The following is a 57,671-nucleotide window of genomic DNA, read 5'->3' as shown; positions in this document are numbered from 1 at the left end:
GTCGAACGACCGGTAAGGAGAGTCGATCCATTAATGAATCAACCACACTACCACCACCATGAACAATAATTAAAGGACGTTTAAAATTTTTTTTGTATTCGCTAATAACAATAAATAATTTACTTAATGCATCTTTATTATCGAGTAATACACCGCCAAACTTAATAATCAATGGTTTCATTTTTATTTCCTATTCACTCTAATAAATGTTCACTGATATAAACTTGTCATCATTAACAAATTATTATCTATCTTTATAATAAGGCTGTTGTTTCATCAAAACCAAATCGAATATTCATACATTGAACTGCTTGCGCAGCTGCACCTTTTAATAAATTGTCTTCCACAGAGATTAAAATCAGATGTTGGCCTTTAAGCACAAAACCAATATCACAATAAGGTAAGCCAATTACCGATTTTAGGGCTGGCCATTGTTTTTGGTAAACTCTTACTAATGGCTTATCATCATAATATTTATTTAATGCGGTAAGAATATCTTCCTCACTCACCCCTTCTTTCACCTGACAGGTGATAGTGGCATGGATACCATCTTTAAAACAACCTAAATGAGGAGTAAAAATAACTTCCTGCCCTAAATGTGTCGCAATTTCAGGTTGATGACGATGAGTAAATATGCCATAAGCATGTAAGCTAACCTCACAAAATAGATTATTTGTGGAAGGTTTACGGCCTGCACCACTAACGCCACTCACAGCATTGATGACAGGCCATTGCCTTTTGTCTAGTAAATCTTCTTCAATTAACGGTTTTAGTGGTAGTTGCGATGCGGTTGGATAACAACCTGGTACAGCGATTAATTGCGCATTTTTTATCGCATCAAAATTCCATTCAGCTAAACCATAAACAGCTTTATCTAACCACTGTTGATGTTGATGTTCAAAACCATAAAATTGGGTATAAAACGAGGGAGAATTGACTCGAAAAGCACCCGATAAATCAAATACTGTACAACCATTTTCAAGAAAAAATGGTGCGATATCGTGACTAACAGAATGTTCAGTAGCTAAAAATACAATATCAATATCTTTAACAAGAGAAGAATAATCAGCCGTAGCAATTAAAGGTAAATCAACAACACCTTTCAATTGCGGGTATAAAAATCTATCAGAAATAAGTTTTCCTGCATCAAGGCTATTTTCTGATACCGTTAAAGCGACTAATTCAATATTTGGATGTTTTGTTAAATAGTAAGCTAATTTTGCACCTGCATAACCACTCGCCCCAACAATTATTGCTTTTAACATATCTTTCCTTATCTATCATTCAGATTTTTATGCAGTATAGTAGGCGATTTAAAGCAACAAAACAAGAGAAAATTGAATTTTTATTCACTTTTTGTGAATTTATTTTCAAAAAAGACAATTACTGCCACGATTTTAAACTTTAGCAGTGAGGTGAAAATGTCCTCCTCCTACACATTAGATCTGTAGGAGGAGGATTAATGATTATTTTAGATAGCTGGCAGATTTTAAGATTGCTATGAGTAGTTCCCAATAACGATAAACACTTTGAATATTAACTTTTTCATCAGGTGAATGAGGTGAAACAATTGTCGGGCCAATGGATATCATATCCATATCCGGATAAGACTGTTTAAATAGACCACATTCTAATCCAGCATGGATCACCATAATTTTTGCTTGTTTAGAGAAAATCTCTTGATATTTATCTTTAGCTAATTGTAAAAGACTAGAATTTAAATTAGGCTCCCAGCCCGAATAGCCACCACTAATTTCGTAATTGGCATTCACTAATTGGCTTAACGAGATTAATGTTGCAACGACTGCATCTTTCGCACTATCAACTTGAGAACGGATTAAGAAATTAACGTTCAGTTGATTATCGCTAATACTTACAATCCCCAGATTTAAAGATGTTTCAACAACACCATGAATTTGGCTACTCATACTCACCATACCATTTGGCGCAACATTTAATAAATTGACAATTTTACTTTGCTGTTCAACGGCGATGACTCGTTTAATATGATCACTATTAACCTCTTTTAAGGTTAATTCTATATTGGGTTCTACCTGTCCAAACTCATTTTGTAAAATAGATTTATATTGGTTAACAATCTGTTCTAGTTTTGGTAAATCTTGTTTATTTAAGGTTAATTCAGCAAATGCTTCTCGAGGTATTGCATTACGTAAAGAACCACCTCTTATGTCTGCTAATCGATATGAGATATCTTGTCCATATTCCGCTAAAAATCTTGCCAGTAATTTTATTGCATTACCGCGGCCAAGATGAATATCACAACCAGAATGACCACCTTTCAAACCTTTTAGCGAGAGTTGAATATAGCAATCATGTGTTTCTGGCATTACCGCATATGTGATGGCAAAACTGGTCGTAAAATCAACACCTCCAGCACAGCCAGTAAAAATTTCGCCTTCATCTTCTGAATCAGTATTGATCAAATAATGACTTTTCAACCAATTTGGTTGTAGACCGAAAGCGCCATGCATCCCCGTCTCTTCCGAAGTAGTAACTAATACTTCAAGAGGGCCATGTTCAACAGAAGGATCAATTAATACCGCCAAGGCTGATGCCAAACCTACTCCATTATCTGCACCTAATGTGGTTCCTTTAGCTTTGACCCAATCACCATCAACATAAGCTTGAATTGGATCAACAAGAAAATCATGCTGAGTACCTTCATTTTTTTGCGGAACCATATCCATATGAGCTTGCAAAGCAATTGATGGACAATCTTCCATACCTTTAGATGCAGCTTTACGCAGTAAAACATTACCGGCTTTATCTAGCTGACAGTCAATATGATGAGTGGTTGCAAAATCGACTATATATTTAGTTATCATTTGTTCATGATGTGAAGGATGGGGAATTTTACAAATATCATTAAAAATCTGCCAAACAAATTTTGGATTTAAGGTCGATAGCATATTTTATCCTCAATATTAGGTGGGTAACGAATTAATAAGTGGTTTTTTTTATCTAACCACTCTATAATAAGGTGCAATTTTACATCTATTTTTAGCCCATTAATATTAATTTATTAAATTCGTATATTCGATTAAAATTGCAGGTTACACATGTCAATAGAACAAACTTTAACAGAAGAAGAAATCAAAGCAAAAAAACAGCATAAAGCAGAACTTATCGCTGAGAAGAAAAAATTCAATGTCACTTGGGAAATGTTACAAGCTTATGGTCGTCAGCTTTCTGAGAGATTATTACCCGCCAATCAATGGAAAGGCATCATCGCTGTTAGTCGTGGTGGCTTAGTACCAGCAGCTATTCTAGCTCGTGAACTTAGTATTCGTTATGTCGATACAGTTTGTATTTCTAGCTATGATCATGATCATCAACGTGAAAAATTAATTTTAAAACAAGCAAACGGTGATGGCGAAGGCTTTATTGTTGTTGACGATTTAGTTGACACTGGTAGCACTGCACATACCATTCGTGAAATGTATCCTAAGGCTCACTTCGTCACTATTTTTGCTAAACCAGCTGGTAAACCATTAGTTGATGATTATGTTGTTGACATCGCACAAGATACATGGATTGAACAACCATGGGATACTGGTGTCATGTTTGTTAAACCAATCTGTGATAATAAATAATGATTCAATATAATTAGGTTGCTATGGTTATGACGGAAAACCTTTCTGAAAAGATATTCAAACCACAATATGACTACCCTGAAACATCGTCGCTAATCAATCGTCTTGATAGCAGCAATGGCAGCAGTATTAGTCCTCTTGATGGTGAAATTGATTCAAAATGGTATCGAATCATTAACCCTCTTTTATGGTATTGGCGCGGTCTTCCTAAGTTAGAAATCGAAGCGGTTTTATCAAGAATCGCTATTTCAACTAAGCGCCATACTAATGATAAATGGTTGGATTCAGTTATTGGTTATCAATCTGGCAACTGGATATATGAGTTTTTAAATCAAGCTGCAATGTGGCAAGCTAAAGCTGATAATGTTGCTCAATCTAATTTAACTGAAGAATCGAAAAATAGTTTATATCAGGATTATCTCATTGCCAGCGAATACGCCAGTATTGCCAGTTATCCTCATTTTAAGAATGATGAGCTAGCGATGTATGCTCAAACCTGTGCCTATCAATCGTATATGAAGGCACTTGAATATTCACCTTATTCAACCAAGCAGTTAGAGTTTAAAGTTGAAAATCGGGTTATTAAATCCATTTTGCATTTACCAAACAATAGTAATAGTGGAGTTTGTCCTGTTGTTTTAGTCTGCAATGGTTTAGGTAATTTACAAATTGATTATTATCGTTACTTTAGTGAATATCTTGCTCCACAAGGTTTTGCTATGTTAACTGTCGATTTACCAACCGTTGGATATAGTCGTAATTTTGTATTGAGCCAAAATAGTAGCCAAATTCATCAAGCAGTGATCGAACAACTATCATCGGTTCCATGGGTAGATAGCAATCGAGTAATTGTTGCTGGGTTCCGCTTTGGTTCACATATTGCAACACGGCTTGCTTATCTAATGCCTAATAAAATTAAAGGGTTATTTAATTTTACTCCATTTGTACACCAACTCTTTGTTGATAAGGCATTACAACAAAATCTACCTAATAGCTATAAAGATATGCTAGCCAGTCGTTTAGGTTTAACTTCTGTATCAAATCAAAAATTAGCAGCCGAATTGAATTATTTTTCTCTTAAGAATCAAGGATTATTAACCCATTCTTGCCCTATACCAGTTATGAATATTATCTTTGAAGATGATAAATTAAGTAATTTGAGTGAAGCGAAATTAATTCAATCAGCAAAACAAAGCAAAATTGTCACAATCCCCAAAACACCATTGCAAAAAGGTTTACAAAACGCCTTTGCTCAATCAGTTAAATGGATGGAGTCTATTTTGTAATAGCTAATTTAAATAAGAGTATTGTTATGAATAATAAAAAACAACAAACTGTCGTTGTTAAACTCGGTACCAGTGTTTTAACTGGAGGAACTAAACAGTTAGACCGTGCGAGAATAGTAGAACTGATTCGACAATGTTCTTATTTACATCAAACTGGTCATAAAATTATTATCGTGACTTCGGGTGCTATTGCTGCTGGTCGAGAATACCTCAACTATCCTAACCTACCCAATACTGTTGCCACAAAACAATTACTTGCTTCAGTCGGTCAAAGTAAATTAATTCAACTTTGGGAACAGCTGTTTTCGATATATAAAATTTATATTGGACAAATGCTATTAACTCGCGCAGATCTAGAAGATCGTGAACGCTTTTTAAATGCTCAAGATGTATTAAAAGCGATGCTAGAGAATAATATTGTCCCAGTGATTAATGAAAATGATGCTGTCGCTACTGCTGAAATTAAAGTTGGTGATAACGATAATTTATCAGCACTTGCCGCAATTTTAGCTGAAGCAGATAAATTGATATTACTTACCGATATCGAAGGTTTATATACCGCCGATCCAAGAAGCGATAGCAATGCACAATTGATAAAAGAAGTGACTCAGATTAATGATGATCTGCGCAGTATCGCAGGTGATAGTGTTTCAGGTTTAGGGACCGGTGGCATGAGTACCAAAATTCAAGCTGCCGAAGTAGCCGGGAGTGCTGGCATAGAAGTAATTATAGCTGCAGGAAATAAAGCCAATGTGATTGTTGATGCAGTCAATAATCAATCGGTTGGTACCCGTTTTTTACCGCAAAAAACCCCATTAGAACATCGTAAACATTGGCTATATGGCGCACCAAACGTAGGCAAAGTGATACTTGATGATGGTGCGATTAATGCTATTTTAAATAATGGTAGTTCGTTATTACCAAAAGGCATTATCGCAGTCGAAAAAGATTTTTCACGTGGTGAAGTCATTAATATTTGTGATAAATCTGGTAAACAAATAGCTCGAGGAGTCAGCCGTTATAATAGTGATGCATTACGACAAATAGCTGGACATCATTCACAAGAAATTAGCCAAATAATTGGCTATGAATATGGTCCTGTTGCCGTACACCGAGATGATATGCTGATTAAATAATAGATTTAGAATAGAGACATTCGGCCTAATCGTTACAAAAACTTACTCTATAGCGTTGTGTTCAGTATAATCTTTTATTAATAGTAATAATGCCTACAATCAGGCTTTTGACTATGCAAAAGCCAACATCAGATAAGGTCATTATTGGCATGTTTATATTTTTCATAATACAAAATGATTTATAATAAAACTAGACAAGTTTTTATTACATTAAAAATAGCTTTTAGAAAAATCGAGCAAACTGCTCCTTTAGAAAATAAAATCGATACAATAGTAAATCAAATGGGTTTAGAGGAATTATTTTAGTAAAATTAGAAATGCATAGTTAAATTACAAAAATATATTGATGATTTAATATATAACATAGCGTTCTGGATAGATTACCTATCTTATCGATAAATAAAAAAACAGATGAATAAGATAAAAGGCTTATAAAATTGAGTATTGAAGTTAATAGCTATCACGAAAAATGGCAAAAAGATGAGCAGGATTTAGTCTTTTATAGACGTAAATATATTGAACCCCTTATAATAATTTTACTTACCTGCTTTATAGCATTCTTTATATTCTCTCACATAATCGAAATCCCTTTTCAACTCGGTCTCATTTTATTATTAATGATTGTTTTTTTGTTACTGCAATGGGCTGAAAAATATATCATTTTGGGTAAAACATTTATTAGTATTAGGAATAGTCAGTTTACCGTTGCGGATCTTATCCTATTTACCCTGTTTTTTATTGTTTATGTCTTTTTAAAAAGAAAAGATAAAAATAAAATGACCTGTATCCTATTTAAGAATATTATTAATATCTCAGAAAAAAATCCTAATACCATGATAATAAAATATAAGGCAAACGATATTATTGAGGATTATGTTATCGACCTAAATATGATGTTGGAGTCAGAAAAGCAGTTATATTTAGAAAAAATGCAATCTATTAAAAAACTCTGTGGACAAAATCAATAAAGGTTAAGCAATGATAAACGAAATGGGTAAAGCAGCCAAACTTGCTTCATATCAATTAGCACAATGCACAACAAAAATTAAAAATCAGGCTTTATCTCATATCGCCGATTTATTAGAACTAAATGCTAATAAGATTCTTGATGCTAATCAGAAAGATATGGCTATGGCAAAAGAACAAGGATTGACTGAGGCAATACTCGATCGTCTGTTATTAACTTCCGAACGATTATCATCTATTGCTAATGATGTTAGAAATGTTGTTTCTTTAACCGATCCAATTGGCCAAGTTATTGATGGTTCGACATTAGCAAGCGGATTAAAGTTACAACGTCACAGAGTTCCATTAGGTGTGATTGGCGTTATCTATGAAGCTCGTCCAAATGTGACTATTGATATTGCGGCTCTCTGCTTAAAAACCGGCAATGCAGCGATACTACGTGGTGGTAAAGAGACGGTTAATACCAATGCCGCTATTATAGCTATCATTCAGCAAGCTTTAAAACAAGTCGGTCTACCTGAAACAGCAATTCAATCTATCGATAATCCTGATCGCAAATATGTCACTGAATTACTTAAACTTGATAAATATGTTGATATGATTATTCCTCGAGGTGGCGCAGCATTACACAAACTTTGTCGAGAACATTCAACCATACCTGTTATTACTGGTGGTATTGGTGTTTGCCATATTTTTGTCGATGAAAGTGCTGATTTTGATAAAGCGCTATCAATAATACTTAATGCAAAAACTCAGCGACCAAGTACCTGTAATACTGTTGAAACATTACTTGTTCATACTGAAATTGCCAATACTTTTTTACCAAAACTTAGTCAAATCATGGCCGATAATCAGGTGATATTGTATGCTGATCCCGATGCTTATAAAATTTTGAATGCTGGAGTGGCAAATGTTTTTGCCGTTGAGGATGATGAACTAAGACAAGAGTGGCTTTCCAAAGATCTGAATATTGTTATTGTTGATTCATTGGAATTGGCGGTGGAACATATTCGCGAATATGGTAGTGGTCATTCAGAAGCCATTTTAACGCGTAGCCTTGTAAATGCAGAACAATTCGTTAAGTTAGTCGATGCTGCTGCAGTTTATGTTAATGCATCAACCCGATTCACCGATGGTGCACAATTCGGTTTAGGTGCTGAAGTTGCAGTTAGTACGCAAAAATTACATGCCAGAGGACCAATGGGCCTTGAAGCGTTAACGACGTATAAATGGATTGGTTATGGCGAAGATTTAATTCGTCAGTAATGATAATAACTAACTGTTCATAAACCTGAACAGTTAGTTATATAGTTATATAGTTATATAGTTATATAGTTATATAAGTTAAATAGATTAATCAAAATTACGCATTAAAAGCGCATAATTTAAATCAATATCTTCGGCGATTGGAATATAAACAATGTGACCATCACCAAGTCCTGCCGGAACCGGTTGACCTTTTTTATTTTCCATTCGTTCAATAATAAAGGTCGTATTACCTTTAGGGGTCATCATTTCAACACTATCCCCTACTGAAAATTTATTTTTGACAATAATTTCAGCTAAGCCATTTAGACGTTGACCACTAAACTCACCAACAAATTGTTGTCTATCAGATACAGAATGACTATGCACATAGTTTTGCATATCTTCATGTTTATGGCGACGTAAAAAGCCTTCGGTATATCCTCGATGAGCTAAAGAATCAAGTTCCGCCAATAAGCGTGGATCAAATGGTTTACCTTCACTGGCGGCATCAATAGCTTGACGATAGACTTGCGCAGTTCGAGCACAGTAATAAAACGATTTGGTTCGACCTTCAATTTTTAATGAATGTACGCCAATCTTTGTCAGATCTTCGACTAATTCAACTGCTCTTAAATCTTTTGAATTCATGATATAAGTACCATGTTCATCTTCAAAAGCTTGCATATATTCGCCAGGACGACCAGATTCTTCTAACATAAAGACCTGATTGGTTATTGTACCAACACCTAATGTTGGTTCAACTTGTTGTACAGGAATCGGCTCGCATTTATGGACTATTTGCCCTACTTCGTCCTCTTTGCCCTCAGATACTTTATATTCCCAACGACAAGCATTAGTACAAGTACCTTGATTTGAGTCACGTTTATTAATATAACCAGATAATAAGCAGCGTCCTGAATAGGCCATACATAGCGCACCATGAATAAAAACCTCAAGTTCCATTTCTGGTACTTTTTCACGGATCTCTTTAATTTCATCCAGAGATAATTCTCGAGATAGCACCACCCGAGTTAATCCCATTTTGTGCCAAAATTTTACCGTTGCCCAGTTAACCGCATTTGATTGTACGGATAAATGAATTTCCATTTCCGGAAAATGTTCACGAACCAACATGATTAAACCAGGATCAGACATGATAAACGCATCGGGTTTCATGTTAACAATTGGTTCTAAATCACGAATAAAGGTTTTTAATTTTGAATTATGAGGGGCAATATTAACTACCACATAAAACTTTTTACCTTGAGCATGGGCTTCGTTGATACCAATAGCGAGATTTTCGTGATTAAATTCATTATTGCGCACTCGCAAACTGTAGCGTGGTTGCCCGGCATAAACTGCATCAGCACCATAAGCAAATGCGTAACGCATATTTTTAAGAGAACCAGCTGGTGAAAGTAATTCTGGTTTTGGATATAACATTGTCATTAAAAAATGCCTCTGATTTCAAGTCAGTATTACCTTATAAGGTAATAGGTTAAGCAAAATAGGATGGGCATTTTACGCTTTAGCTATCAGATTGGCAAATTTATTGTAACCATAATAAGGAACAACAATATCTCAATTATAAATAAGGAATAATAATCTGTTGAATAAGGCGTTATTTCGTAAGTTTAAATAAAACTTGTGAAATATTTCTTTTTTAAAGATCCGATGAAAACATAAACAAAATTATACAGACAAATCCGCTAAATTTGTGATTAATATCACATAAAACTATTATAACGCCCAATATTTTTTAGCTTTTATTGCTCACATTTGTGCAAAACCACATAGCCTAGCAAACAAATTCAATAATAAAATTAGAACAATATTTTTTGATAGTCATAAAAAGCAATGAGGAAAATTTAAATGACTGAATTCATAAGTTGGTATGGAGCGATAATAGGACTTTTTCTTGCTATTTTTTTAATTCTACGCGGAATAAATCCAGTTTATTCGTTATTTTTTGGTGCGATAATAGGTGCATTTATTGGAGGTGCAAATCTAGTACAAACTATTTCGATTTTAACTACCGGTACACAAAGTATAATGGGAACCGTAATCAGAGTATTAGCCGCAGGGATTTTAGCTGGCGTGATGATGGAATCAGGCGCAGCTGAAACAATCGCACAAGCTGTTGTAAAAAAATTAGGTGAAAAAAAGGCATTACTCGCTTTAGCACTAGCCACCGGTATTATTACTGCATCAGGCGTATTTATTCCGGTTGCTGTATTAATTGTTGCGCCAATTGCTTTATCTGTTGGTAATAAAATGGGGATTTCTCGATTAGCATTATTATTAGCGCTTTCTGGTGGTGGTAAAGCTGGCAATATTATTTCCCCTAACCCTAATACTATTGCGGTTGCAAATGGGTTCAATTTAAGTCTAAGTGATGTAATGATAGCTGGTTTTATCCCTGCACTATTTGGTTTAATTGCAACTGTTGTAATTGCTTCATTAATCAAAAATAAAGGCGATAAAGTAACTATTGAAGAAGTCGTTGCTTTGCAAAAAAATGATGCAGAACAAAAAAATAACAATCCTTCTCTCAGTAAAGCAATCGTTGCACCTGTAACTGCTATTTTGCTATTAATGATCAACCCTATAGGTAATATTTTTCATATTGAAGCATTAGCTAATTTAAAGATAGATGCGCTATATGTACTTCCCGTTGCAGGAATCATCGGTATGTTAGCAATGGGGCAACATCGTAACATTGCTATGTATACTAAATCCGGGATTGAAAAAATGACACCAACCGTACTCATCCTTGTCGGTGCAGGGGCTATTGCTGGTTTAATTGGTTCATCAAACTTAGCTACTCAAGTTATCAATATTATTGATTATATGGGCATCTCAGGTTATTACTTATCACCAATTTCCGGTGTATTAATGGCAGCGGCCACCGCGTCAACCTCTACTGGCGTTATTTTAGCAACTGGGACTTTTGGTTCAACCATTACAGACATAGGAATACCGGCTATTAGTGCAGCTGTAATGATGCATACAGGTGCAACTGTTATTGATTCATTACCACAAGGGAACTACTTCCATGTCACTGGTGGTAGTATGAATATGACAATTAAACAACGTATGAAATTGATCCCATATGAAGCTATGGTTGGTGGCACTATGACACTCGTTGCCACAATTTTCTATCAATTTATTATGTAATATTAAGAGTAATTTTTATGAAACAAAAAACATTTGTACTTGCTCCTGACTCGTTTAAGGAAAGCTTAACCGCAAAAGAGGTATGTCAGGCAATCGAATCTGGATTAAAAAAAGTTTTTCCTGATGCTAAATATATTCATGTACCGATGGCTGATGGTGGTGAAGGCACAACACAATCATTAGTCGACGCAACTAATGGAACATTACATACATGTGAAGTCACAGGTCCTCTTGGTAACAAAGTCACTGCCTATTATGGCATTCTAGGTGATAACACTACTGCGGTCATTGAAATGGCCTCAGCAAGCGGTATCCATCTTGTACCCAAAGAACAACGAAATCCATTGATTACCACAACATTTGGTACGGGCGAGTTAATCCTTGCCAGCTTAAAACATGGTATTAAAAAAATCATTTTAGGTATTGGTGGTAGCGCCACAAATGATGGTGGCGCAGGAATGGCACAAGCCTTAGGAGTGAAGTTTTATGATAAAAATAATCAGATAATTGCTAAAGGAGGCGGCGCATTAGAGCATTTAGCTAGAATTGATATATCTGAAGTCAATCCTCAATTAGATAAAGTTGAATTTATCGTTGCTAGTGACGTCACTAACCCTCTATGTGGAGAAAAAGGAGCTTCAAGAGTATTTGGGCCTCAAAAAGGGGCTACATCTGAAATGATTAAACAATTGGATGATAACTTACAGCATTATGCATCCATTATAAAATCTCAGCTAAATAAAGATGTCGCAACTATTCCAGGTGCTGGTGCCGCTGGTGGATTAGGTGCCGGATTAATGGCGTTTACCAATAGTAAAATGGAAAAAGGCATCGATATTGTTATCAAGTATAGTAATTTAGAAAATCAATTAATCGGCGCAGATTTTTGTTTTACTGGTGAAGGTGGGATTGATTTTCAAACCAAATTCGGTAAAACACCTTATGGTGTTGCCCAAACGGCCCAAAAACACAATATTCCAGTTATTGCATTAGCCGGAATGATTGGCGAAAACATCGAGGAACTTTATCCAGAAGGTATTAACGCCATTTTCGGTATTATCCCTTCGATATCTAAAATTGAGGATCTATTGGCTGATGGGTTTAAAAATATTGAACGAACCAGTGAAAATATTGGTCGCTTAATTAATATAGCTCAAATTTAACATTTCTAGACAACTAAAAATATGGGGAAATAAAAGATTATTCTTTATTCCCCAATCATGAAATCTTACGAATAAAGTATAAGCTCTGTAGTTTGCTATAATTAAAAAATTTTAACAGGTTTCAAAAAAATCATAGTAATAAAATTATTATCAATGCGATATAAATTATTACTTGATTATAATAAAAAGGTTTATTGCTATGAAAGTTCAAAGTATCTCTCCAATACTTGCTCAATCGATTGTTGATAAAACCATGCGCATTATCAATTGTAATGTCAATATAATGAATAATCGGGGAGAAATTATCGGTAGTGGTGATTTAGAACGAATTGGCGAATTACATGAAGGTGCTGTATTAGCCATATCACAAGGCAGAGTAGTGACAATTGACAGTCCAACTGCAAAAAAACTTAAAGGAGTTAAACCGGGTGTTAATTTTCCATTAAAACTTAAAGAAGAAATTGTTGGTGTGATTGGAGTAACGGGTGAACCAACTAAAATTATCCAATTTGCTGAATTAGTGAGTATGACGGCTGAGATGATGATGGAACAAGCATTATTACTCAATCAACTCTCTCAAGATAATCGTTTAAAAGAAGAGTTTATATTATCGATAATTCAATCAGACAAAACTGTCTCCAATATAACTGAATGGAGTCGAAAATTAAACATTGATTTATCTTTATCCTATGTAACTGTCATTATTGAAATCGAAAGTGGCCAACTTGGAATTCAAACTGCAATGAGTGAATTACAACAAATTCAAAATGAACTCGAAACATTAACAAAACTAGTAGCGATAAAATCACTAACCGAAATTGTTATATTACTTCCTGCTTTAAATAAATTTAATCGATGGGATTTAACAGAACATAAAACAAAATTAGAAAAGTTAGTTAGTCAGGCAAAACTGCTCAGTCAATTTAAAATAAAAATATCTTTAGGAAATTATTTTCATCAAGGTAACGATACCATAGCAAGATCTTATCAAACAGCCAAAACCGCCTTAGAAATCGGCAAAAAAAGATTTCCACATTGTCGTAATTATTATTATCAAGATCTCATATTACCTGTTTTATTAGATGGTTTAAATAAAGATTGGCAAGCTGAAGAGTTACTTTCACCGTTAAATAAATTAAAAGCGTCTGATTCAAACGGCTTATTACAAAATACTCTCGAAACTTGGTTTATCCATAACTTACAGAACAATAATACGGCAAAAGCCCTCTTCATACATCGCAATACATTAGAATATCGATTAAACAATATAACCAAACTAACTGGATTAGATTTGTCAAAATTTGACGATCGAGTACTGCTTTATATTGCATTACAACTCGATAAATAACCTTATATACCACTCCCAAAAAATCACTTCGATTGATCATCAGAACTAATCAATGGGAGATATTCTTGCCAACGATATTCCCTTATCGGCATTGGATTAGCATTGTCAAAATATAAAACTAATGCAGGTTTGATACCGTTCCAATTATCGACAAACTCATAGCGAACCAGATAGCCTTGTGAGATCAGTTTTTTGACTTTGGCGTGATAATTAAAATAAGCCATATTTTATCTTATCCTGTTTTTTGATAAACACTATAAATGGACATAATTCAATAAATAACAATACTAAATGATGAGTTATTATTTGATTGTTTAATTAAATAACGATTTAATAAATAACACTAAAAATTGAAAACATTTTTACAATTACAAAAAATGCCTGAACTACAAATGGATTTTAATGATGATATTCAGATTTAAGGTTACTAAAGAATGGTTATTTTGATTCATCTTTTAACATCTCTAAACAGTCTTTACTATCTATAGTAAAAGAAAATAAATGTTTACCATTTTCTTTTTTATACATGTATTTAAAAATCTCCCCTTTAGATATTGCTTTTTTTGTACTTTCTTCAGTGCAAAGAAGGTTTCTTACAGTTAAAAAAAGTTTATTTTTAACGAAATCCATTTCTGAATCTTTAATATTAACATTAAAAATTGTCATTTTATAAACTATTGTATTTTTATATGCGGTAGTTGAATCTAAAATGGTGAACTGATCTAATTGATATGGGGTATTTTTATTTATTTCTTTTGACATGGTAAATAACAGTTTTTCAATATTTTTATCAAATAGGCCAAATTGATTCATAAAAAAGAAAACTGCTACTGCAGCAATAATAAATGATAACCAATATCGAAGTTTTTCTACCGTCATAATAATACTCAATTCGCTATAATTATCATTAACTATATCATATAAAAAATAATTTTCTCTATTGATTTGGTACTTTATTCGAGGAAGTATTGTGGGTAACTTATTGTTTTTTATGGAGGCGCGTCCCGGAGTCGAACCGAGGTAGACGGATTTGCAATCCGCAGCATGGCCACTCTGCCAACGCGCCGATGAGGTCTATCTGAATAGGTGGCAAATATTAGCATTGGCTTACCTTATCGTCAAGTTTTAATAGGTTATAAATACAGCAGTCGCATAGAATATTTAAAATGTCCTAATTATCGGACATAAATAAAAACAATAATCTTAATTTACATAGCTTTTTTACCCTTAAAATCAAAAAAATTTTAAGGAACAGGCTTTTCAAATGTAAAATCAGACACAATATCAAGAAGAAATCTTATTTTTGATAAAAAACAAAAATTTGACCTAACTCACAACTTTTAAATTTAAATAGATAAAGTAATAGATTATTTTCAATTAAAATGCATTTATTGCTTGAAAATTAACTCTTTTAGTATAAAAATAGCTCTGCATTTAATAATATTTATTTTTAAGGAAAGGAAATGTTTAAAAAACTATTAGCAGTATCATTATTAAGTTTTGCGTTAATTGGTTGTGGTGATGATGCAGCTAAAATTGATTTTACCACACAAGATACTTTTACTAGTTCTGTTAAAAAAGCTAGTGAAAAATTAAGTGATGCAGATAAAATTGCTTTCGCGCGTGCTATTGTTAAAGCAACAGCTGCAGCGGCAACTAATCCAGACAATGCTGGTGATGAAGCGAAAGTAAAAGAAGATCTCAAAAACAAACTTAATGGTAAAACAGCTAAAGAAATTATTAGCGAATTTGATAAATAATCTTATCTAATTAGTTCTAAAGCCCGCATTAGCGGGTTTTTTTATAAATAAACTTAACCTCATTGAGTAAATTTTTCTTAAAATAGTTATCGAGATAAAGAAAAATTACCATTATTTTAATTTAATTACTTTTGATAATGGCAATTTAATTTGTATATAATTTAGACTTTAAATATTAATTTTTTTTAATTTCCTGACTAAATTTTATATACTTGCAGAAATATAACAGTACATTTGAGGTGTCTAGTGATTGAGTTAAAGCTTAGAGAAGTAAAAAAGGACTTATCAACTAAAGAACTTAAAGTTGCTTATTTTATTATTGAAAATACCCAAGCGCTCAAGAATATGAGTATTCAAACGTTAGCAAAACTCAATCACGTAAGCACCACAACTATATTACGTCTATGTAATAAATTAGGATATAAAGGATTCAGTGATTTTAAGGTCGACCTTATTGGCTCAATCCCTAAAAAACTTAATAATGAAATATTACAAGATGATATCAATTTGAATGATTCTCTTGCTGATGTTAATAGTAAAGTCCAAGCGATGGAAAAGTCGTCAATCGATGAAACTCACTCCATTGTTAATATTCATGCACTCAATAATGCAATTGATTTAATTATTAATTGTCAAAAAATAGTTATATTTGGTGTAGGCAGTAGTGGTTTAGTTGGTAAAGAACTTGAATATCAACTAATTAAAATAAAGAAAGATGTCAATTGTCACTTCGATGCTCACGTTACACGTAGTCTTATCAGTACATTAGATAAGAATGATCTTGTCATTATTATTTCACATTCAGGAGAAACACCTGATTGTGTTGAATTACTAAAACTAGCCGATCAATCTTTGGTTCCATCTATTGCTATTACCAAAATGGGACAAAGCCAAATTTCATCCTTAGCTACCTTTGTTTTACATACTACTTCTATGGAGCATGCTTCAAGGTTAATACCGATACGCTCTAAAATATCACAAATATCTGTTGTAAATATGCTCTTAACTAACTTATTTATTCGTCAATATGACGAACGATTACTATTACAAACTCAAAACAGAGAAAAGCGTAAATATCCGGCAAAAACAACAAAATAATCTCCAAAAATAAAATACTAGTCATGAGAACAAACTTGTTGGTTACCTCTTCCCTCTTTCTTTGCATAAATTTGATCTTGTTCACAAAATTATAAAAATTTCTTAAAAAATAGATGACTATTTGCCTTTGTAGATGTAATTTTATTACTAAATAAATAACAATATTTAGTAATAAAATTACATAATAAGGAAATTTTTATGCCACATCCTTTACCCATCATTTTAGCTAGTCATGGTCCATTTGCTCAAGGCGCTTTAGAGTGTGCTCAAATGCTTATGGGCGAACAAGACAATGTTCATGTTATATCAGTTTTAATTGATAGTAATATCGATAATTTACGTCAGGAAATGCAAAGTAGTTATAAAAAACTTAATCAAGGCAATGGCGTAATTATATTGGTAGATATTATGGGAGGAACGCCCTGTAATCTAGCCGCTGAACTGCTCATATCGCATGATGATGTATTGCTATTTTGTGGTTTTAATATTCCAGTATTACTTGAAGTTTTAAATAATCGTGAAGGAACATTAAATGATGCCAAATTAGCTATTGAGGAAACTTTTCCTGAAAGCTGTAAAGATGTTCGGCAGATTCTAAATGTTCAACAAGAACAATCTAATGAGTTGTAAGGAGAAGACCAATGCCAATAAATGTAGCAAGAATTGATGACCGTTTGATTCATGGACAAGTTATTACTACTTGGGTAAAAAACTATGACATAGAACAAGTATTAGTTATTAATGACAAAGTCGCTGGTGATAAAGTTCAGCAATCGGTACTCACTATGTCGGCACCCCCTGGACTAAAAGTTTTAGTGTTTGGAGTACAACAATTTATCGAAATTTTAAAAAAGACCCCGATCAAAAAAAGAACCATGTTACTTTTCACAAATAGTATTGATGTTAATGCGTTAGTTGAAGGTGGATTATCGCTGGAAAAAGTGAATGTGGGTGGTATGCGAATGCAAGATGGTCGACATCAATTATCAAGAGCGGTTTCAGTAACACCAGAAGAGGAACAAGCATTCAAAAACCTTATTGCTAAAAATATTCCAGTTGAGGTACAGATGGTTCCTAAAGATCCAATAGTCGATCTGCAATCACTACTTAACTAAATAATGTTTGAAAGTATTTATTTATAATTTGGAGGTTAACATATGTTAACGCAAGCTATTCTTGTCGCCATTTGGGCGGGAATTTGTTCATTGGATGATGTTGGTCCGCAGATGTTACGTCGCCCATTATTAACAGGTACCGTTGCAGGTATTATTATGGGTGATATGGTTCAAGGGTTAGCAATTAGCGCCACGCTAGAGTTAATGTGGATGGGTATTGGTAACGTAGGTGCATATTCCGCACCAGACATTGTTGCCGGTGCCATTATCGGGGTTTCACTAGGTATTACTACTGGCGGAGGTATTGCTACCGGTATTGCATTAGGCGTACCTGTATCATTGTTATGCCAACAATTGCTTATTATATGGCGCTCATTTGCCTGTTTTTTAAATCCTTGGGCAGAACGTTCTGTTTTAAATGGTGATTATAAAGCGCTGGCTAAAGTTCACTTTTTCTCAACACCACTTTGGTTTTTAATTCGAGCTGTTCCATGTTTTATTGCAATTTATTTTGGTAGTGATTTAGTTAAAACTATTTTAGATGCGATTCCAAAAAGTATCATTGATGGTATGGGCGTTGCTTCCAAATTAATTCCAGCAGTAGGTATTTGTATTTTATTACTGATGTTACTCAAAGGCAGAATGTGGTTCTTTTTCCTATTAGGTTTCATGCTAACAACCTATTTAAAATTACCAATTATTCCAGTGACATTTATTGCTCTAGCTTTCGCAGTCTTATATGACATGGCATCAACTAATGGCAGAACCAGTAATAATAATGAATCATCCGATAACCAAACATCAATGAATAGCAACACTGAAGAGGAATATGATCTATGAGTACTCTACATAAAATTACTAAAAAAGATCTAAATCGTATCTTTTGGAACCTACAAACCATGTCATTTTCATATAACTATGAAAAAATGCAAATGATAGGATTTGCCCATTGTATGGCCCCAGTATTAGATCGCCTTTATAAGGATGCTGATAAAGAAACGCGTATCCGTGCAATGAAGCGTCATTTAGAATTTTTTAATACTCAAATTAATGCTGGTGCGTTAATTTTAGGGGTTACCGCTGCAATGGAAGAGAAAACCAGTGAAGAAGAAAAAGATGCGGTAGTCTCTGTTAAAGCTGGTTTAATGGGCCCTTTTGCAGGTTTAGGTGATAGTTTACTTAAATTCACTTGGATGCCAATTTGCGGCAGTATTGGCGCTGCTTTCGCGTTGCAAGGCAATATCATTGGTCCTATATTAATGTTTTTAATTTATAACCTTGTTAATGTATTAAGCAAATATTTCTTTATTCATTATGGCTATAACAAGGGTGTAGATTTAATTGAGCAATCAAAAAATTCAAATATTATTCAAAGAATAAGTAACTTGGCTAATGTTGTTGGTGTCATGGTCTTAGGCTCGCTCATTGCATCAACGGTCAACGTTGCTACCCCCCTAACAATTAGTGTTGGCGAACAATCGATTAAAGTCCAAGAAATGTTCGATAAAGTCATGCCAAATTTTTTAACCTTACTTTTTGCATTAGCCACATTCTTCATCGTTAGGAAGTTTCAAGGAAAATACACAGTTAGCTTAATACTGGCGGTAATGGTGATTGGGGTAATATTTTCAATGTTTGGTATTTTAAAGTAAGGAATAAATATGGTAGTTAAAATTAAAACAGCTTCATTAAACCGCAATAAGCAAGGTCAATTAACTGTCTCATTTGAAAACAATTCAGATCATCGTGTAGATTTATACTGGACTGAAGAAGCAAATGTTAATACAACAAATAAAACATTAATCAGTGAAGATATAAAATCGCCGTTTAGTTTTGAAGATCCTTTACAAGCAAAACGTCGTATTTATCTGATTTTACAAATTGGTAATGATTTCTCATATTTAGTTGCTGAACGAACTTTACCAATTACAGGTCTAAATAATTTCCGTGATTTTGGTGGTTATATTGGTGCAAATGGGAAACGGGTAAAATGGGGATTATTATACCGTTCTAATCATCTTCATGGTTTAAAACCAGATGCGCAACAATATATTAAAACATTAAACATTCAAACGATTATAGATTATCGTTGTGAAAATGAAATTAAAACTAGTCCAAATTCTTCAATTGGTGAAAAGCAAACCTTTAATTTTGATGCTTCAGCACAAACAGCAGAACTTGCAGCCCAATTTGCAGCCGATCCCAGCAATGAAGATCGAGCTTTAATTGAGAGTGTGTTGAGAGATATTCCGAAAGAATTAGTCAATGGCGAAGGCATCCAAGTTCTTGAGCAATATCGTAACTTTGTATTGAGTGAAAAGTCGAAAAATGCTTATCGACAAATGCTAAGAGTAGTATTAGATGGCAACAATAGTCCAAGTATTCAACACTGTCGTGGAGGTAAAGATAGGACTGGCTATGGCGTATTACTTATCCAGATAATGTTAGGTGTATCTGAATCAGATATTATTTATGACTATATGCTTACTCACGATAACCGTTTAGAACGTAATAAAATAAAAATGGAAGCTTATCGACAAATAACCGATAATGAGGATGTTTTAGGATATTTGCTAAGTCTAATTGATACTCGTGAAAGTTTCGTATTAGAAATACTTAATACGATGAAAAAAGTTGCTGGAACACCAAGCAATTATATTAAACAAGAACTTGGTTTCACCGATCAAGATTTTGAAAAAATGCAGGCTATTTATCTAGAATCTTAACTTAATAACCTCTATCAAAAAGCGTAATTATTCCATTACGCTTTTTTTAAATCTATTCTCTTATTTGCTTTGTCAGAGGCAATTTTTCAATAATAAACGAACTGAACCGTGACTAATTAAACGTGATTTTATTATAAACCTTCCAGCATTAATTATTTAGTTGTCCGGATAACTATATATCCAAGTGATATCAGAATAATTGGCAAAAGCGCTCGGAAATAGATAATGACCACGCAATAAAGGGAAATTAGCATATTTCCATTCTGGGTTAAAATCAGATTTATATTTGATAATAACGTCATACAATAACGTAGTACAATATAAATGGTCTTCCTCACGAGAAGCCAGTTTAAACACCTCTCCTTGTTTAGTTAACAGCTCGGCAATAATTTGTGACTTTTGCTCGTCTGTTAAAAAGTTTGGCCGCGCTATGGCATATTTCTCAGCTAATTCTGGAGCAGTAAAGTCAGCCAAACTTGAAATAATAACTTGATTTGGAATATTTTCATCATCAGTAGTCGTGGCATGAATAACTTTTATTTCCGGTTCAATCGCGACAACCATGCCTATATGAGAAAATATACCGCCATCAAGTTTTTTTACAATAAGACTATCTGTCTGAACACCACTACGAAAAATCCAATCCCCAACATTAATTAATGAACTCTTTTCTTTATAGGAATTATCGGAATTTGCTGATTCTTGAGCATAAACTGGATTTTTTATAAAAAGAAAAAGAATAAAAATATAATAGGAAAATTTCATAAAGTTTGAATTTTTTCATTATTAATTTAAAAAGTTCAAAGATGAGACTCGTCTTTTTAAATTATCAAATAATTATAAGAGCTATTCCATATTAATTAACCATTTACCATCAACTTTTATTAATGAAAAATCTGACTTATTATCAGTTCCATTTTTAAAGATAATGGTTGTTTTGATATTAGCTCTAGTGTGATCATTATTATATTCGGTGTTAGATAATTCTACTCGATCAATACCACCATTTTCTTTTGTAGTAGCAACTGCTTTGTCGATAGCAATTTTCAATTTACTTTTTATTAAATCGTTAACATCTACACCTTTGGTTTTTAATTCATTAGGAATATATACAGCACCAGGAATATGGAAATAAGGAACATATAAAGCATCAAAAGTACCTTCAATATCGCCACTATAAGCATCTTTAATAAATTTCTCAGCTACCACTTCAGGCGTATTGTCATCTGAAAAACAGGCGGTAAGCATTAAAGCTAACAAAAATACACTTAAAAATTTAACTAACAATTTCATATTGTATTTCCCTATTTGATATTGTATTCAATATGTTCCTATATTTATTTAACTACAAAAAAGTAAAATAACCTTTATTTTCCTGTATATTTAAACAACCAAAATTGTGATGTTAAAAACTAAAAACCGACTTCAATAAACCAATTACCATCAACTTTGGTTAATTTAAGGTCTTCATTTTTATTAGCATTATCTTTGAAGATTACATTTATTCCAATGATAGCACGGCTTTTATCATCATTTAGATATTTAGTTGGTTGATATTCAACTTTATCAATGCCGCCATGTTCCTCAGCATAAGCTTTAGCTCTTTTTGCTCCGTCTTGCAATTTACCGGTAATCATTGTGCTAGCACCTGAAGATTTGTCTTCCTCTGGAATATAAATCATTTTTATTACAGCATCTGCATCGCCACTATAAATAGCTGATACATATTTTTCTGCGACTTTTTCTGGTGAGCTTTCACCTGATGAACACGCAATAGCGAATAAAGTTAAAAAGAAGATACTTACATACTGAGTTAATCGTTTCATTGTTTTTCCTAAATAATTTACTAAATTTAATTATTATTAATGCCTGAAAATGTTAACAATACTTTGAAAACATGAAGATAAGTGCTTTGCAAATCTTGTTAACGATTTAGATATGCGGTTTAAGGTTATAGTAACTCAGTTGATAATGCAATAAAATTTGTTTTGCAAATAAAAAAATTAAATACCACTAATAAATTGAAATTAATTATCAATAAAGCCATTAACTTTATCTAAATTTTTTTAATATTGTTAACCACTCTTCACTTAAATTTGCATGGATAGTTAATGGTTCATGGGTGACGGGATGCATCATTTTGATAGTGCTAGCATGTAACATAAGACGTTTAACACCGAAATAATAACCAAAAGCACGATTTTGATGGAGATCTCCATGTTTACTATCACCAATAATTGGATGGAAAATATGTTTTAAATGGCGACGTAATTGATGTTTTCGACCGGTCTGCGGTTTTAACTCAACAAAACTGTACCTAGCTGTTGAATATTTGCCTACTGCGATAGGTAATTCTATTTTACTAAGGCCTTTATAAAAGGTTATTGCTTCTTGTGCTGGCTTATCTTTGCTGGCAAATTTATCAGCAATTTTATCTAACTCTTCAGCTAATGGATAGTCAATAGTATCTTCACCATCAACATAACCTCGTACAATAGCATGATAAGTTTTTTCAATCTGTTTTTCAGCAAACTGTTGTGATAATAAACGAGCGATATCGCTAGATAGCGCAAAAATTAATACTCCAGAGGTTGGTCGATCTAAACGATGAATAGGATAAACATGTTGCCCTATTTGATCTCGTAATGTTTGCATTACAAACACTGTTTCATTTTTATCAAGCCAGCTACGATGTACCAACCACCCTTCTGGCTTGTTTATTGCTATTAAATCATTGTCCTGATAAAGAACCTCAAAAACCATGCTTAATTAACCTATTTGACTATAAAAATAATTTTTCAAGTTCATTAGCAATACTAGGGCTATTGTTATCGCCAATCGTATAACTAGCTTTGGCTTTAACTTCATCATCGGCATTACCCATAGCAATACCTAGTCCTGCAATAGCAAACATACTAATATCATTATAACTATCACCAAAAGCAACGATTTCACTTAGTTTAATATTTTCATGTTCAGCCCAATGTTTTAATCCATTGCCTTTTGTATTACCTTTAACTGCAATATCGGCACGATTCGACCATGACCATTCACAAGAAAACTCTTCAAGTGCATCAACTGCATCTGAAAATTGTTTTAAGGCAGATAAATTATGGCTACTGGTAGCAAATTTGAAAATCATATTGGCCTGTTCAATGACTTGTTCAAAATTATCAACTTTTTTAACTTCTGGTTGTAAAAATTCTGGTAATGAGTTCAACCATCCAAAGAATCCTTCTAAATGATCATCAAGAATTTCATAATTCATAACTTGATCTGTGTAAATCATGGTATGAATACCAAACTGATTGACTAAGTTCAATAAAGTTTTTGCTTGCTGTTTAGTCATCGGTTTTGCAGCAAAATTTTGTTGTTGTTTGAAATCATATAAGTAAGATCCATTACAACAAATTGCCGGTGTTGATAATTTGAGTTGATAATAATAAGGATGTATTACCGTATGATGACGACCAGAGACTAAAATAACTTTAATGCCTTTATCCATAATTTTTTGGATCATCTCTACTGTTTCAGGAAGGATTAAACGATTACTCGCCAGTAAAGTACCATCCATATCAAAAGCAACTGCTTTATATTTCATAACATCTCTCTTTCTAATTTTTGCTGAAATCCACGAATATTTACTAAATAATCTATTTATCTATTGCGATTAACCATAAAATAACCCTAAAAGTCTATCTTTTGTCGACCAACAAATGAATGCGATAAGGTAGTTCCGTCCACCATTTCAAGTTCACCACCTACAGGAACGCCATGGGCAATACGAGTCGCAACGATATTAAACTCATTACACATATGAGCAATGTAATTAGCTGTTGCATCACCTTCAACTGTTGGATTGGTTGCTAAAATAACCTCATGAATTGATTCTGACGCTAATCGGTTTTTTAGTAAATCAAGACCAATATCGCTTGGTCCAATGCCATCTAGTGGCGATAAATGGCCAAGTAAAACAAAGTAACGACCACTATACTGCCCAGTTTGCTCAATGGCAAAAATATCTGCTGGAGATTCAACCACACAGAGCTGATCACTACTTTGACGGCGAACATTAGCACAAATAGTGCAGATCTCTTGCTCAGTAAAAGTTCTACATGCTTTACAATGGCCAATGTTATTCATTGCCTCATTTAACTCATGAGCTAAATGAAGTCCTGCTTGACGGTTTCGTTGTAATAGATGATAAGCCATTCGTTGTGCTGATTTTGGACCAACACCAGGTAAACAGCGCAGTGCACTAATAAGTGATTCGAGTAAAGGACTGATTTGCATGAATTATTTTGTTACCATATAGTTATAATAATTAATCAATAATACCTTGTTTCAATTATGTATAAAACAAGAAATATTCTATTATTTCAATTCCAAATTAATTAAACTTTAAGAAATCTAACGTGAAATTACTTGTTTTATACTTTTTAAATTTTCATCATTAATAATGATTAGCTGTTAAAAATAAATATCCCATTAAGCTATTTTTTGTTATGCCTAGTATAGCTTTTTGGCTCTTCACCTTTAAATAGTCGCATAATATTACTACTATGACGAATAATGATTAAGCAAGAGAGCATTGTCACAGGTAACGTCAATTCGGGCTTGAAAAACCAGACAAATAAAGGCGCAAAAAGAAAGCCGGCAATTGCAGCCACTGATGAATAGCCAGTAATAATTAACGCCAAAAACCACGTTAAGAGAAAACAACCAGTAAAATCAAGTCCAATAGGCGCCATCATGCCTAAAGCAGTCGCAACGCCTTTACCACCACGAAAATCAAAGAAGCAAGGGAAAATATGACCAAGACAAGCTGAAATACCAATTATGCCTAAAAAGAAAGGTGATATCCCTAGTCGATAAGCAATATAAACAGGAATCGCTCCTTTTAACATATCAAATATTAATACGATAACGGCAGGTAAACGGCCATTAATTCTTAATACATTGGTTGCGCCCGGATTATGAGAGCCATGCAAGGAAGGATCATGTAACTTCATCACATGGCAAATAATCATAGCGCCAGACAGTGAACCACAGAGATAAGCAATGATGATCATTAATATAATTTGTAATGTCAAAATAACTCTCCTATGGTTACCGTAGTTTTAGTCCAGATTATTTATCTTTTTGTCGTTGCAATAATGGTTTTAAATATTGACCTGTATAGGATTTTTTCGATTTAGCAACATCTTCAGGGGTACCTTCAGCAATGATCTCACCACCACCACTTCCTCCTTCAGGACCTAGATCGACAATCCAATCAGCAGTTTTGACAACATCTAAATTATGTTCAATCACGACTATAGTATTGCCTTTATCTCTTAAAGAATGTAATTGAGCGAGCAATTGTTTTACATCGGCAAAATGTAAACCTGTAGTTGGCTCATCAAGTATGTAAAGTGTGCTACCAGTATCTCGCTTAGATAATTCTTTTGCAAGTTTTACCCGTTGTGCTTCACCACCAGATAAAGTAGTTGCTGATTGACCAATGGTAATGTAAGCAAGACCAACATCAATTAAAGTCTGTAATTTACGTGAAATCATAGGTACTGCATCAAAGAACTCACGCCCTTCTTCAACCGTCATATTTAGGATTTCATTAATCGATTTACCTTTATATTTAATCTCTAATGTTTCTCGATTATATCTTGCACCATGGCACTGATCACAAGGTACATAAATATCCGGTAAAAAATGCATTTCGACTTTTATTAGACCATCACCTTGACAAGCTTCACAGCGTCCACCTTTGACATTAAAACTAAACCTTCCTGGATTATAACCTCGTGCTCTAGCTTCTGGCACACCAGCATAAAGTTCCCGAATTGACGTAAAAAATCCAGTATATGTAGCAGGGTTTGAACGTGGTGTTCGACCTATAGGACTCTGATCAATTGCGATGACTTTATCAAAATAATTTAATCCTTTGATTGCTTCATAAGGTGCAATGTCACTTTTTTCTGCACCATTAAGTTCATTTTGGGCTAAAGGATACAAAGTGTCATTAATCAAAGTTGATTTACCGGAACCAGATACACCAGTAATACACGTAAATAAGCCAACTGGGATATTCAAGGTAACATTTTTAAGATTATTTCCCGTCGCACCAATAAGTGATAACATTTTTTTCTTATCGATTTTGGTTCGCTCAGCAGGAATTTCAATTTTTTCCTCACCAGAAAGGTATTTACCCGTTAATGAATTTTTACATTCCATTATCTGTTTTGGCGTACCTTGTGCAACAACCTCACCACCATGAACACCTGCACCAGGACCAATATCAATAACATAATCAGCAGCCATAATCGCTTCTTCATCATGTTCAACGACAATAACGGTATTACCTAAATCACGTAAGTGAGTCAATGTGTCAATCAAGCGACTATTATCACGTTGATGTAAACCAATCGACGGTTCATCAAGAACATACATCACACCAACTAATCCGGCACCAATTTGGCTAGCCAGTCGAATACGTTGCGCTTCACCACCCGATAAGGTTTCAGCAGAACGAGATAAAGTTAAATAATTTAAACCGACATTAATCAAAAATTGCAGCCGATCATTTATTTCTTTTAAAATCTTTTCAGCTATTTGCGCCCGTTGTCCGGTCAATGTTAACTTATCAAAAAAGTCCTTCGCTTGTTGGGTACTTAAATTACTAATAGTTGGTAAATTAGTATCGTTAATAAATACATGTCGAGCTGTTTTACATAACCTTGAACCTTCACAACATGGGCAAGGTCGATGGCTAATATATTTAGCTAACTCTTCACGAATTGTTTGCGAATCGGTTTCTTTATAGCGACGAGAAAGATTATTGATAATACCTTCAAAAGCATGTTTACGCTTCACAACGTCACCACGATCATTAGTGTAAACAAACTGTATTTCGTCTCCACCAGAACCATTTAATAAAATATCTTTCACTTTTGCAGATAATTTTTGATATGGTTGATCGATATCAAATTTATAGTGTTCAGCTAACGATTTTAACATCTGAAAGTAATAAAAATTACGTCTATCCCAACCTTTAATCGCGCCTGCAGCTAAAGAAACTTCTGGCATTTGTACAATTCGATTGGGATCAAAATATTGTTGTACCCCCAACCCATCACATTCAGGGCAAGCACCAGCTGGATTGTTAAATGAAAACAATCTTGGTTCAAGTTCCGAAATACTATAGCCACATATTGGGCAAGCAAAATTGGCTGAGAATAGATGTTCTTCAGCTTTTGGATCATCCAAATTCGCGACTTTAACAATACCATTGGTAATTGAAAGTACTGTTTCAATTGACTCAGCTAAACGTAGTTTCAAATCATCACGAATACGAAAACGATCGACAACCACTTCAATAGTATGTTTTTTCTGTAGCTCAAGTGTCGGAGGATCGGAGAGATCATAAACATCACCATCAACCCGAACTCGAATATAACCGCTAGCAGCAAGTTGTTCGAATAATTTCACAAACTCACCCTTACGCTCAGTAACCACTGGCGCAAGTAACATATAACGATTTTCTGCAGGTAATGCCATAATACTGTCAACCATTTGCGAAACTGTTTGCGCAGCTAATGGTAAATTATGATTTGGACAACGTGGCTCACCAATTCGAGCAAATAACAGACGTAAATAATCATAAATTTCGGTGATTGTACCGACCGTTGATCGCGGATTATGTGATGTTGATTTTTGCTCAATCGAAATAGCTGGCGACAAACCTTCAATATGATCAACATCAGGTTTTTCCATTAGTGATAAAAATTGACGAGCATAAGCTGATAACGACTCAACATATCGTCTTTGTCCTTCAGCATATAAGGTATCAAACGCTAGTGATGATTTACCAGACCCAGACAGACCAGTAATTACAACCAATTTATCTCTTGGAATAACTACATTGATATTTTTTAAGTTGTGTGTTCTTGCACCACGAATATCGATATCTTTAATTGACATAGATCTCTTCTTATATGTGTGTTTAGATAAATAGACAAAAGATTAACTGTATATTATACCAGTATGGAATGATTAAATATACAACTATATAGCTCAATAGGGTCGGTTAGTAAAATTTCAATAATATAAACCAAATTTGTTCATTAAATAATAAAAATAAAGCACTTTTTAATCATTCAAAAACCCCGTTCCTCAAAATTTTTCTTAATAGATTAGAACTAAAAATTATATTTCTATAACTTAAAATTATTTGTTTAACAAATATAACCATTTTACAATAAACAAGTAATTGTGTTTTATAGTGTGAGGAATAGTTTTGAATAACGATGTATTACAAGCTTTAAATTTATTAAAATCAAAAAAATGGATTGATTTGACCCATGCATTTGATCACAATTCACCACATTTTTTTATGTTTAATCCAGCCGAAATCAAAACGCTATTTGATCATAATGATGGTTTTTTAGCACAAAACTTTAGTTTTGCTGGACAATATGGCACTCACTTAGATGCGCCTATTCATTTTGTGCCTAACACTCGCTATTTGCATGAATTACAATTACAAGAACTGGTATTACCGTTAATTGTTATCGATCAATCGCAACGAGCACAACAAGATCCTAATTTCTCTTTTTCAGTAGCAGACGTATTAAGCTTTGAACAGCAGCATGGACAAATTGAATCGGGTAGCTTTGTTGCATTACGAACTGATTGGAGTAAAAAATGGCCATCACAAACGGCAATGGAAAATAAAGATGCCGATGGCAATAACCAAATTCCGGGATGGGGACTTGATGCACTGAAATTTTTATTTGAAGAACGAAAAATTAAAGCTATTGGTCATGAAACTTTTGATACTGATTCAGCCAAAGCATTTAGGGAAAATAATGCTTTAAAAGGCGAATACTATGTTTTAGAGCAAGATACTTATCAAGTTGAATTAATGACCAATTTAGATCAATTGCCAGCTAAAGGAGCAGTTATCTTTAATATTGTAGCCAAACCTAATAATGCATCAGGTTTTCCGGTTCGTTCTTTTGCTATATTACCTTAATTTATTCATCATGCCCTACTATCTATTTTGGTTAGATATTAAGGGCTAATATTTCGGTAAATATTGATTTGCAATAAAAAACGGTCATTAAGACCGTTTTATTTATTAATTCTCAATTAATTTTGGTGTAGCGTCCAAAGGTATTATAGCACCACGATACTGAATCACAGTTCCTGCCACTAGATGACCTTGGCTGGCTGATTGTGAAGGAGTTTTACCACTTAAACGAGCAGCTAAATAACCAGCACTAAATGAATCACCAGCAGCTGTAGTATCGATAACATCTTCTTTAGCAATTTTATTAGCTGGAACTTCAAAACGACCTTCTAAAGAATCAATGATGCAACTATCACTACCACGTTTTATCACTATTTCCGAAACACCAAAGTTTTTAGTACGCTCAATAACTTTTTCATAAGGTAATTTACCCCATAATAAATCTTCATCATCTAAAGTTAAAAAGGCAATATCAGTGTATGACAAAATATCTGAATAAACGCTACGAGCTAAATCAAAGCTACTCCACAAACGAGGACGGAAGTTATTATCAAAAATAACCTTACCACCATTCGCCTTAACTTGTTTTAATAACGCTAATAATTTAACGATACTTTCTGCATCTAAAATTGCGATACTAATACCACTTAAATATACATAATCACATTTAGCAATTTGTTCGGTAATTTTGGTTGTTTCGGCTGTTTTTAACCAAAATTTAGCTGCTGCATCATTACGCCAATAATAAAAAGAACGTTCACCATGCTCGTCAGTAACAATGGAGTAAAGCCCTGGCATTTTATCAGCCATTCTTTGAACTAGATCAGTTGAGATATGCTCTTTTTGCCAACTATCAAGCATTTCTTGACTAAAAGGATCGGTTCCTAAGCCTGTCACATAGTGAATCGAAAAATCTTTATTGGTCAACAAACGCGATAAATAAACCGATGTATTAAGAGTGTCACCACCAAAATTACGGGTTGTTGAATCTTGTTTTATTGAAAGCTCAATCATACATTCGCCAATAACAGCGATATTTGTAGTCATAGTGTTACCTAAAATCCTTATTCTATCTATAAATAATTCAATGCAATTTTTACCACAACTTTACGAACCGTAGCAATCTTATTATCAACAGCACAAAGTGGTTTATGAACTTCATTGGGTAAAAAAACAATAAAATCGTCAGGCTGTAATACTAACATAGTTTCTTCGTTAGGCGTTTTGATAAAAGCAATATCATTTTCTGCTATTTTATCATCTAAAACTTGAGTGTGTGGAGGCAAAGTACAAATAGCCATACCTTCCTGCCCTTCTAAAACAATTTGTACATCAATATACTTTTTATGATATTCAGGATTAGCGTCATGAATATATCTTAATGAATTATCTGACACCATAAAAAACATATTGTCACCATCGATATCATAACGACCAGCTGGTGTATTGCTATTAACATTGTCCTTTACGTATTCAATCGATTGTTTAATTTTGGCCGGCAAGTATGGAACTAAATCCAAATGATTAACATTACCTAAAATCATACTCAATGCTCCTTCACTTATAAATTGATGCAATAACTATTCACTATACTCTTCTACATACAACTATATGGAAGAATAAAATCTTTAGGCAAGAGTATATACTCAAGCAATAATTTTTTATAGTTCATTTATTAAAAATTAGGAAAAACAATCTATTATCGAAATCACGTAAATATTAAAAAACCGCAATTATGCGGTTTTAAAAAAGAAAATTTATAAGAATATATTTAGATCAAATTATTTCTCTTTGGCAATTTTATCCAATGCCAATGGTAAAAATTTATCTAATTGTTTTTCTACTTTGATATAAGTAGATAATGGTAATTTGTATGGGTCAGAAAGATCTTCATTTTTACCTGTGGCAAATTCAGATAATGTAAATACTTTATCTTTCGATTCTGGGAATTTATCCAAAATTTTATCTTTATGTTTTTGCGTCATTGTCAGTAAATATTCTGATTTATCGATATCCTCTTTCACTAATTGCGTTGCTTTATGTGAAGATATATCAATATTTCTATCTTTTAATACCTTAACTGTACCTTCTTCTGGTGTTAATTCACTTGGATCAACATTAACACCCCGTGATCGAACCTCAATATTGAGATTATGTTTGTCAACATAATCCTTAGCCAATGCTTCGGCCATAGGGCTACGGCCTGTGTTACCTGTACAAACAAAAGTAACAACATGATCGAATGCATAGCAAGAAACACTAAACAATGCCAATAAACCAACTAAATATTTTTTTAAATTAAACATGTTTTACCTTAATAATTAACTAAAAATTCGATTTTATAATAACAAAAATAACATAAAATTCTAATTTAGCTTTATTTCAATGTTTAGGTCTATAACATCCTATTTATTTCATTATTTAGATCATATTTAATCTGCAAAAATAAACAAGAATAACCACTGTCTAGCGATATAATAGGATTATTAAAAGAAAACTATTCATAATTTTTATCAATAACGTTGTAATTAAAATGATAAACAATAACCCTACTCTGCGGAGGATTAGCTTCTCCAATATCTTTTAATTTTAGGTAATATCCCATTTTAATTTTAGCATTTGACGATTGAAAGCCTATTTAAACAATCTTAATTTTACTTATTTTCATTATTTTCCTTTAACAAAGTTATTAAATGACTACGACTTTGCTGTAAAAGTTGGATTTGTTCATCTAGTTTTAACAAAGTTTCATTCAACCTCATTTTGAACTCTTTACAAGGCGAAAACTTTTTATTTTGATGTTGCCAACAAGGAAGGATCTTACGTATAACTTTTAATGTTAATCCGGCACTACTTAATTTATGAATGAGTTTAACTCGGTCAATGTCCTCTATTTCAAACTGACGATAACCTGAAACTGTGCGTTTTGGTGAAAGAAGTCCTTCTTCTTCATAATATCTAAGCATTCTAACACTGATCTGACTTAATTTTGATAATTCACCAATTTTCATATCACTTCCTATTGACTCTAACAGCTCTGTCATACTTTACCATATGGTTTTATTTATTAAAGGAGATATTAAATGATCAAATTAATTACGTTAGTTAAACGCAAAAAGACATTAAGTTATCAAGAATTTGATAACTATTGGCATAACCATCATGCAAATTTGGTTAATTCACAAAAAGAAGCGCTAGGAATTCTTCATTACGTCCAAAGTGTTCCATTACAGGATAAAAAACCGGGAAATGCTATGCGCAATAGCAGAGGTGCACCTATTTTTGATTTTGATGGAATGGCTGAAATTTACTGGCAAAGTAAAGAAAAAATGTTAAGTATCAGAACTTCACCTGAAGCCAAAAGAGCCATCCAATTATTATTAGATGATGAAAATCAATTTGTCGATCACTCACAATCGCTAATCTGGTATGCAACAGAGCGAATAATCATCTAAATATAAAATCAATTATTATTGTTAGCTGTACGTTTAGTTTAATAATTTTTTAAAATCTTACAATAAAAAAGCCATTCGATATGGAATGGCTTTTAGATATTAATTGAAGATAACAACTGAGAAAGTGCTACTCCCACTCAATAGTCGCTGGCGGTTTGCCGCTGATATCATAGACTACTCGTGATATGCCATTAACTTCGTTAATGATACGGTTTGATACTCTTCCTAAAAAGTCGTAAGGAAGATGCGCCCAATGGGCGGTCATAAAGTCGATGGTTTCTACGGCTCGTAGCGAGACAACCCAATCATAGCGACGACCATCGCCCATAACACCAACTGAACGTACCGGTAGGAATACGGTAAATGCTTGACTAACTTTGTGGTATAGTTCAGCTTTGTAAAGTTCTTCGATAAAGATAGCATCCGCTTGTCTTAATAAATCACAGTACTCTTTTTTCACTTCACCTAATACGCGTACACCTAAACCTGGTCCAGGGAATGGATGACGATACAGCATATCGTATGGTAAACCGAGTTCTAAACCAACTTTACGCACTTCATCTTTGAATAATTCACGTAATGGTTCAACTAAGCCCATTTTCATATCTTCTGGTAAACCACCAACATTATGGTGAGATTTGATAACATGCGCTTTACCTGTGTCAGCGGCGGCTGATTCAATAACATCGGGATAAATAGTCCCTTGAGCAAGCCATTTTACATCTTTAAGTTTTGCTGCTTCTTCATCAAAAACTGCAACAAATTCACGACCAATGATTTTACGTTTTGCTTCAGGATCTGCTTCACCTTTTAATGCCGCCATAAAGCGATCTTCAGCATTAACCGCGATAATATTTAAACCAAATTTATCACCAAACATGTCCATTACTTGTTGTGCTTCATTTAAACGTAATAAACCATGATCAACAAAAACACAGGTTAATTGATCGCCAATTGCTTGATGTAATAATAGTGCAGTAACCGAAGAATCAACACCACCAGATAGACCTAATAATACTTTATCTTGGCCAACTTTCTCTTTAATACGTGCCACTGCATCAGTAATAATTGAAGAAGGTGTCCACAATTTTTCACAATGACAAATATCGATAACAAAGCGTTGTAATAATTCAAATCCTTTAACGGTATGAGTAACTTCAGGATGAAACTGTACACCATAAAATTGTTTTTCATCATTTGCCATGATTGCAAATGGACAGGTTTCTGTTTGACCGATTAAATTAAATGTGTCTGGTAATGAGGTTACTTTATCACCATGGCTCATCCAAACATCAAGCTGATTAATACCTTGATCATTAATGCTATCTAAAATTCCGTCTGTTAATTTTGATTTTGCAACAATATCTACTTTAGCATAACCAAATTCACGTTGATTAGATGCAGTAACGCCTCCGCCCTTACCTAACTGGATCGCCATTGTTTGCATACCATAGCAAATACCTAATACCGGCACTCCTGCATTAAATACATATTCAGGTGCACGAGGGCTATTTTGCTCGGTAGTACTTTCGGGACCACCCGATAAAATGATACCTTTAGGATTAAATTGTTTAATTTTTTCTTCCGAAACATCCCATGGCCAAAGTTCACAATAAACACCGATTTCACGAACTCGTCGAGCAATTAATTGAGTTACTTGTGAGCCAAAATCCAAAATTAATATACGCTGCTGGTGGATGTCTTTATTCATCAATCTTAATTCCTAAAATATGGGCTAATATAAAAATTGGTGGCTATTGTATCATCTAATTATTAAGCTTAAATAGCGTATAAACATTTTTTTTGTATATTCATACTATGACATAAAGATTTATAATCTTATTTTGTACATAAATATATTGATCAAGATGAGAAAATAGCCGTTTGCAAAGTGAGGTATAAATTATTTAGCGTATTAAGAAAATTCATAGCGTCTTAACTTCAATAAAGGTCATTAAAAATCGAACTATATCGCAAAACTCAATGTTGTTACTTTAAAATTCGTTATTATTAATGCAAAAATAACTCGAATTTATCTATAGATAATAGTTTAAACAGATAGTAAATTCACATTTATATAATTTATATCACATAAATATAAACCCTAAAGAGCTAAAAACCAGTCCGAAAAGTACTATGTCATGTGTAAAATTGCAATCAAAAAACTGTATTTAAAAATGAGATAAGTGATGGGAGAGATATAAATGAGAGGCTATAAATAACCTCTCATAAATTGCAATATAAATACTAACTATTTAGCAGCATTTTGTTCTTGTGCTGATTGAATAGCTGTTAATGCGATTGTATAAACAATATCATCGACTAATGCACCACGTGATAAGTCGTTCACAGGTTTACGCATACCTTGTAACATAGGACCAATTGAGACAAGATCCGCTGAACGTTGTACCGCTTTGTAAGTGGTGTTACCAGTATTTAAATCAGGGAAGATAAATACGGTTGCTTTACCCGCTACTTGTGAATTTGGTGCTTTAGATTTTGCCACGTCAGGCATAACGGCAGCATCATATTGTAATGGACCATCGATCATTAGATCAGGGCGTTTTTCTTGTGCTATACGTGTTGCTTCTTTTACTTTCTCAACATCGGCACCTTGACCAGAACTACCGGTTGAGTAAGAGATCATTGCAACGCGTGGTTCAATACCAAAGGCAATTGCAGTATCAGCAGATTGGATAGCAATTTCCGCAAGCTCTTGCGCATTTGGATCTGGATTGATTGCACAGTCACCATAAATATAAACTTGATCAGGCATTAACATAAAGAACACTGATGATACAAGTGAGCTTCCTGGTGCAGTTTTGATTAATTGTAATGGTGGGCGAATTGTATTAGCCGTAGTGTGTACCGCACCTGAAACTAAACCATCAACTTCATTTGCTTCAAGCATCATTGTACCAAGTACTACATTATCCGCTAATTGCTCACGAGCAATGACTTCAGTCATACCTTTGTTTTTACGCAATTCGACTAAACGTGGTACATATTTTTCACGAATACTATCTGGATCAACAATTTCAACACCAGCGCCTAATGTAACACCTTGCGATGCAGCCACTTTACGAACTTCATCTGGATTACCAATCAGCACACATTTTGCAATGTTACGTTCGGCACAAATTGCAGCAGCTTTGATGGTTCTTGGTTCGTCACCTTCTGGTAATACCACCACTTTTTTCGCATTACGAGCAAGTTCAGTTAATTGATAGCGGAATGCTGGTGGAGATAAACGTCGAGTAGAACTTACAACTTCATTTAATGATTTAATCCAATTTGCATCAATATGGTCAGCAACAAAGTTTTGAGTATTATCCATACGCTCTTTGTCATCAACTGGAATTTCTAAATTAAATTGTTGTAAATTAATTGAAGTTTGGAATGTATTGGTTTTAACCGTAAATACTGGTAAACCAGTATCAAATGCTGGTTGACATAACTTATACACTTTTTCATCAATATCGTAACCACCAGTTAGTAATACCCCACCAATGGCAACACCATTCATCGCGGCTAAACTAATAGTAACCAATACATCAGCGCGGTCGGCTGAAGTCACTAAAAGCGCATTAGGTTGGAGGTGATTGATGATATTTTGAACACTTCGAGAACAGAAAGAGATATGTTTAATTCGACGATTTTTAATTGCACCTTCATTAATAATTTTTGCGTCAAAATGTTTAGCAATATCGATTGCTCGACAAGCACTCAAATCAATATTCCAAGGAATACAGCCAAGAACTGGTAACGGACTATGTTCGCTTAAATCCTTAATAGTAATTTTTTTATTATCAAATTTTGGCGTATGATAAATTTCGGCTACATCTGGACGAGCAAGGTTTTGCTCTTCAACTGGAGCATTGACTTTATTAACAATGACACCAATAATCTTATCATTTTTAATGCCACCAAAATTAGAACGGGCAATCTCAATACGATCTTTTAACTGTTCAGGATTATCTTTACCCATATTTACAACAAAAATAATTTCAGCGCCAAGTGTTTTAGCAATGTTATTATTTAATTCATTAGCAAATGGATAATCAGTTGTTGGTACAATACCTTCAACTAAAACAACATCAGCACCTTTGGTATTTTCAGCATACAGAGCGACAATTTCTTCCATTAATACATCTTGTTGATTTAAACCTAATAGGTTCTCAACATGACTCATTTTTAACGGTTTTAAAGTAGGAATGGATGTGTTTGTGCTAACTAAAGTAGTTGTATTATCAGGGGCATCGCCACCTGCTCTTGGTTGCGCAACAGGTTTAAATACATTTAAATTAATACCTTGACGCTCCATCGCTCGAATAACACCTAGACTTACACCTGTTAAACCAACATTGGTACCTGTTGGAATCAGCATAATGGTACGAGACATAATTTGTTTCCTCTTAATTCTTTATTAAATCCAAAAAACAAACCGCCTTATAGGCGGTTTTAAAAACTTTTAAGCTGTTAAACGTGCAGCATCTTGGGCAATGACGAGTTCTTCATTGGTTGGAATTACCATCGCGATTACTGAACCATCTTTAGTAATTGTACCGCCTTTACCAAAACGAGCCGCTAAGTTGCGTTCTTGATCAAGTTCAATACCAAGTAAGCTTAATTTTTGTAAAGCCATACGACGAACTTCTTCAGAATTTTCACCGATACCACCAGTAAATACGATTGCATCTAAACGACCGTCTAATAACATTGCATAACCACCAATGTATTTTACTAAACGATGAACAAAAACATCTAAGGCATTTTTTGCATTTTCATCTTTATCGTAATTATCGGTTACATAACGACAATCACTGCTAACACCCGTTAAACCTAGTAAACCAGATTTTTTATTTAATAAGTTGTTAATATCAGCAACAGACATTTTTAAGTTGTCATGTAAGAAGAACATAATAGCAGGATCAATATCACCACTACGTGTACCCATAACTAGACCTTCAAGTGGCGTTAACCCCATTGAAGTTTCAACACATTTACCATTTTTAACCGCAGTAATAGAGGCACCATTACCTAAGTGACAAGTGATCACATTAGTTTCTTCAACTGGTTTATTTAATAATTTAGCTGCTTCACGGCTAACATAATAATGGCTTGTACCATGAGCACCATAACGACGAATACCATGTTTAGTATATAATTCATTTGGGATTGCATACAAATATGCTTCTTTAGGCATTGTAGTATGGAATGCGGTATCAAATACAGCGACGTTTTTATCTTTTAAATGAGGAAAAGCGGCATAAGCTTCACGGATACCAATTAAATGTGCAGGATTATGTAAAGGTGCGAAAGCCGCTGCTTCTTCAATTCCTTTTAATACTGAATCATCAATTACAACTGATTGGGTATATTTCTCACCGCCATGAACAATACGGTGTCCAATTGATTTAATACTATCCAATAATTCTGGTTTTTGTGGAAAAATACTGTTAACAATAAAACGGATTGCTTCGCTATGCGCTGCACCAGCACCTAAAGAAGCTTCTTTCTTTTCACCATCTAATTTCCATTTAATACGAGCATCAGGAAGGTGAAAACATTCAGCTAAGCCAGATAAAAATTCATCACCATTTTCAGGGTTTATGATTGCAAATTTTAAAGATGAACTTCCACAATTCAGAACAAGAGCGTTATTACTTGATGACATAGTAATTCCTATAAATTGAATAAAAAGATATATACCAATCAAAATTGGTAACTCTACACATGATTAAATAATCAATGTGATATACAAGGCGACTTCTGATATCTTGGTTTTTAAGATAAAATAAAGAGAGCCCCCAATTTGAATGACACTATTTTAAGACATTAAAATGTGAATGTCGAGGAATCCAAATCAGATGAATTTAGTTAAAAAATTTAAGGCAGGTCAAACATATATGGAGCTTTGCCCCAAAGATAAGGCGCTTTCATATTCATTTCCGGAATTAAAAATTATTAACCACATAAAAACCGCAAAAAAAATATTACCACCAATCATTATTGGCTTAATTGTTTGGCAATATTATCTGCCAGCACAATTAGCAGTAACTATTGTTACTATTCTATTTGCTTTAAGCTTACCTATTCAAGGAATATTATGGTTAGGCTATCGATCTCAATCGCCACTACCATTATATTTGGTTGATGGTTATAACCGAATTAAATCACAACTAATTGAAAAAAAAATAATCAGTCCAAACCGAAATCCTAATGAAAAATTAACGTTTGAAGCACTAATGAAATTGATGAATCTATCTAAGATTCATCTAGGTAACTATTTTGGACAAGATGATGATACATCTAACCAACCATGAAAATATATCTATGCAGAATTTTTTGGAAAAATTAAAAGATCAGATAAATCAACTTGAGCAACAGATCAACCTATCTGATCAACCCACTTATCAAGAACACTATTTTGATGAACATCTGTTTAATAGCAGTAAGATTGAGGTCGATTTTCAATTTTATATCGATAAGATAAAGCTTACTTATCATTCTCTCTGTGATGCAGCTTTAACCGAAAAACTAAGTCAAATTGAATTTTTATCAGAAAAACTTATTGACCAAATTACTGCACTAAGTCGTGAGCTTGCTACTGTACATTTACGCAAGCAACCAACAAGTTATGTAATTCAAGAAACCGTTGCAGAAAAACATTCCAGACATTTAGATTATCTGCGACGATTGCAAGAGATGAAATATGAATTAGAACTATCGCCTGAGGCTATTGATTATACAAAAATAGCAGCATTAGATAATCGGATATATCGTTGTGAACAAGCGATAAAAAAGATTGAGTTAGATATGGAAAATGAGGTCTTCGATTAAAGTCGAATTATTTTATCAATGCAAATTTGAGATATTAACAGTGACCTTTACTGCATGTTGGTGGCATATTGATTATTTATCTAAACCATGATTGTTAAATGATACACTTTAGCCTATCTAAAGCTAAATAATGCTCGTTTATAACAAATATAACAATATATACAAACTAAAACTTTTTAAATTAAAATTATGAATACATCATTTTGGTAAAAATTTAAACATGATAGCTATTATTTTTCTATTTTAATAAAAATAAAAATCTATTTATTAAACAAATAATTCCCTAACAGATAAAATAACCGCTATTAATTGATAATTTAAAGAAAAGTGAGTACCTAACACTATCAGCAATAGTTTCATCCTCCAATCAAACATACAGAGTAAGGAATAAACATAATTGATTATCAATACGAGGATTTAATTGAATTAGAATCTAGATGGAACTAATTAAATAGTCATTAGAATGACTAAGGTGAGTAGCTAAGTATGATCCAATTATAAAATAATTTTTTGAGTTATTTCCCTAATTTGCGAATAATATGCTGATACATCTCTGGCTTTGAAATCTTTACCGTAATTACTAATTGTAAAGAAATCATGTTCAACAAAATGAGTAAATAATAAAAAAAGTGTATGTTCGAAAATAACGAATAGACCTTTAATCACATCATTATAGTTATCAGTTTTACCAAATTCACCATACGCTTTTGCCAAACTATGACAAATATTTAACAATATTGAAAATTTTTCTTTATCAAAATAAAAATTTTCATGCAGTTGATATAAAAATGTCTGACTATCTTTCGCTTGAAATTCATTCAAAATATATTTCTCAAGCTTTATCCGTTTATCCATATTGTTTTTCTTACCGACATAAAATGATAAAAATTATCAAAAATTTAATTTTATTTTCCGACATTTAAATTATCTAAATTTATAATACATAATATTTATAACTAACTGCATCATATATTATTTCACATTCCAAATCGTTTATTATATTCATTTGAATATTCAGTATCGACTATGAGTTTGCAATAGCATTTATATAATTTAAATAACTATGAATTAGTAATAATATATCTTTATGAGCTAAATCAACAAGATATAAATCTACAATTCGCTTATTATCAATAATATACCATTGCCTATTTGTCGGTATTTGACATGGAAAATTATTGTTCTGTAAATAGAATTATTTGATAGCTTCGATTATTATACACTTCAATTTGTTGCAAAACTCATAGATGATAGTTTAATTACGTTTGCTTACAATGCGGTCAAATAAGGTTAGTGACCATATTAAATTTACCTGATTAAAATCACGTTTTAATAAAATATAAATTTTACTTAACTTTTTATTTAATATAGGTTTGAATAGGAGCGTGGTTCAATATTGCGCTTGCCGAGTTTGTCTACCTTTTCTAAAATTAGATCATAGCAATAGGAAATATCATCGTTTTGTTTTAAATGTACGCCTTCTAAACAAACCCTATATATCCCTTTAGGAATATTAGAATTATGCCAACCAGTATATTCTTCCCATTGCCAAAAAACTGCCATATCGGTAATATATAAACTACCTGTTACATTAAGAAAAAAATATTTATCGCTGAATACTACATTTCGATTGTCATTAATAGGAATTTCATTTAAAAACAACCTAATTGTATACCCACCATCATCAATACCCATAATAGGTAACGCAATACCCTGATCTAAAACAGAATCTCCTTTATCGGTTGTTGTAAATTGTTGAAGAATATTTTCTCCATCATTTATTTTTCCATTAAAAGGACCCAATATTCCCGGATAATCAAAAATAACAATGCCATTGAAATCAACATCAACATCTATAGTTTTAATCACACTAATAGATTTTATACATAAATTACTCATATTGTTCTAATTCGTTTTCTATTGGCGTTTTTAATTGCAAAGGAGAAATGATAATACTCTCTTTTTTCTTTACCGGAAAAACGACGATATCAATTTTATCTTTTGCTAACCCATTTATCCATTTATCTAAAAATAATATAAATCGATTTTTTTAGCAAAATAGTCATATTTATGAGTTACATTGTATTCATTAACAAATTCTTTTTCTGGCCAAAAAGGGACTATTCTTCTACCATTTTCATCAGATAATAATAACCAGCCATTATCTCCATAACTGCCCCAAATTAATTCAAAATCTACTACTTTTCTAATTAAGTATTCAAGTCTTTTATGCGAATCGAGTGATTGTACATTTAATAATTTTAGATTATTCATATTCTCTGCCCTAATAGAAATTCAGCCACCTCTGATTTTGTTGGATCAAGATGCATTCTTGTTTTTAGTACTGTTTGTCTCGCAATGAGTATGGACATACTATTAACATTTTACCCATCTTATATAATTCTTTAGATATGAACATTTAATTTGACCGGCGCTGATAAATGAAATCAAAGCAAAAAGTTTTACTTGTGTCAAAAAAAGCCTGAATAATGAAATTCAGGCTTATATGGCAGATTATTACAAAGTTTATTACTATCTTTATATTTATCTCAAAATTTAAATATTCCTATATACTTAAGACCATTATAATTTTCTTTATAAGGTTTTTTAAGTACCGCTTCACTTGCTTTATACCAAACTAAAGCATTTGCTTTGGTTATGCCCATTTTATAACATTGATCTATAATTTTCTGTCTACAATCTATTCCTGGTGAAATTAATTTATCAATCAGTTCTCCAACATCAATCTCTTTTTTCAATGGTTCAGGATATCCGATAAAATCTTCATCATACCAATTAGTGCCTATATCTTTACAAAAACCACAAATCTTATACTCAGGGCTATCTAATTCCTCAGTAGTATAATCCAGTTCAAAATATTCCTCATATTTTTCAACTGGCATAAAATTTGACCCTATCCATAAATATTGATCCGATGATAGATCTTTATTAAATTGAGATTGGTATTTAGTCTCAGCACTAAATTCACCTATATACTTAAGTCCGTTATAATTTTCTTTATAGGGTTTCTTGACCTCTAGATTTAACATTGGATCATTATTTATATACCAAAATACAGAATTAGCCGTTGTGATACCTAATTTGATACATTGTTCATAAATTTTTTTCTTTTCACTTTCATTTACTTCTATTATATCAATAATCGAATTGATATCTTGAGGTGCAGAAAACCTGTCAGGCATAATAAGCTGCTCTGACATATACACAAGTTCCCCTATATCAGCACAGAATAAGCATGATGGTGTAACAAAATCCATTGGTAGTTCCTCAGGCTCTTCAAAATATTGTTGATATTTTTCACTTGAAGAAAAATTATTACCTATCCATAACAGAATAGTCACTTTATCTACATCAATTTTACTCATAATAATCCTTTCTTAATTAGCATTTAGGTTTATAACTATTTTAGTCGAATCCTAAATACTTTTAAATTGATTAACTTCGCATAGTTTCGATATATCATATTGAAAAATATTAATTTACCATTCAACTACAGATGGTTTTCTGTGGAATAATATGCTATTAATGAGATATATCGAAAGATCGCGTACTTTCAGTAATATATTATTGGAATTCTAAAAAAGCATCGTTTTCATAATAAAAAATAAATGCTTCAAATAATTCATCTAATGACGGAACACCTAATTGTTGTTTTGCGTTTGCTACAATTTCCTCGATCGTCCCTCCATCTAAAACTTCAATCCAACCATCATTTTTAACTTGTTCTGGTAAATATTCGTCAGAATCAGGAGGAAAATCCCTAGCATCTAAAGTAAAAACTCCTTTTGTAGACAATGTCCAGTTGTTTTTATTTGGAGGTAAACAAAAAAACTCTGTATTATTTTCTGGAGAAGATAAAACATCGCCAATGGAAATAAGATCCATAAACCACCTCGTTAAATATTTTCAATAATTACTGACCTGAAACTTGATACAGCTATCAGATCGACCAGTTACATATTTACCAATTAAAATTCCATGGCCCACCTAAATTTTCGTCCATTGGGGCACATACTGATACAAATTAAATTCGCCAGCTAACCAAATCTGGGCCAGCAGAATAAAGCGCTCTATATCTGGATCATAATAACTGAAATTATTGTAGTGGAGTTAGATTTTTATCTAATTATTGGCCTTAACCCTTTAAATCTTATTGGATTAAGATATGTGAGGTTTCCTGTATTGGTTTATACCATAATTGGGAAGAGCATTCCCTGAGAATTTCATCAGCCTCATCAGTCAACTCCTCGGCATGCCGTTCGGGTTGGTTATGCCAGCTCCCGTCACAAAAACAGTAAATGAGGCATGGCCACATATTATTTACAATACTCCAGCTCGCTGAGGTGGGAATTGATACTTGGATAATTGTTATGGTAAAGATTTCTGAGGGATGTCTGATCCTGCTTGCAGACAGTAACAATATTAAAGAAATTTTGTATTCAAGAAAGAGAAATCATTCCTACTTTTCCATCCGGTGATAAACAAATAACTATTCCTTTTCCTTCCAGTCGAACTACATCACAAATTTTATTTACATTCCAATTTTTTATTTTAGCTAGCTCTAGCCAATTATTAAGTTTCCAGCTATTTATTCTACCAAGAATTACCATCTTTTTTCTAAAACCATGCATGTCAATATCTATACTTATTACAGTGTTATTTACAGATAAAATATTGACATTGCCATATAGATGACTAAAAATTTTCGATTTTCTGTTCAGTCTTGCTACAGGTAATTCTGGTTTTCCCATCGTTTCATAAATAAGAGAATCAGATGATCCGACATGCAATTTTTTGATGTGTAGACTGTTAATAATATCCATTAACTCTATTTGAAATATGGGTTTCCATTCTTCATTCATTATGAGTAACCTATCTTAGAATTATAGCTTTATACATTACAGTCAATCTCAATATTACCCAAAGATTTGTAGCTTATGATATCTGCATTAAAATCTATCATTTAGATGATCCTTTTTAATAAAATTATCCCTTTTTACCTTACAAGCCCTTCTCTTTTAAATTTCGCTGTCAATTCACGTCCTTTTTCAGAAAGTTCTAATTTTTTTAAACACACCTGAATTATTTTTTTCGAAGACATAAAAAAGTATTTAGAATCGTTCATCAAAAAATCTATATAATCATCAGAATAAGGAACATTAGGATCAAAACCTTCGATTTCGGTTTTAATAATTTTTGTTAAAAATTCATCAAAGGAATTAGCGACAAGTTTTAAATCTAGATTCTGCTCTAAATAACCATTTCTGACTGTCATATCAAAATAGAGATCATTAACTTCATGATCCCAATGATTGACTTTGCCATTTGGATACAAACAAAGCAAATCTCCATAATTTAAAGATGCTATAGCAATGGACCGATTAGGGATTCTATTTAAATACATCCTGTTATTGGCTATTACATCTTCTCGATTTAGTTTTTTTGAGAATCCAAACATTACATCAAGCGAAAGTGATTCACCTTGACAGTCAATAGAATAATCAAACATATCCTCATCAAAAGCAATGACATTATACTTCTTTAAAAATTTAATATAGGAGTTATGAGAGTCTGTTATAATTTTTAATTTAGAGATAAGCTTATCAATACTTCTTGGCACTGCATATTTTGAAGCAAACATTCGATTTCCTTTAATACCATTCATAATTAAGAACTAATTTACTAGCAACTTAATAGTTCTTGTTTAATAGTTTTGCTTCATTAAAAGTTACCAATCTATCAGATAATTATGAATTTTTATACTATGATGATATCTAATTAACTTAACTTAAATTATTTACTATTTTATGATCACATTTTTAGTTATCAATGATAATTAAACCTTTTCTTATATCAAAAACGAATATTGTTATAATTATTAATTAGTTTTATCTTTTATAGTTATATTTATAATGATATTAATATTAACAAAGTGATACTATTTATCATTAGGCAATAAAAAAGGATTCAAACATGAGTAAAATATTTGATGATAATTCACAGACCATTGGCCATACACCTTTAGTTCGCTTAAAACATTTCGGACAAGGAAATATATTAGCCAAGGTAGAATCTCGTAATCCTAGTTTCAGTATCAAGTGTCGCATTGCATCAAATATGATTTGGGATGCTGAGAAACGTGGTTTATTAAACCCTGATGTTGAACTTATCGAGCCAACCAGTGGTAATACTGGTATCGCACTTGCCGCGGTTGCAGCTGCTCGTGGATATAAATTAACCTTAACCATGCCTGAAAGCATGAGCATTGAACGCCGTAAACTTTTAAAAGCTTTAGGTGCTAATCTCGTGCTAACCGACGCAGCTAAAGGAATGAAAGGCGCAATCGAAAAAGCGGAAGAGATTGTTGCTAGTAATCCTAAACACAATATTATGCTTCAACAATTCAGTAATGCCGCTAATCCAGAAATTCATGAAAAAACTACTGGGCCAGAAATCTGGCTTGATACTGACGGACAAGTCGATATTTTTGTTGCTGGGGTCGGTACCGGTGGGACTTTTACTGGTGTAACTAAATACATTAAAAAAACTCAAGGTAAAAACATCACTGCAGTAGCAGTTGAGCCAAGTACTTCACCTGTTATTAGCCAAGCACTTGCTGGTGAGCCAATCAAACCAGGACCACATAAAATACAAGGTATTGGTGCAGGATTCATTCCTGATAATTTAGATTTAAGTTTGATTGATTTGGTCGAAAAAGTAAGCAATGAAGATGCTATCGATACTGCGCGGCTATTAATGGAAAAAGAAGGTATTTTAGCAGGAATTTCTTCAGGTGCCGCCGTATTTGCCGCTGACCGCTTAGCTCGTTTACCTGAAAATGCCGATAAAACTATTGTGGTGATACTACCATCATCAGGCGAACGTTATCTTAGTACAGATCTATTTAGTGGGATTTTCACCGAGAAAGAACTCGGTTAATTCAGTTAGATTATTCAATAGAAACAAAACACCGCTGTTAAGCGGTGTTCTATTAAATAATAAAGAGTTAAGCTATTATCTTATTCAATCAAATTTAAACGTCTTGAATAATACCAAAATGTCGATAAGCATGAGGCGTGGCAATTCGTCCTCTCGGTGTTCTTTGGATATAACCTTGTTGAATCAAAAATGGTTCTAACACATCTTCAATGGTTTCACGTTCTTCACCTATTGCAGCTGCAATATTATCTAATCCTACCGGCCCACCCATAAATTTTTCGATAATAGCCAGAAGTAACTTACGATCCATATAATCAAAGCCTTCATTATCTACATCTAACATATCTAATGCCTGAGTGGCAATTCGTTCATCAATAACGCCTTTAGATTTGACATCAGCATAATCCCTAACCCGCCGTAATAAACGGTTAGCAATCCGTGGCGTACCTCGCGAACGTTTGGCAATTAAGTAAGCACCTTCTTTAGAAAGATCCATACCTAAAAATTTTGCACTACGGCTAACAATATATTCCAAATCTTCTACACGATAAAACTCAAGTCGCTGCACAATACCAAAGCGATCACGTAATGGCGATGTTAATGAGCCAGCTCGAGTCGTTGCGCCAATAAGGGTAAAAGGTGGCAGATCAATTTTAATTGAACGTGCTGCAGGCCCTTCACCAATCATAATATCAAGTTGATAATCTTCCATTGCTGGATATAAGATTTCTTCAACAACTGGCGATAATCGATGAATTTCATCAATAAATAACACATCATTAGGTTCTAAATTGGTTAGCATAGCAGCTAAATCACCCGCTTTTTCCAACACTGGGCCTGATGTGGTACGTAAATTAACATTCATTTCATTAGCAACAATATTTGCCAATGTCGTTTTACCTAGACCTGGAGGGCCAAATATTAAAACATGATCAAGTGCGTCACTACGCTGTTTAGCAGCTTGAATAAAAATTTTCATCTGCTCACGAACTTGAGGTTGGCCAATATACTCATCCAAATACTTAGGACGAATGGCTCGATCTAAAGACTCTTCTTCTTTTTGTGCCTGTGGAGCAATTAAACGATCCGCTTCAATCATTATCAATACCTACTTTACAATACTGACTTTAATGCTTCACGTATTAGCATTTCACAATCCATTTCTGGTCTAATGACTTTACTAATAATACGACTGGCTTCTTGTGGTTTATAACCCAAAGCAATAAGTGCTGAAACAGCTTCACTTTCAATTTGGTTGGATGACTTTTTAATATCACCAATATCAATAGCTGGGTTAACATTTGATAGTTCTTCACCAAAGCGTTTAACACGATCTTTCATTTCAACAATTAATCGTTCAGCAGTTTTAGTCCCTACACCCGGTAATTTGACCAATGTTTTAATTTCACCTTGTTCAACAGCATTAATAAATTGTGCAGCTGACATTCCAGATAAAATCGCCAGCGCTAATTTTGGGCCAACGCCATTAACTTTAATTAATTCACGAAACAACTCTCGTTCTTGTTCATGATTAAAACCATAAAGCACTTGAGCATCTTCTCGAACAGCAAAATGCGTTAACACAATCACTTCTTTGCCATTGTCGGGTAACGCATAAAAACAGGTCATTGGCATAAAAACTTCATAGCCAACACCACCAACTTCAATTAATACTTTGGGTGGTTGTTTTTCAATAATGATTCCACGTAAACGACCTATCACAATATATCCTTAATAAGTTAATGTTGATTACATAAGTTTGATTAAAATAACCCTAAATTAAATAATATTTAAGATTCTAGATTAATCAAATTGATATGATCAACATTGAAAGTGAATTGAATGTAATTGTCAGTTAGTTTACCTGATAGGAAAAAATTAATAAAGAAAAACTGTATAAATAGACAGGAGATAAAAAGAAATTTTGCCGACCATGTCGGCAAAATGGATAAGACGATATCGGATTAGTTTTTCAACTTAAAATGGCATTTTAAAGCCTGGTGGTAATTGCATGCCGCCAGTTACTTGAGCCATTCTTTCTTTTTGCGCTTCTTCTAAACGACGAGTTGCATCATTGTAAGCAGCCGCAATCAAATCTTCTAGCATTTCTTTATCATCTTCAGTTAATAAAGATGGATCAATTTCCACACGTTTACAACTGTGTGCACCATTTACAGTCACTTTAACGATACCTGCACCAGACTCACCGGTAACTTCTAATTTAGCAATTTCTTCCTGAGCTTGCTGCATTTTGGCTTGCATCTGTTGGGCTTGCTTCATCAAATTACCCAAGCCACCTTTTCCACCTGAAAACATAATTATTCCTCGTTAATAATATTTAGCCCGTAATTATACAGGACGAATACTCGCTTCATCAATCTTCGCATCAAAATATTGACAAATCATTTCGACTTTAGCGTCTTGATTAATAGTCTGTTTAGCTTGTTCAAGCTTTTGTTGATATAAATCTTCACGCATTTCTAACGGCGTTTTATTTTCTTGATTATCATCAATAACAATTTTTAAGTTTAATGGTTTTTGACGATATGCTGATAAAGCAGATTCAAGTTTTGTGCAATTTGCCGGTGATTTTATCAAGTGTTTCACTGACGAACGCATATGCAAAACAATATTATTGTCATCAATTTGTTCAAAATAAGAGTTAATTGCGATTTGTTTAATTAATGGCGCAAGTTCTAATTGTTCAATTTCAGCACACCACGCGTCTTTTTCAGCCATTTCAACAATTAGTTTTTTAGTCATTTCTGGCGTTTTATCAACTTTTAAAGAATCGCATAATGTTTTTGCATCGAGTGCCGGTTCATTTTTCGTTTCAACTAAGCCACAAGCTTGCCATTGATAATTCTCAGCAGTTATCTCTTCTTGTTTTGCTTCCTCATCATTTTTTTCAATATTATTGCCTAACTTGTTGGCAAGCTGCTGAGCGTCACCCCGTTTACTGTTAATTAAAGAATTTGATGGTTGATGGTGATCAACCAATTCAGGCTTTTTTGGCTTTTGTTCCTCTTTAATTAACTGCATTCTCATCTCTAAAATATTTTTAGTGATTGATGATGCATCATCTGGAAGTGATATTTCTGGTTGTGATACAGTATTTTCATCACTAGTAACTGGTCTTACTATTGTATTGTCATTCAATTGCTGATTTTCAATAGCTGATTTAACAGTTTGCTTAATAGGCATTGCATCATTTGCGTTTTGTGATGAAAGTGTCACAGCCTGAGCTGGTTGTGTTTTAATCGGCGATTCAGCTTTTTTTGTCGGTATAGTAGCTGTTGCAGCTGGTGGCTTAATCGCATCGACATTTTTAGGCATAAATGCTAAAGCGCGTAAAAAACTCATTTCAACACCCATTTTTTTATCTGGTGCAAAAGCAAGTTCTTTCCGACCCATTAATAAAATTTGATAAAACAGTTGCACATCATTAGGCGCCATATATTGAGCTAAGAAGCGTAACTGTTCTTCATTATCTATATAATCACCCAATGCTGTCGGCACAACTTGTAATAAGGCAATTTGATGTAACAAAGCAATAGATTCAGCTAATAAATTATCCCAATCCGCACCTTGCAAAGCAGCAGCTTCAATCTGTTGCATCAAAGTATTACCATCACTTTGATAAAGAGCATTAATTAATGAAAAGGGAATTGCTTTATCTAGAGTGCCAAGCATAGAGGCTGCTGACGCAGCATCGATTTTACCATTACCAAGCGCTATTGCTTGGTCGGTTAAACTTAATGCATCCCGCATACTACCATTTGCTGCTTTAGCTAACAGCTGTATTGCTCGCGGTTCACTTTCAATTTGTTCTAATTGCAAAATATGTTTTAGTTGCTCAGAAATTAATGATGTATCAAGCACATTTAAATGCAGATGCAAACAGCGAGATAAAATAGTGATAGGTAATTTTTGCGGATCAGTTGTTGCTAATAAAAACTTAACGTGTTCTGGTGGCTCTTCCAATGTTTTTAATAAAGCATTGAAGCTACTACGAGAGAGCATATGTACTTCATCGATTAAGTAAACTTTAAAACGCCCTTTGCTTGGCAAATATTGAATATTATCTAAAATTTCCCGAGTATCTTCGACTTTAGTACGTGATGCAGCATCAATTTCGAGCAAATCAACAAATCGACCCTGTTCAATCTCACGACAATTATCACAAACACCACAAGGGGTTGCCGTTATACCACTTTCACAATTCAAACCTTTGGCTAATAATCGAGCAATCGAAGTTTTACCTACACCTCGAGTACCAGAGAACAGATAAGCGTGATGTACTCGACCAAGAGAAAGAGCATTAGATAAAATTTTTAAAACATGCTGTTGCCCTACTACTTCAGAAAATGATTTTGGTCGCCACTTACGTGCTAAGACTTGATAACTCATAATCACCGTTACTTATTACTAATAAATTTTGCTAATCATACCATAAAGTGTCAATGTAGTCTTTAAGATGCCGATAACCGATTCGATATTAGGTGAGATTTTTAAGCAATAAAATACCCTTTGCACAAATTTTGAAATTATTAGGCTGTTTTGAAGGATTAATTATTGAAAAATGATTTATCAACCTTCAAACAGTCAATCGAAGGTTGATAAGTAAAGGAAATAATCAATTGATGATTAATCATGAATGGTTAATCTTGATTTAAAAAAGCCCATGCATATTGTGCGTAAAATTCTGCACCTAATGCCATGCCATCTTCGTCGACATTAAAACAGCCATGGTGATGTGGCCATTGAGTATCTTTTTCAGGATTACCTGATCCGACTAGAGCAAATGCACCAGGAATGTTTTGCGTATAATAACTAAAATCTTCACCGCCGGTAGTTGGTGCTTCAAAATACAATGCATCTTCGCCAAATGATTCAACAATGACTTTTTGTGCTAATAGAGCGCTTTCTTTATCGTTAATAACTGGTAAAGTACCATAGATATATTCAACTTCAGCTGTCGCTCTATACATGGCTGCAACTTGGTTAGCATAACGTCTAATTGCAGCTTCAATTTTCTCACGCACTGCAACATTAAAGCATCTCACCGTTCCTTCTAAAACCGCATTTTCAGCAATTACGTTAAAGCGCGTACCCACATCCATTCGACCTATAGTAACAACCGCAGGATCGAGAGGCGATATTTCACGAGAAACAATTGATTGAACATTCATAACAAATGCAGATGCAACCATAACCGCATCCACTGTGTCATGAGGCATTGAACCATGACCTCCACGCCCTTTAAATCTAACTGTTAATAGATCTGCTGAAGCAAAGCTTGAACCAACAACACAAGATACTTTACCTACCGGCATTTGTGACCATATATGCATACCAAAAGCGCTATCAACACCTTCAAGTACACCTTGTTCGATCATCCCTTTTGCCCCTTGAGCAATTTCTTCAGCCGGCTGAAATACTAACCGTACATTACCGTTTAACTGTTCTCGGATAGAATATAACGTTTTAGCAGCCGTTAGCAACATAGCTGTATGAGTATCATGTCCACAAGCATGCATTTTGCCATCAATAGTGGATTGATAATCAATATTGGTACTTAATTCCTTAACCGGTAAAGCATCAATATCTGCCCTAAGTAAGATTGTTTTACCTGGTTTACCGCCTTGAATATCAGCAATAATTCCAGTCGGCTTAGTGCGTCGATAAGTAATACCAATTTTATCAAGTTCTTCAGCAATTCTATCGGTGGTTCTAAATTCTTCCCACGGTAGTTCTGGATGACGATGTAAATCACGACGAAACGCGATCATGTCGTTAATATTCTGTTTTATTGAATCTTTAATAGTTTGATTAATCATGTTACTACCTTTTATATATTTCATATGTATTCATTTAATAGTGCACATATTTGCACAAATCTACAAGTTGAATCTGATAATTAAATTTCCAACTATTTTATTGGTGTTAACGGGCCAACAATCATATTAACCATGATGCCAGCTAATACAACTGATACCATCGTTACTGAAATAAATCCGCCAATTAACATTGGTGGTAACATATGGCTGGTTAATACCTCTTTTTCTTTTGGATCTTTGGTTAAGTTATTAATGACCTCGTTAGTGATAATATAATCGGCCGGAAATCCATATAATGCAGTTAAGGCGATCGAAAAAGCCATTTCTTTACTTACTTTTAAAACTTTACCGACAATAACCGAGAAAATAAACATCCCAATAACGGCAGAAAGAATAAAAATAATTAAAGGTGTGATAAGCCTAATTAACATATCAGGCGTTGCTCGACTCAAAGTATCAAAAATAAATAACATCAATCCCATTACTGCCAGCCCGAAACCACCGGCTTTCTTTAAAGGATGACGCTCTAAAAAACCTAAAGAAGCAGCAACAACACCAAATAATAAACATAAGACAAATGGACTAATACTGACGACTGGTTTTAATACTTCCGACACTGAATAAGCTAAAAAACCGACTATTGCAATACGCAAAAAGATAAAGTACGAAGAATTATAACTCGCTGGAATTTTAGCAAACAGACTAGGCATTGGATTTTCATCAGTAGTTGCAGTTTGCTTATCCATAGTAGTAACATCTTTTTCAACTACCCAAGTCCCTTCATGATATTTTTTCAATACACGGCGGCCTTCTTTTTTCAGCATAATTGATGTTAATGGATAACCAATAAAACCTTGCATTACATAAATTATAATTGCAAATACAGCCAAATCTGGCAATCCAGCTTCGGTTGCCCCTTTAGCCATAATAATAGCTGAAACAATACCACCGACTAATGGTGGAATAGCGACAATAATAGTATTGAGATCAAAAAATAGATATCCAACAATAATAGCAATAACAATAATACCCACAATTCCTGAAAGCGATATAAGTATTGTCTTCCATTGTAGTATCAACTCATTTATTGATAACAAAGTTCCCATGTTCACAATCAATAAATACATAAACATAACAGCGACTACATTTGGAATACCTGCTCGAGCAACAATATCAGTTGGAAAAAATGTCCAATAACCTAATAAAAACAGTACCGCGCAAATAAAAACTGAAGGTACCCAAGCTTTAGTTCGTGTTGAAACAACATCACCTAGATATAAAATAATAAGCAATAAAACTAATGCCAACATCTGTGGCATATCATTCATAGTGGGCATAAAAACTCCATTTTTAATAAATTAAATTATAAAAATTAATTAAAATGATATAAAAATGGCTATTATAGATAATATTTTAAACATTGTTATATGTTTTTTATCATAAAATCATTAATTTCGTCTAAGAAAAGATTACCATATTTTTCTAATTTGATTTTACCAACACCAGTAACATTAATAAGTTGTTTCTTACTTTCAGGTTTGATTTGCACCATCTCAAGCAAGGTTGCATCACTGAATACAACATAAGGGGCAATATCCTCCATATCAGCAATTTCTTTGCGTAACCGCTTAAGATTATTGAATAATATTCGTTCTTCATAAGATAATATCGTGGTTAAATTAATCGCTCGAGCATAACGATTTAAGCGACTTTTCTTCACAATTTCTAAACGTGGTTTTGCTAAAGATAAAGCGACTTGACCTTTAAGAATCGCACGTGCTTGTTCGGTCAATTGTAACGTAGTAAAGGTGGAAATATTTTGACTCACATATCCCAAATAAATTAATTGTCTAATTACACTAAGCCAATAATCAGAAGAATGCGCTTTTCCTATTCCATAAACCGATAATTTATCATGACCATTTTCTTTAATTTGTGAGCGAGAAGAACCACGTAACACATCGACAACATATTGAGCACCATAACGTTGCTCAACTCGGTATATGCAAGAAAGTATTTTTTGTGCATCAATTAATCCATCATAATGCTCGGGTGGATAAAGACAGATATCACAGTTGTTGCAAGGTTCGGTTCTATTCTCACCAAAATAGTTAAGTAATACGGTACGCCGACAAGTCATACTTTGGGCGAATGACTCCATGGATTGAATCTTATGTAACTCAACTTGTTTATGTTTATTCTCTGGTTTATCAGCAATTTGGCGATGATACCAGTTTAGATCTTTACTATTAAATAATAAAAGAGCCTCTGCCGGAACGCCATCACGCCCTGCTCGACCAGTTTCTTGATAATATGCCTCAATCGTTCTAGGGCAATCAGCATGCACCACAAAACGGACATTGGGTTTATTAATTCCCATCCCGAAAGCGACAGTAGCAACAATAATTTGCACATTATCTTTCAAAAAACTTTCTTGTGCTTGTTGACGCTCAGCAGTGGTTAAACCAGCATGATAAGCAACGACAGAGAATCCTCTCGCAGCCAGTCTGGTTGTCATATCCTCAACTTTGGAACGACTAGAACAGTAGACAATACCACTATTCCCTTTTTGGGTTTCAATAAAAGAGACAACTTGCTCAGTAAGATTAAATTTTTCAACTACCGTATAACGTATATTTGGCCGATCAAAACTACGCACCACCACTAACGGATCGATTAAGTTAAGCTGATTAATCACATCTGCTTGAGTCAATTTATCGGCGGTTGCTGTTAACGCGATAATTGGAACTTCGGGAAAACGCAATGATAAATGGTTTAATTGACGATAGTCAGGCCTAAAGTCATGCCCCCATTGTGAAATGCAATGCGCCTCATCAATAGCGATTAATGATGGTGGATGAGCAGTAATTAATGAATAAAAGGACGATACTGCCAATCGTTCAGGTGAAATATATAATAATTTAATTGTGTGATTTAAATACTGTTCAATAATGTTTTGTTGCTCTTCTGGAGATTGAGTCGCATTTAAAAAAGCCGCCGAAATTCCATTAACGATTAATTGATCAACTTGATCCTTCATTAACGAAATAAGTGGCGAAATAACCAACGCAGTACCAGGCAATACTACTGCCGGAATCTGATAACAAAGCGATTTACCGCCACCTGTTGGAATAATGGTTAAAGTATCTCGTCCGGCAATAACTGATTCGATAATATCTCTTTGCTGATTTCTAAACGATTTGTACCCAAAAACATTATGTAAAACGTCCTCAATCTGATCTTTAAATGACATACTAACCTAAACCAGTAATACCTTATCTATTTTCAAGGAGTATAACGAATTTGAAATTAACAAACCACCGTGAATTTACATTTATTTACAATTCATAAAAAATTGTACTATCCCTAAACGATTATCATCGGGAAATAAAATTGGTAAAAATCGGATTTTGTATATTATTTGATTAATAACATTGACTGTTTTTCCAACAAACAAACTCAAAAGATTAAAAAAACAGCTATTTTTGATTTTTTTACTTGAAACAAAACAGTTTGCCAGCTAATATTTGCGTGTTTCAAATGTACGCCCGTAGCTCAGTTGGTTAGAGCATCACCTTGACATGGTGGGGGTCAGTGGTTCGAGTCCACCCGGGCGTACCAATTCAAAGCCTTATCCTACAAGAATTACAACAAATTTAAATCGCCTTTAAAAAAACCGCTGGGGTAAAACCTCTACCAATAACTTTGTATTTTTAATATTAAAATTTCTAAATTTTCGATCCGCTTGCCAATATTTAATGTCACAAATTCACATAAAAACATTTTTTATTTATGATAAATAAACCCAATTGTACAAAAATTTGTATTTAAAACGTTAAACATTAAATTCCCACAAAATTTTGTTTTATTTTCTTAATTAGTCAACTGATGTAAATTAGCTTAATGATTCTGAATATAGTGTAATAGTTAAATGAAATACGTATAAATACCACAATGTTTTTTGTTTTCTAGTTTGTGTGCATTTAGTTTGGCGATAACGAATCAAATATAGATAAAATGGAATTGATAAACAAAATGAACTAAACCCTACAGCTTCTAAATTAATAACATTTACTGATAGCAAAAAAACCAAAATTACCTACTAGTTGATTTAACATTGCTATTTTTACTACCAGTTATTAAATTATTTACGCGATAAATTGCATAAAGCGAAACACAATAGTTGTGCAAATATAGACAAATTAAATGCTGCCATATATTAAATTATAGGAAAAGCATTAGCTAAATTTGCTTAAATGATAATAACAATATTGCAACATTCAAAAAAAACAGTTTAATGATAAAAAAAGGTGCGCAAAAAACCCCTTTCCTCACTTTTTTATTAATTAAATTCTACTAATCCAAACCCTATTCCAATTTAGCTTTCGTCAATAATTTCTACTTCTTGGGGGAATTGGGGCGTCCGTCCATAATAGGTATAAGACTTATTTGGTTTTATTCTTTTTTTGAATTCAGGACTTTGTGGATCATCAAACAACAATGGATCTCTTTTACGATTCATTTCTCTAAAAGCATAGTCTTCATTAGCATGCATATGTCGCCATGAATTTCGATAACCTAAAGTTGCATAGATTCGATTGTTTATAAATGAAGAACGCATACCAAATAAAATAAAGCAGATAACAACAAAAGAAGCATAAATAACCAAAAATAACAGAGTAATAAAAATAAAATCACTATGATCATCAAAAATAGCTATTATCATAAAAACAATATAAGGAAATATCAGTAGGCAACAAATCAATAGACAACCCTTAAATAATTCTAAGGTTGATGAACAATTCCCTTTAGGAAAAAACAAAGCATGGTATTTGGGCATTCGCACAGCATAAACAAAATACTTATTTTTTTCGGTCTGTTCGACAACCATTTCAACATAGTCGCCAT

The 57,671-nt window shown here is 33.4% G+C and carries 55 protein-coding genes, 2 tRNA genes and 1 pseudogene (2 of these 58 running past the window's edge); 21 read left to right on the top strand and 37 right to left on the bottom strand.

What is annotated here, in order from left to right; all coding sequences use genetic code 11:
- From argB to AC5LWZ_RS06360, 3 genes are all read right to left on the bottom strand, one after another.
- A protein-coding gene (argB, locus tag AC5LWZ_RS06370; RefSeq protein WP_493463278.1) for an acetylglutamate kinase crosses the window boundary here: on the bottom strand, window positions 1–181 show its start. The gene continues 599 nt to the left of window position 1, outside the view; only the first 181 of its 780 coding nucleotides appear in the window; its start codon is at window positions 179–181; its stop codon lies off the left edge, out of view.
- Window positions 182–254: 73 nt separating this feature from the next.
- On the bottom strand, window positions 255–1,265 hold the full coding sequence (gene argC, locus AC5LWZ_RS06365; RefSeq protein ID WP_065612898.1) for an N-acetyl-gamma-glutamyl-phosphate reductase: 1,011 nt from the start codon (window positions 1,263–1,265) through the stop codon (window positions 255–257).
- A gap of 201 nt (window positions 1,266–1,466) precedes the next feature.
- Window positions 1,467–2,930: an aminoacyl-histidine dipeptidase gene (locus AC5LWZ_RS06360; protein WP_493463277.1), complete on the bottom strand. Its 1,464-nt coding sequence runs from the start codon at window positions 2,928–2,930 to the stop codon at window positions 1,467–1,469.
- 252 nt (window positions 2,931–3,182) lie between these two features.
- On the opposite strand from AC5LWZ_RS06360, the gene gpt reads away from it, so the two are divergent.
- The 5 genes from gpt (at window position 3,183) to proA (ending at window position 8,268) form a co-directional block, all read left to right on the top strand.
- The gene (gene gpt / locus AC5LWZ_RS06355; protein WP_232350129.1) at window positions 3,183–3,614 is read left to right on the top strand and encodes a xanthine phosphoribosyltransferase; all 432 of its coding nucleotides are present in this window, start codon (window positions 3,183–3,185) and stop codon (window positions 3,612–3,614) included.
- A gap of 29 nt (window positions 3,615–3,643) precedes the next feature.
- On the top strand, window positions 3,644–4,900 hold the full coding sequence (frsA, locus tag AC5LWZ_RS06350; RefSeq protein WP_181414667.1) for an esterase FrsA: 1,257 nt from the start codon (window positions 3,644–3,646) through the stop codon (window positions 4,898–4,900).
- 26 nt (window positions 4,901–4,926) lie between these two features.
- Window positions 4,927–6,036 (top strand): glutamate 5-kinase, encoded by a 1,110-nt coding sequence (gene proB / locus AC5LWZ_RS06345; RefSeq protein ID WP_198221483.1) that lies wholly within the window; start codon window positions 4,927–4,929, stop codon window positions 6,034–6,036.
- 437 nt (window positions 6,037–6,473) lie between these two features.
- Window positions 6,474–7,004 carry a hypothetical protein gene (locus AC5LWZ_RS06340; RefSeq protein ID WP_493463276.1) on the top strand — a complete coding sequence of 177 codons (531 nt, stop codon included), beginning with the start codon at window positions 6,474–6,476 and terminating at the stop codon, window positions 7,002–7,004.
- A gap of 10 nt (window positions 7,005–7,014) precedes the next feature.
- Window positions 7,015–8,268, top strand: coding sequence for a glutamate-5-semialdehyde dehydrogenase (proA, locus tag AC5LWZ_RS06335; RefSeq protein ID WP_493463275.1), 1,254 nt, complete (start codon window positions 7,015–7,017; stop codon window positions 8,266–8,268).
- A gap of 87 nt (window positions 8,269–8,355) precedes the next feature.
- Here the strand turns inward: proA and trhP are convergent, their stop codons facing one another.
- Window positions 8,356–9,693 (bottom strand): prephenate-dependent tRNA uridine(34) hydroxylase TrhP, encoded by a 1,338-nt coding sequence (gene trhP, locus AC5LWZ_RS06330; RefSeq protein WP_493464180.1) that lies wholly within the window; start codon window positions 9,691–9,693, stop codon window positions 8,356–8,358.
- 429 nt (window positions 9,694–10,122) lie between these two features.
- Here trhP and AC5LWZ_RS06325 point away from each other — a divergent pair, with 429 nt between their 5' ends.
- The 3 genes from AC5LWZ_RS06325 (at window position 10,123) to AC5LWZ_RS06315 (ending at window position 13,938) form a co-directional block, all read left to right on the top strand.
- The gene (locus AC5LWZ_RS06325) at window positions 10,123–11,427 is read left to right on the top strand and encodes a GntP family permease (RefSeq protein ID WP_110447956.1); all 1,305 of its coding nucleotides are present in this window, start codon (window positions 10,123–10,125) and stop codon (window positions 11,425–11,427) included.
- Between the two features lie 17 nt (window positions 11,428–11,444).
- Entirely contained in the window at window positions 11,445–12,590 is a 1,146-nt protein-coding gene (locus tag AC5LWZ_RS06320) for a glycerate kinase family protein (protein WP_198247151.1), read from the top strand.
- Between the two features lie 199 nt (window positions 12,591–12,789).
- Window positions 12,790–13,938 (top strand): sugar diacid recognition domain-containing protein, encoded by a 1,149-nt coding sequence (locus AC5LWZ_RS06315; RefSeq protein WP_110447958.1) that lies wholly within the window; start codon window positions 12,790–12,792, stop codon window positions 13,936–13,938.
- 23 nt (window positions 13,939–13,961) lie between these two features.
- Here the strand turns inward: AC5LWZ_RS06315 and AC5LWZ_RS06310 are convergent, their stop codons facing one another.
- The 3 genes from AC5LWZ_RS06310 to AC5LWZ_RS06300 all read right to left on the bottom strand — a co-directional run bounded on the left by AC5LWZ_RS06310 (window position 13,962) and on the right by AC5LWZ_RS06300 (window position 15,004).
- Entirely contained in the window at window positions 13,962–14,162 is a 201-nt protein-coding gene (locus tag AC5LWZ_RS06310) for a thermostable hemolysin delta-VPH (RefSeq protein WP_493457268.1), read from the bottom strand.
- A gap of 214 nt (window positions 14,163–14,376) precedes the next feature.
- A complete protein-coding gene (locus AC5LWZ_RS06305; protein ID WP_493463274.1) occupies window positions 14,377–14,817 on the bottom strand; it encodes a hypothetical protein in 441 nt (146 codons plus the stop codon).
- A gap of 113 nt (window positions 14,818–14,930) precedes the next feature.
- Window positions 14,931–15,004 (bottom strand) — tRNA-Cys (locus AC5LWZ_RS06300).
- Window positions 15,005–15,401: 397 nt separating this feature from the next.
- On the opposite strand from AC5LWZ_RS06300, the gene AC5LWZ_RS06295 reads away from it, so the two are divergent.
- From AC5LWZ_RS06295 to AC5LWZ_RS06265, 7 genes are all read left to right on the top strand, one after another.
- Window positions 15,402–15,698 carry a DUF6694 family lipoprotein gene (locus AC5LWZ_RS06295; RefSeq protein ID WP_110447961.1) on the top strand — a complete coding sequence of 99 codons (297 nt, stop codon included), beginning with the start codon at window positions 15,402–15,404 and terminating at the stop codon, window positions 15,696–15,698.
- 246 nt (window positions 15,699–15,944) lie between these two features.
- Window positions 15,945–16,796 (top strand): MurR/RpiR family transcriptional regulator, encoded by an 852-nt coding sequence (locus AC5LWZ_RS06290; RefSeq protein WP_198247149.1) that lies wholly within the window; start codon window positions 15,945–15,947, stop codon window positions 16,794–16,796.
- A gap of 198 nt (window positions 16,797–16,994) precedes the next feature.
- A complete protein-coding gene (locus tag AC5LWZ_RS06285) occupies window positions 16,995–17,426 on the top strand; it encodes a PTS sugar transporter subunit IIA (protein ID WP_493463273.1) in 432 nt (143 codons plus the stop codon).
- Between the two features lie 11 nt (window positions 17,427–17,437).
- Complete coding sequence (locus tag AC5LWZ_RS06280; RefSeq protein WP_110447964.1) at window positions 17,438–17,911, top strand: PTS sugar transporter subunit IIB; 474 nt, start codon at window positions 17,438–17,440, stop codon at window positions 17,909–17,911.
- 42 nt (window positions 17,912–17,953) lie between these two features.
- Complete coding sequence (locus AC5LWZ_RS06275; RefSeq protein ID WP_110447965.1) at window positions 17,954–18,751, top strand: PTS mannose/fructose/sorbose/N-acetylgalactosamine transporter subunit IIC; 798 nt, start codon at window positions 17,954–17,956, stop codon at window positions 18,749–18,751.
- A complete protein-coding gene (locus AC5LWZ_RS06270; protein ID WP_198199724.1) occupies window positions 18,748–19,563 on the top strand; it encodes a PTS system mannose/fructose/sorbose family transporter subunit IID in 816 nt (271 codons plus the stop codon). Before AC5LWZ_RS06275 ends, AC5LWZ_RS06270 begins: the two co-directional genes overlap by 4 nt.
- A 9-nt stretch (window positions 19,564–19,572) precedes the next feature.
- A complete protein-coding gene (locus AC5LWZ_RS06265; RefSeq protein ID WP_493463272.1) occupies window positions 19,573–20,637 on the top strand; it encodes a tyrosine-protein phosphatase in 1,065 nt (354 codons plus the stop codon).
- Between the two features lie 156 nt (window positions 20,638–20,793).
- Here AC5LWZ_RS06265 and AC5LWZ_RS06260 read toward each other — a convergent pair whose 3' ends face one another.
- The 8 genes from AC5LWZ_RS06260 to uvrA form a co-directional block, all read right to left on the bottom strand.
- The gene (locus tag AC5LWZ_RS06260; protein WP_086360070.1) at window positions 20,794–21,402 is read right to left on the bottom strand and encodes a C40 family peptidase; all 609 of its coding nucleotides are present in this window, start codon (window positions 21,400–21,402) and stop codon (window positions 20,794–20,796) included.
- A gap of 81 nt (window positions 21,403–21,483) precedes the next feature.
- The gene (locus AC5LWZ_RS06255; protein ID WP_198221495.1) at window positions 21,484–21,930 is read right to left on the bottom strand and encodes a DUF4878 domain-containing protein; all 447 of its coding nucleotides are present in this window, start codon (window positions 21,928–21,930) and stop codon (window positions 21,484–21,486) included.
- Window positions 21,931–22,049: 119 nt separating this feature from the next.
- Window positions 22,050–22,463 (bottom strand): DUF4878 domain-containing protein, encoded by a 414-nt coding sequence (locus AC5LWZ_RS06250; RefSeq protein WP_110447970.1) that lies wholly within the window; start codon window positions 22,461–22,463, stop codon window positions 22,050–22,052.
- Window positions 22,464–22,689: 226 nt separating this feature from the next.
- Window positions 22,690–23,400: a tRNA pseudouridine(65) synthase TruC gene (truC, locus tag AC5LWZ_RS06245; RefSeq protein WP_198199718.1), complete on the bottom strand. Its 711-nt coding sequence runs from the start codon at window positions 23,398–23,400 to the stop codon at window positions 22,690–22,692.
- Window positions 23,401–23,419: 19 nt separating this feature from the next.
- Window positions 23,420–24,238: a pyridoxal phosphatase gene (locus tag AC5LWZ_RS06240; protein ID WP_110447972.1), complete on the bottom strand. Its 819-nt coding sequence runs from the start codon at window positions 24,236–24,238 to the stop codon at window positions 23,420–23,422.
- Window positions 24,239–24,324: 86 nt separating this feature from the next.
- Complete coding sequence (gene recR / locus AC5LWZ_RS06235; protein ID WP_198192101.1) at window positions 24,325–24,930, bottom strand: recombination mediator RecR; 606 nt, start codon at window positions 24,928–24,930, stop codon at window positions 24,325–24,327.
- A 200-nt stretch (window positions 24,931–25,130) separates the two neighbouring features.
- A complete protein-coding gene (gene plsY / locus AC5LWZ_RS06230; protein WP_493463271.1) occupies window positions 25,131–25,730 on the bottom strand; it encodes a glycerol-3-phosphate 1-O-acyltransferase PlsY in 600 nt (199 codons plus the stop codon).
- A gap of 37 nt (window positions 25,731–25,767) precedes the next feature.
- Complete coding sequence (gene uvrA, locus AC5LWZ_RS06225; RefSeq protein ID WP_198222010.1) at window positions 25,768–28,608, bottom strand: excinuclease ABC subunit UvrA; 2,841 nt, start codon at window positions 28,606–28,608, stop codon at window positions 25,768–25,770.
- Between the two features lie 322 nt (window positions 28,609–28,930).
- Here uvrA and AC5LWZ_RS06220 point away from each other — a divergent pair, with 322 nt between their 5' ends.
- Complete coding sequence (locus AC5LWZ_RS06220) at window positions 28,931–29,668, top strand: cyclase family protein (RefSeq protein WP_493463270.1); 738 nt, start codon at window positions 28,931–28,933, stop codon at window positions 29,666–29,668.
- A gap of 105 nt (window positions 29,669–29,773) precedes the next feature.
- Here the strand turns inward: AC5LWZ_RS06220 and kdgK are convergent, their stop codons facing one another.
- From kdgK to AC5LWZ_RS06200, 4 genes are all read right to left on the bottom strand, one after another.
- Entirely contained in the window at window positions 29,774–30,712 is a 939-nt protein-coding gene (gene kdgK, locus AC5LWZ_RS06215) for a 2-dehydro-3-deoxygluconokinase (protein ID WP_493463269.1), read from the bottom strand.
- A gap of 26 nt (window positions 30,713–30,738) precedes the next feature.
- Window positions 30,739–31,209 carry a NanQ anomerase/TabA/YiaL family protein gene (locus AC5LWZ_RS06210; protein WP_306242360.1) on the bottom strand — a complete coding sequence of 157 codons (471 nt, stop codon included), beginning with the start codon at window positions 31,207–31,209 and terminating at the stop codon, window positions 30,739–30,741.
- A 237-nt stretch (window positions 31,210–31,446) separates the two neighbouring features.
- Complete coding sequence (locus AC5LWZ_RS06205; protein WP_493463268.1) at window positions 31,447–31,971, bottom strand: low molecular weight protein arginine phosphatase; 525 nt, start codon at window positions 31,969–31,971, stop codon at window positions 31,447–31,449.
- Between the two features lie 348 nt (window positions 31,972–32,319).
- Window positions 32,320–32,709 (bottom strand): MerR family transcriptional regulator, encoded by a 390-nt coding sequence (locus AC5LWZ_RS06200; RefSeq protein ID WP_493463267.1) that lies wholly within the window; start codon window positions 32,707–32,709, stop codon window positions 32,320–32,322.
- A 39-nt stretch (window positions 32,710–32,748) separates the two neighbouring features.
- On the opposite strand from AC5LWZ_RS06200, the gene AC5LWZ_RS06195 reads away from it, so the two are divergent.
- Entirely contained in the window at window positions 32,749–33,120 is a 372-nt protein-coding gene (locus tag AC5LWZ_RS06195; protein WP_198247143.1) for an EthD domain-containing protein, read from the top strand.
- A 127-nt stretch (window positions 33,121–33,247) separates the two neighbouring features.
- On the opposite strand, the gene guaA is transcribed toward AC5LWZ_RS06195, so the two are convergent.
- The 3 genes from guaA to AC5LWZ_RS06180 form a co-directional block, all read right to left on the bottom strand.
- On the bottom strand, window positions 33,248–34,831 hold the full coding sequence (gene guaA / locus AC5LWZ_RS06190) for a glutamine-hydrolyzing GMP synthase (RefSeq protein ID WP_493463266.1): 1,584 nt from the start codon (window positions 34,829–34,831) through the stop codon (window positions 33,248–33,250).
- A 540-nt stretch (window positions 34,832–35,371) separates the two neighbouring features.
- On the bottom strand, window positions 35,372–37,522 hold the full coding sequence (pta, locus tag AC5LWZ_RS06185) for a phosphate acetyltransferase (protein ID WP_493463265.1): 2,151 nt from the start codon (window positions 37,520–37,522) through the stop codon (window positions 35,372–35,374).
- A gap of 69 nt (window positions 37,523–37,591) precedes the next feature.
- Window positions 37,592–38,797: an acetate kinase gene (locus AC5LWZ_RS06180; protein WP_110447983.1), complete on the bottom strand. Its 1,206-nt coding sequence runs from the start codon at window positions 38,795–38,797 to the stop codon at window positions 37,592–37,594.
- A gap of 193 nt (window positions 38,798–38,990) precedes the next feature.
- On the opposite strand from AC5LWZ_RS06180, the gene yfbV reads away from it, so the two are divergent.
- Both yfbV and priC read left to right on the top strand, forming a co-directional pair.
- Window positions 38,991–39,446 (top strand): terminus macrodomain insulation protein YfbV, encoded by a 456-nt coding sequence (gene yfbV / locus AC5LWZ_RS06175; RefSeq protein WP_294884452.1) that lies wholly within the window; start codon window positions 38,991–38,993, stop codon window positions 39,444–39,446.
- Window positions 39,447–39,456: 10 nt separating this feature from the next.
- A complete protein-coding gene (priC, locus tag AC5LWZ_RS06170) occupies window positions 39,457–39,963 on the top strand; it encodes a primosomal replication protein PriC (protein WP_198221504.1) in 507 nt (168 codons plus the stop codon).
- Window positions 39,964–40,458: 495 nt separating this feature from the next.
- Here the strand turns inward: priC and AC5LWZ_RS06165 are convergent, their stop codons facing one another.
- The 7 genes and pseudogenes from AC5LWZ_RS06165 to AC5LWZ_RS06135 form a co-directional block, all read right to left on the bottom strand.
- Window positions 40,459–40,818 carry a hypothetical protein gene (locus tag AC5LWZ_RS06165; protein ID WP_493463264.1) on the bottom strand — a complete coding sequence of 120 codons (360 nt, stop codon included), beginning with the start codon at window positions 40,816–40,818 and terminating at the stop codon, window positions 40,459–40,461.
- Window positions 40,819–41,325: 507 nt separating this feature from the next.
- Entirely contained in the window at window positions 41,326–41,862 is a 537-nt protein-coding gene (locus tag AC5LWZ_RS06160) for a hypothetical protein (protein WP_493463263.1), read from the bottom strand.
- A pseudogene (locus AC5LWZ_RS06155) lies at window positions 41,855–42,237 on the bottom strand (DUF2750 domain-containing protein). The gene AC5LWZ_RS06160 and the pseudogene AC5LWZ_RS06155 overlap by 8 nt, the downstream one beginning before the upstream one ends.
- A gap of 275 nt (window positions 42,238–42,512) precedes the next feature.
- Window positions 42,513–43,349, bottom strand: a complete 837-nt coding sequence (locus AC5LWZ_RS06150; RefSeq protein ID WP_493463262.1) for an immunity 22 family protein — start codon at window positions 43,347–43,349, stop codon at window positions 42,513–42,515.
- 199 nt (window positions 43,350–43,548) lie between these two features.
- Complete coding sequence (locus tag AC5LWZ_RS06145) at window positions 43,549–43,869, bottom strand: DUF7716 domain-containing protein (protein ID WP_294892051.1); 321 nt, start codon at window positions 43,867–43,869, stop codon at window positions 43,549–43,551.
- Window positions 43,870–44,423: 554 nt separating this feature from the next.
- Entirely contained in the window at window positions 44,424–44,846 is a 423-nt protein-coding gene (locus AC5LWZ_RS06140; RefSeq protein WP_493463261.1) for a hypothetical protein, read from the bottom strand.
- A 134-nt stretch (window positions 44,847–44,980) separates the two neighbouring features.
- On the bottom strand, window positions 44,981–45,625 hold the full coding sequence (locus AC5LWZ_RS06135) for an SMI1/KNR4 family protein (RefSeq protein ID WP_493463260.1): 645 nt from the start codon (window positions 45,623–45,625) through the stop codon (window positions 44,981–44,983).
- 332 nt (window positions 45,626–45,957) lie between these two features.
- On the opposite strand from AC5LWZ_RS06135, the gene cysK reads away from it, so the two are divergent.
- The gene (cysK, locus tag AC5LWZ_RS06130) at window positions 45,958–46,923 is read left to right on the top strand and encodes a cysteine synthase A (RefSeq protein ID WP_086364358.1); all 966 of its coding nucleotides are present in this window, start codon (window positions 45,958–45,960) and stop codon (window positions 46,921–46,923) included.
- Between the two features lie 94 nt (window positions 46,924–47,017).
- On the opposite strand, the gene ruvB is transcribed toward cysK, so the two are convergent.
- From ruvB to recQ, 7 genes are all read right to left on the bottom strand, one after another.
- Window positions 47,018–48,022 (bottom strand): Holliday junction branch migration DNA helicase RuvB, encoded by a 1,005-nt coding sequence (ruvB, locus tag AC5LWZ_RS06125; RefSeq protein WP_065578930.1) that lies wholly within the window; start codon window positions 48,020–48,022, stop codon window positions 47,018–47,020.
- 14 nt (window positions 48,023–48,036) lie between these two features.
- A complete protein-coding gene (gene ruvA, locus AC5LWZ_RS06120; RefSeq protein ID WP_110448001.1) occupies window positions 48,037–48,645 on the bottom strand; it encodes a Holliday junction branch migration protein RuvA in 609 nt (202 codons plus the stop codon).
- A 255-nt stretch (window positions 48,646–48,900) separates the two neighbouring features.
- The gene (locus AC5LWZ_RS06115; protein ID WP_086364356.1) at window positions 48,901–49,239 is read right to left on the bottom strand and encodes a YbaB/EbfC family nucleoid-associated protein; all 339 of its coding nucleotides are present in this window, start codon (window positions 49,237–49,239) and stop codon (window positions 48,901–48,903) included.
- Between the two features lie 33 nt (window positions 49,240–49,272).
- Complete coding sequence (dnaX, locus tag AC5LWZ_RS06110) at window positions 49,273–51,333, bottom strand: DNA polymerase III subunit gamma/tau (protein ID WP_493463259.1); 2,061 nt, start codon at window positions 51,331–51,333, stop codon at window positions 49,273–49,275.
- Window positions 51,334–51,584: 251 nt separating this feature from the next.
- Window positions 51,585–52,763, bottom strand: a complete 1,179-nt coding sequence (locus tag AC5LWZ_RS06105) for a M20 family metallopeptidase (protein ID WP_493464179.1) — start codon at window positions 52,761–52,763, stop codon at window positions 51,585–51,587.
- A gap of 92 nt (window positions 52,764–52,855) precedes the next feature.
- Window positions 52,856–54,082, bottom strand: a complete 1,227-nt coding sequence (locus AC5LWZ_RS06100; protein WP_110448068.1) for a hypothetical protein — start codon at window positions 54,080–54,082, stop codon at window positions 52,856–52,858.
- Window positions 54,083–54,186: 104 nt separating this feature from the next.
- Complete coding sequence (gene recQ, locus AC5LWZ_RS06095) at window positions 54,187–56,016, bottom strand: DNA helicase RecQ (RefSeq protein ID WP_493463258.1); 1,830 nt, start codon at window positions 56,014–56,016, stop codon at window positions 54,187–54,189.
- 291 nt (window positions 56,017–56,307) lie between these two features.
- Here recQ and AC5LWZ_RS06090 point away from each other — a divergent pair.
- Window positions 56,308–56,384 (top strand) — tRNA-Val (locus AC5LWZ_RS06090).
- Window positions 56,385–57,141: 757 nt separating this feature from the next.
- On the opposite strand, the gene AC5LWZ_RS06085 is transcribed toward AC5LWZ_RS06090, so the two are convergent.
- Window positions 57,142–57,671 carry the 3' portion of a hypothetical protein gene (locus tag AC5LWZ_RS06085; protein ID WP_493463257.1) on the bottom strand. Its footprint extends 292 nt past the window's final position, so only the last 530 of its 822 coding nucleotides appear in the window; the start codon falls outside the window, past its right edge; the stop codon is at window positions 57,142–57,144.

The sequence above is a fragment of the Gilliamella sp. LMG 34362 genome (genome assembly GCF_984569125.1).
The sequence above is the reverse complement of the archived record's forward strand: the minus strand, read 5'-3'. Positions and strand labels throughout refer to the sequence as shown.

What these genes read in the sequence shown, in the direction of transcription:
- argC (WP_065612898.1), bottom strand. Translation starts at nt 1,265, where the DNA reads ATGTTAAAAGCAATAATTGTTGGGGCGAGTGGTTATGCAGGTGCAAAA.
- AC5LWZ_RS06360 (WP_493463277.1), bottom strand. Translation starts at nt 2,930, where the DNA reads ATGCTATCGACCTTAAATCCAAAATTTGTTTGGCAGATTTTTAATGAT.
- gpt (WP_232350129.1), top strand. Translation starts at nt 3,183, where the DNA reads ATGTTACAAGCTTATGGTCGTCAGCTTTCTGAGAGATTATTACCCGCC.
- frsA (WP_181414667.1), top strand. Translation starts at nt 3,644, where the DNA reads ATGACGGAAAACCTTTCTGAAAAGATATTCAAACCACAATATGACTAC.
- proB (WP_198221483.1), top strand. Translation starts at nt 4,927, where the DNA reads ATGAATAATAAAAAACAACAAACTGTCGTTGTTAAACTCGGTACCAGT.
- proA (WP_493463275.1), top strand. Translation starts at nt 7,015, where the DNA reads ATGATAAACGAAATGGGTAAAGCAGCCAAACTTGCTTCATATCAATTA.
- trhP (WP_493464180.1), bottom strand. Translation starts at nt 9,693, where the DNA reads ATGTTATATCCAAAACCAGAATTACTTTCACCAGCTGGTTCTCTTAAA.
- AC5LWZ_RS06325 (WP_110447956.1), top strand. Translation starts at nt 10,123, where the DNA reads ATGACTGAATTCATAAGTTGGTATGGAGCGATAATAGGACTTTTTCTT.
- AC5LWZ_RS06320 (WP_198247151.1), top strand. Translation starts at nt 11,445, where the DNA reads ATGAAACAAAAAACATTTGTACTTGCTCCTGACTCGTTTAAGGAAAGC.
- AC5LWZ_RS06315 (WP_110447958.1), top strand. Translation starts at nt 12,790, where the DNA reads ATGAAAGTTCAAAGTATCTCTCCAATACTTGCTCAATCGATTGTTGAT.
- AC5LWZ_RS06310 (WP_493457268.1), bottom strand. Translation starts at nt 14,162, where the DNA reads ATGGCTTATTTTAATTATCACGCCAAAGTCAAAAAACTGATCTCACAA.
- AC5LWZ_RS06305 (WP_493463274.1), bottom strand. Translation starts at nt 14,817, where the DNA reads ATGACGGTAGAAAAACTTCGATATTGGTTATCATTTATTATTGCTGCA.
- AC5LWZ_RS06295 (WP_110447961.1), top strand. Translation starts at nt 15,402, where the DNA reads ATGTTTAAAAAACTATTAGCAGTATCATTATTAAGTTTTGCGTTAATT.
- AC5LWZ_RS06285 (WP_493463273.1), top strand. Translation starts at nt 16,995, where the DNA reads ATGCCACATCCTTTACCCATCATTTTAGCTAGTCATGGTCCATTTGCT.
- AC5LWZ_RS06280 (WP_110447964.1), top strand. Translation starts at nt 17,438, where the DNA reads ATGCCAATAAATGTAGCAAGAATTGATGACCGTTTGATTCATGGACAA.
- AC5LWZ_RS06275 (WP_110447965.1), top strand. Translation starts at nt 17,954, where the DNA reads ATGTTAACGCAAGCTATTCTTGTCGCCATTTGGGCGGGAATTTGTTCA.
- AC5LWZ_RS06270 (WP_198199724.1), top strand. Translation starts at nt 18,748, where the DNA reads ATGAGTACTCTACATAAAATTACTAAAAAAGATCTAAATCGTATCTTT.
- AC5LWZ_RS06265 (WP_493463272.1), top strand. Translation starts at nt 19,573, where the DNA reads ATGGTAGTTAAAATTAAAACAGCTTCATTAAACCGCAATAAGCAAGGT.
- AC5LWZ_RS06260 (WP_086360070.1), bottom strand. Translation starts at nt 21,402, where the DNA reads ATGAAATTTTCCTATTATATTTTTATTCTTTTTCTTTTTATAAAAAAT.
- AC5LWZ_RS06255 (WP_198221495.1), bottom strand. Translation starts at nt 21,930, where the DNA reads ATGAAATTGTTAGTTAAATTTTTAAGTGTATTTTTGTTAGCTTTAATG.
- AC5LWZ_RS06250 (WP_110447970.1), bottom strand. Translation starts at nt 22,463, where the DNA reads ATGAAACGATTAACTCAGTATGTAAGTATCTTCTTTTTAACTTTATTC.
- truC (WP_198199718.1), bottom strand. Translation starts at nt 23,400, where the DNA reads ATGGTTTTTGAGGTTCTTTATCAGGACAATGATTTAATAGCAATAAAC.
- AC5LWZ_RS06240 (WP_110447972.1), bottom strand. Translation starts at nt 24,238, where the DNA reads ATGAAATATAAAGCAGTTGCTTTTGATATGGATGGTACTTTACTGGCG.
- recR (WP_198192101.1), bottom strand. Translation starts at nt 24,930, where the DNA reads ATGCAAATCAGTCCTTTACTCGAATCACTTATTAGTGCACTGCGCTGT.
- kdgK (WP_493463269.1), bottom strand. Translation starts at nt 30,712, where the DNA reads ATGACTACAAATATCGCTGTTATTGGCGAATGTATGATTGAGCTTTCA.
- AC5LWZ_RS06210 (WP_306242360.1), bottom strand. Translation starts at nt 31,209, where the DNA reads ATGATTTTAGGTAATGTTAATCATTTGGATTTAGTTCCATACTTGCCG.
- AC5LWZ_RS06205 (WP_493463268.1), bottom strand. Translation starts at nt 31,971, where the DNA reads ATGTTTAATTTAAAAAAATATTTAGTTGGTTTATTGGCATTGTTTAGT.
- AC5LWZ_RS06200 (WP_493463267.1), bottom strand. Translation starts at nt 32,709, where the DNA reads ATGACAGAGCTGTTAGAGTCAATAGGAAGTGATATGAAAATTGGTGAA.
- AC5LWZ_RS06195 (WP_198247143.1), top strand. Translation starts at nt 32,749, where the DNA reads ATGATCAAATTAATTACGTTAGTTAAACGCAAAAAGACATTAAGTTAT.
- guaA (WP_493463266.1), bottom strand. Translation starts at nt 34,831, where the DNA reads ATGAATAAAGACATCCACCAGCAGCGTATATTAATTTTGGATTTTGGC.
- pta (WP_493463265.1), bottom strand. Translation starts at nt 37,522, where the DNA reads ATGTCTCGTACCATTATGCTGATTCCAACAGGTACCAATGTTGGTTTA.
- AC5LWZ_RS06180 (WP_110447983.1), bottom strand. Translation starts at nt 38,797, where the DNA reads ATGTCATCAAGTAATAACGCTCTTGTTCTGAATTGTGGAAGTTCATCT.
- yfbV (WP_294884452.1), top strand. Translation starts at nt 38,991, where the DNA reads ATGAATTTAGTTAAAAAATTTAAGGCAGGTCAAACATATATGGAGCTT.
- priC (WP_198221504.1), top strand. Translation starts at nt 39,457, where the DNA reads ATGCAGAATTTTTTGGAAAAATTAAAAGATCAGATAAATCAACTTGAG.
- AC5LWZ_RS06165 (WP_493463264.1), bottom strand. Translation starts at nt 40,818, where the DNA reads ATGGATAAACGGATAAAGCTTGAGAAATATATTTTGAATGAATTTCAA.
- AC5LWZ_RS06160 (WP_493463263.1), bottom strand. Translation starts at nt 41,862, where the DNA reads ATGAGTAATTTATGTATAAAATCTATTAGTGTGATTAAAACTATAGAT.
- AC5LWZ_RS06150 (WP_493463262.1), bottom strand. Translation starts at nt 43,349, where the DNA reads ATGAGTAAAATTGATGTAGATAAAGTGACTATTCTGTTATGGATAGGT.
- AC5LWZ_RS06145 (WP_294892051.1), bottom strand. Translation starts at nt 43,869, where the DNA reads ATGGATCTTATTTCCATTGGCGATGTTTTATCTTCTCCAGAAAATAAT.
- AC5LWZ_RS06140 (WP_493463261.1), bottom strand. Translation starts at nt 44,846, where the DNA reads ATGAATGAAGAATGGAAACCCATATTTCAAATAGAGTTAATGGATATT.
- AC5LWZ_RS06135 (WP_493463260.1), bottom strand. Translation starts at nt 45,625, where the DNA reads ATGTTTGCTTCAAAATATGCAGTGCCAAGAAGTATTGATAAGCTTATC.
- cysK (WP_086364358.1), top strand. Translation starts at nt 45,958, where the DNA reads ATGAGTAAAATATTTGATGATAATTCACAGACCATTGGCCATACACCT.
- ruvB (WP_065578930.1), bottom strand. Translation starts at nt 48,022, where the DNA reads ATGATTGAAGCGGATCGTTTAATTGCTCCACAGGCACAAAAAGAAGAA.
- AC5LWZ_RS06115 (WP_086364356.1), bottom strand. Translation starts at nt 49,239, where the DNA reads ATGTTTTCAGGTGGAAAAGGTGGCTTGGGTAATTTGATGAAGCAAGCC.
- dnaX (WP_493463259.1), bottom strand. Translation starts at nt 51,333, where the DNA reads ATGAGTTATCAAGTCTTAGCACGTAAGTGGCGACCAAAATCATTTTCT.
- AC5LWZ_RS06105 (WP_493464179.1), bottom strand. Translation starts at nt 52,763, where the DNA reads ATGATTAATCAAACTATTAAAGATTCAATAAAACAGAATATTAACGAC.
- AC5LWZ_RS06100 (WP_110448068.1), bottom strand. Translation starts at nt 54,082, where the DNA reads ATGCCACAGATGTTGGCATTAGTTTTATTGCTTATTATTTTATATCTA.
- recQ (WP_493463258.1), bottom strand. Translation starts at nt 56,016, where the DNA reads ATGTCATTTAAAGATCAGATTGAGGACGTTTTACATAATGTTTTTGGG.